Origin of the sequence: Porphyrobacter sp. GA68, from assembly GCF_022605525.1 — a bacterium.
Taxonomy (GTDB): domain Bacteria; phylum Pseudomonadota; class Alphaproteobacteria; order Sphingomonadales; family Sphingomonadaceae; genus Qipengyuania_B.
In genome coordinates this window covers 451,797-506,716 of sequence record NZ_JAKQYJ010000001.1, presented here as the reverse complement: position 1 = coordinate 506,716, position 54,920 = coordinate 451,797, and the positions used below count along the sequence as shown (strand labels likewise).

The window sequence follows — 54,920 nt, the reverse complement described above, 5'->3', positions numbered from 1 at the left end:
GCGCATCGATGATATTACCGCCCGCCAGGTGGATGCCGCCCGCCAGGCGGAAGAACAGGCCCGGCTGGTCGACCGCGATGACAGTCACCAGGGTTGCGCCACGATCGGCGTCAAGGGCGCAGGCGACGGCGGCCTGGCGGCCGTCCGCCTTGGCGGCAGCCAGCGCACGCAGGTTGGCGGCGATGACCTGCTCGCTTTCCGCGATCCAGAATGCGTCCCCGAACCCGTCGGTGCCGGCATCGGCGAGCGCTGCATCGGCGCCGAGCAGAGCGGCCACGTTCCGGCGCTTGGCGGCGACCCGTTCTTCGCGCCCGTGCCGGACATGGCCAAGCCGCAACCGTTCTTCCGCCGCGTCATAGAGCGTGCCGAGCAATTGCCCCTTCCAGCTGTTCCAGGTGCCCGGCCCGACCGCGCGGATATCGACTGCGGTGAGGACTGCGAGGTGGCGCAGCCGTTCCAGACCGCCGACGGCGCCGGCGAAGTCCTCCACCGTCTTGGGATCGCTGACGTCGCGCTTGAAGGCGGTGCGGCTCATCAGGAGGTGGTGGCGCACCAGCCATGCGGTCAACTCTGTTTCCTTGACCGAAAGTCCGAAGCGGGGACAGAGCCGCAGGGCGATACCGGCGCCCAATTCCGAATGGTCGCCGCCGCGCCCCTTGGCGATGTCGTGGAGCAGCGCGGCGACATAGGCGACCCGGCGGCTTTCCACCTCGCCCATGATGCGGGTGGCGCGCGGGTGTTCGGCGGCGAGTTCCCCGCGCTCCACCCGGGCGAGCAGGCCGATGGCGCGGATCGTGTGTTCGTCGACCGTGTAATGATGATACATGTCGAACTGCATCTGCGCCTCGACCCGGCCGAAGTCAGGGATGAAGCGGCCAAGAACGCCCGCCTCGTTCATCCAGCGCAGGCTGCTTTCCGGGTCGTTGCGTCCGGTCAGCAGGTCGAGGAACAGGGCGTTGGCGCGGGCATCGCGCCGAACCTCCTCGCGGATCAGCCCGCTGTCCCGTGCCGCCAGGCGCCGGGTTTCGGGATGGATGTCGAGGTCGTGGGCCTGGGCCAGCTGGAACAGCTCGACCAGGCGGACCGGGTCCTTGCGGAACCAGTCGTCCGCCGGCGCGGCAATGCGGCCGCCGTGGACCCGATAACCGTTCAGGCTGCGCGCCCGGGCGGTGAACGCCGCCAGCAGTCCCGTGCGCCGCCGTCTGGCACTCAGCTCCTCCTCAAGATGCGCGAGGAACACGCCTGTCAGGCTGCCGACCCGCTTTGCCTGAAGGAAGTAGAACTGCATGAACCGTTCAACCGCGCTTTTGCCCGGCCGCGGATTGAACCGCATCCGCTCGGCAATCGCCCGCTGCATGTCGAAGGTCAGCCGGTCCTCCGCCCGCCCGGCAAGCACGTGGAGGTGGCATCGCACGGCGAGCAGGAAACTGTCTGCCTGCCGAAAGGCGCGGTATTCGGCGCGTGTGAACAGCCCGGCGTCGACCAGTTCGGCCGCGCGGCGCACGCCGTGGAGGTATTTGCCGATCCAGTAGAGCGTGTGGAGGTCGCGCAGGCCGCCCTTGCCGTCCTTCACATTGGGTTCGACGACATAGCGGCTGCCGCCCATCCGTTCGTGGCGGGCGTTGCGTTCGGCCAGCTTGGCCGCAACGAATTCCTGATGGCTTTCCTGCACGATCTCGCTGCGGAAACGGCGGGTGATCTCGTCATGCAGTGGCCGGTCGCCCCATACGAAGCGGCTTTCCAGCAGGGCGGTGCGGATGGTAAGGTCATCGGCGGCCATGCGGATCGTTTCGTCGGCGGAGCGGCTGGCATGGCCCACCGTCAGCCCCAGATCCCACAGGTAGTAAAGGATCGCCTCGATCACCTGTTCGCACCACGCGGTACGCCGGCCCGGCGTGACAAAGGCGATGTCCACATCCGACCGGGGCGCCATCTCGGCCCGGCCATACCCTCCCACGGCCATGATGCTCAGCCGTTCGGCATCCGTGGGATTGGCGAGCGGATAATCGTGGCCGGTCACATGATCGTGAATGATGCGGACCATCTGGTCGATCAGGAACGAATGGCCGCGGGTAATCTCGTGCCCGGCCGAGGGACTGTGTTCGAGCCGGTCGGCGAGTTCCGCCCGGCCCCGGTCGAGGGCAGCCCGCAGAACGGCCACGATCGCTGGCCGCGCTGCCGCACCGCCGTCCCGCGCCAGCGCGGCGATATCTCCGGCGACCTGCCGCCGGTCGATGATCGCGCGCTGGCGTGGAACCTCGCCTTGGTTCAAGCGGCCTTGGCCTCCTCGGTGTAGCTGCGGCGGAGCGAAACCTTGTCGATCTTCTCGGTGCCCAGGCGCGGCAATGCCTCGCGCGATTGCCACAGCCATTCGGGAACCTTGAAGGCAGCGATGTGCTGCGCCAGGAACGCCTTCAGCTCGTCGGGCGACAGGGAGGCACCTTCACGCAGGTGGTACACCGCCGCGCATGTTTCGCCCAGCCGTTCGTCAGGAACGCCGAAGACGCAGCATTCCGCCACCGCGGGATGGGCATAGATCGCCTGCTCCACCTCCGGACAGGCGATGTTCTCGCCGCCGCGGATGATGATGTCCTTCTTGCGGTCGACGATGAACAAATACCCGTCCTCGTCGAGATAGCCGAGATCGCCGGTGCGGAAGTATCCGTCGGCGGTGAAGCAGGCCGTGGTCGCCTCCTCGTTCTTCCAGTAGCCGAGGAAGTTGGCGACGGATCGGATGCACACCTCGCCCGTGGCGCCCTGCGGCAGCTTGGTCCCCTGGTCGTCCAGAATGGCGAGGTCCACCAGCGGTTCGCTCGCCTTGCCGGTGCTGCCCGGCTTGGCCAGATAGTTTTCGTTGAAATTGCCGCAGCCGACCGCATTCGTCTCCGTCAGGCCGTAACCGAGCAGGGGGAACCCTTCGGGAAAAGCGTCCTTGATCTTGGTGACATGTTCCACAGGGCGCGGGGCGCCGCCGGCGGCGAAGCTCTTGCAGGTTGAAAGGTCGAACTGGTCGCGATCGGGATGGGTGGCGATTTCGTAGCTCATCAAGGGCACGCCAACGAAATAGGTCACATTCTCCGCCTCGATCAGGCGCAGCGCCTCGCGCGCGTCCCAGCGCGGCATGAACACCAGCTTGCGCCCGATGGCGAAGGATTGCAGGAACAGCGGCACTTCGCCGGTGACATGGAACAGCGGCACGGCGACCAGCGCGCAGGGTTGCTGCCCCTCTGGCGGGGCCATGCCCCGGATGGTGAGGACATGCAGGCTCATCACGGTCTGCGCGACATAGCTCAGCGTTCCGTGCACCACCCCGCGATGGTTGGAAAACGCGCCCTTCGACTGGCCGGTCGACCCGGAGGTGTAGAGGATGGTGGCAAGGTCGTCGGGACCGAGTTCAGGCAGCGCGGTCGCGGCGGGGTCGCCGTCGGGCCAGAGCGCGGCGAGCCCGTCGCGCGGCGCGACGCCGTGTTCGATCCGCGCCAGTTTCGCGCCGTGGCGCTGTCCCTGCAGCCGCTTCTCGCGTGGTTCGTCGACCAGGACCAGCGAACATTCGGCAAGGTCGATGCCCTCCGCCAGTTCCTCTCCCGACCAGAACCCGTTCAGCAACGTGGCGCAGCCGCCCGCCAGCAGGACGCCCATGTACGCGATCGCCCAGTTCGCAGAATTGCGCGCGGCGATCCCGACCCGGTCGCCCTTTTGGACACCGTGCCGGGCGACCAGCCCGGCCGCCAGCGCCCGCGCCGCGGCATAGGCTTCGCCAAAGGTCAGGCGAACGTCGCCGTCCACCATGAACGGCTTGTCGGCATGAAGCTGGCAGAAATGGCCGAGGTAATGCGCCAGGCTGGGCGGCGCGCCCTTCAGCGCCGGCATGGTCACGCCGAAGCGTTCAAACGGGACCGTCTCGAACATGCCGCCAGGCGCGGTCAGTCCGGCCATGACATGGGTCAGCTGCTGGTCGAGTTCGGTCGGCATCGATGTGTCTCTCCTGTATGTATTGCAGCTCCTCGCATGCGCCCTTTCTTCACGCGCCAGGCTATGCCAAGGGGCGAGGAAAGCCGGTTGCCAGCGGGGCTTTGCCGGCCAGCTTAGGGAAAAGGCATGGTGCTGTCACTACTGGCTAGCGCGTCGGCGCAGGCACCGATCTACTGGTCCGAACTGGGGCTTCAGCCCGGCATCGATCTCGGCTTCTTCACGCTGCGCTGGTACTCGCTGGCCTACCTTGCCGGGATCCTGCTGGGGTACTGGCATCTGATCAGGATGATCCGGTCGGCCGGCGCCCCCATGGCGCAGCGGCACGCGGATGACCTGTTCTTCTACTGCACGCTGGGCATCATCCTTGGCGGACGGCTTGGCTATGCGACGTTCTACACCGGTGGCGAAACCGGCATCCCCAGCCTTTGGGGCAGGCCTGCGGACCTGCTCAAGCTGTGGGAGGGCGGGATGAGCTTCCACGGCGGTGTCATCGGCGTGCTGGTGGCGATCGCCTGGGTATGCTGGCGCAACCGGCTGTCGTTCCTGCGGGTGTGCGATTACATCGCGGTGAACGTGCCATTCGGGATGCTGTTCGGGCGGCTGGCCAATTTCATCAATGGCGAACTGTACGGGCGGCAGACGGATGTGGCCTGGGCGATGATCTTCCCCACCGATCCTTTGCAGGTGCCACGCCACCCATCGCAGCTGTATCAAGCCGGGCTGGAAGGCGCGCTGATGATGGCCGTGATGCTGTTCCTGTTCTGGCGAACGCGCGCGCGGTTCCGGCCCGGCCTGCTGGTGGGCGTGTTCACCGTGGGCATAGCGGGTGCGCGCTTCATCAACGAATTCTTCCGCGAGCCGGATTCGCAACTGGCTGAATTCACGCGTCAGACCGGCCTGTCGATGGGGCAGTGGCTGTCCGCGCCGCTGATCATCGCGGGGCTGGTGCTGGTCGTATGGGCGCTGCGCCAGCCGCCCGCGGGCAGCGGCGCGCGGGTAATGCGGCCGGATGAGGGCGGCACCCCGGCCGCCTCTTGAGCGGCGGACATGATCTGGGCGACAGCTTTCGCCGCCTGATCCGGCAGAGCGGACCGATCACCGTCGCCCGCTACATGGGCGAGGGCAACGCGCATTATTACTCCACGCGCGATCCGCTGGGTCAGGCGGGCGATTTCATCACCGCCCCCGAAATCAGCCAGATGTTTGGAGAGATGATCGGCCTCTGGTGCGCCGACCTGTGGCAGCGGGCGGGGCGGCCCGCCGATCTGGCATATGTCGAACTGGGGCCGGGCCGAGGCACGCTGGCCGCGGATGCGTTGCGGGCTATGGCGCGGCACGGTCTGTGCCCGCCGGTGCACTTCGTCGAGGGCTCGTCCGCGCTGGCCGCGCTGCAGCAGCAGGCGGTGCCGCAGGCGCTGATCCATGACAGCCTGGGGGATGTGCCGGAGGATGTGCCCATGGTGCTGGTCGCCAACGAGTTCCTCGACGCGCTGCCGGTGCGCCAGCTGGTGCGGACGCAGCGCAGCTGGCGCGAACGCATGGTGGCACTGGACGACGCGGACCGCTTCATGTTCGTCGCGGGCGACCAGCCGATGGATGACGCGGTCCCGGAGGCACGGCGGCAAGCGGAGCCCGGGACCATTATCGAGACCTGTCCTGGCGCGGCGGCGGTTGCGCAGGAAATCGGGCGGCGGCTGCGGGAACACGGCGGCGCGGCGCTGCTCATCGACTATGGTTATCTGGAGCCGGCGACCGGATCGACGTTGCAGGCCGTGCGGGCGCACCGGAAGGTCGATCCGCTGGCATCGCCGGGGGCAGCGGACCTTACCGCCCACGTCGACTTCGCGGCGCTGGCCGAGGCGGCAGAACAGGGAGGTGCGGGGCGGGTGTTCACCGCGACCCAGGGCGCCTTCCTCGAACGGCTGGGCATCACCGCACGGGCCAACGCGCTGGTCGCCGCGCAGCCGGAGCGCAGGGCGCAGGTGGCGGGCGAGCATCGGCGACTTTGCGCACCTGACGAAATGGGTGAACTGTTCAAGGTGATGGCGCTGGTCGCTCCGGGTTGGCCGCCGCCCGCCGGCTTTGCATAACCGTGGCAGGCAAGCCCAGCGGCACTGGAAGCGTCGGCCGAGTCTGGCATCTTGTCCCGCAGCGGTTAAGCCGGGCCGCGATCATCCGGCCCGGAGAATGGAGAATGTTCAGATGAAGCTGATTGCCTTGGCCGCGGTCGCCGCATTTCTCGTCGCCGCTCCGCTGGCGGCAGCGCAGCCGATCGAAGGACGCTGGATAACGCAGGACGGTGACGCGGTCGTGACGGTGGCGCCGTGCGGCCGCAGCCTGTGCGGCACCATCAGCCGCTTTCTTGTCACGCCCCCGGAAGGGGCGGGGCAGCGCGACGTCAACAACCCCGACGCAAGGCTGCGAACCCGGCGCATCCTTGGCCTGCCGGTCCTGACCGATTTCAGCCCCGACGGCGACGTCTGGCGCGGGCGCATCTACGATCCCAAGAGCGGGCGGACCTATCGTTCGGTGCTTGAACGGCGCGATGCCCGAACCCTGGCGGTAAAAGGCTGCATCGGGCCGATCTGCCGGACACAGCTCTGGCGGCAGGCGCGCTAGCCTTCGGCGGCTTCAGTGTCCTGCGCTGGTGCCGGCGGTTCGTAGGTGATCCGCCTGACCTGGATGCGCTTGCCCTCTGACCTGAGGGTCAGGAGATCGCCGCTGCGCATCTGACCCGGTGTCCAGCAACCTCCCTGCGCTTCGGGCAGGTCCGGCGTCAGGCACAGCTGGCCGTCGTCGCCAAATACCCAGGTGCCGGTCTGATACGGATCGCCATTGCGCAGGTCGCGGTAGGTGCCGCCCTGGTCGAGGTAGGTGACGAACACCGTGCCGTTTTCCGCCGTGCTGCGCCAGGCGGTGTTGGCGAAGTCGTCGGGTGCCGGAGATGCGGTTGGGCCAGCTTCCGGCTCCGCCGCCTGGCTTGCGGTTTCCTGCTCCGCCGTTGGCGAACAGGCTGTCAGGGCAAAAGCGAGATAAAAGGCGGGCTGCGCGGTTCGCATGACGCCGAGCGTAAGCGGGTCATCAAGCACAGGCAAGCCGATTGCCCCGCACTGCGCCCTCAGCTAACGCGGCCGCAACAGCCTGCCCGCTTGTGTCACAGGGCTAGAGAGGTTTTCCTAAAATGCGCGCATCCCCCCAGTTCGATTTCCAGCTCGGCGACACAGCCGACATGATCCGCGAGACGACCGGCCGCTTCGCCGACGAACAGATCGCGCCGCTGGCTGAGGCCGTCGACCGGGAAGACAATTTTCCGCGCCAGTTGTGGCCCCAGATGGGCGATCTTGGCCTGCACGGCATCACCGTGGCCGAAGCCGACGGCGGGCTGGGCCTGGGCTATCTCCACCATGTCCTCGCCGTGGAAGAGGTCAGCCGCGCCTCGGCCAGCGTCGGGCTGTCCTACGGCGCTCATTCCAATCTGTGCGTCAACCAGATCGCCCGCTGGGCCAATGCGGACCAGAAGGCGAAGTATTTGCCCAGGCTGATCAGCGGGGAACATGTCGGCTCCCTCGCCATGAGCGAGGCTGCGGCGGGCTCGGATGTGGTGTCGATGAAACTGAAGGCCGACAAGGTGGATGGCGGCTGGCGGCTGAACGGGCACAAGTTCTGGATCACCAACGGCGCGGAAGCCGACGTGCTGGTCGTGTATGCCCGAACCGATCCCCAAGGCGGCAGCCGCGGAATAACCACCTTTCTGATCGAGCGCGGGATGGACGGTTTCTCGATCGGCCAGAAGATCGGCAAGCTGGGGATGCGCGGGTCGCCCACATCCGAACTGGTGTTCGACGACTGCTTCGTGCCGGACGAGAATGTCATGGGGCCGGAAAACGGCGGGGTCGGCGTTTTGATGAGCGGGCTCGATTACGAGCGCGTGGTGCTCGCCGGACTGCAGCTTGGCATCATGCAGGCGTGCCTCGACACGGTGTTGCCCTATATTCGCGAGCGCAAACAGTTCGGCAAACCCATCGGCGCGTTCCAGCTGATGCAGGCCAAGGTCGCCGACATGTATGTCGCGCTGCAATCGGCCCGCGCCTATACCTACGCCGTGGCGCGGGCGTGTGATGCTGACCAGACTACCCGCTTCGACGCGGCAGGCGTCATCCTGTTGGCGAGCGAAAACGCCTTCCGTGTCGCGGGCGAGGCGGTGCAGGCGCTGGGCGGGGCGGGCTACACGACCGACTGGCCGGTCGAGCGGTATCTGCGCGATGCCAAGCTGCTCGACATCGGGGCGGGAACCAACGAGATCCGCCGGATGCTGATCGGCCGCGAACTGATCGGGGCGGCCGGCTGATGGACGGGCCGCTCGAATGGACGGCGGCGATCGGCACGATCATAGCCGCCGCGATGGTGGCATCCGATCTGGGGCGCAAGGTGACGGGCGCGGGCTTCGTGCTGTTCTCGATCGTGGCGGTGCTGTGGGTGTATGCCGGCCTCACCGCGCCCGATGGGATGCCGCTGGCGGTGCAGAATGGCATCCTGCTGCTGGTCAACCTGTTCGGCGTTTACCGCTTTCTCCTGTCCCGCCGAAATGTTGCGATCATCAACCGCATGGAACGCGCCGCGCCCGGTATCGAGGAACAGGTGGACGACATCCTGGAGCGCGAAGAAAGGCGGCATTGACACGGCAGCGCTGTGCTGACTGTAGGAACGCATGACCGCTCCCGTCCTTACTTCCAAACTCGATCGCGACAGCGCCGATGCCAAGGCCCGCTTCGCACATAACAAGGCCTTGGCCGAAGAATTGCGCGCGCGCGTTGCGCAGGCGGCGCTGGGCGGGCCTGAAAAGCACCGCGAACGGCATGTCGCGCGGGGCAAGCTGTTGCCGCGCGACCGGGTGGAACGCCTGCTCGATCCGGGCTCGCCGTTCCTGGAGATCGGGCAGCTGGCGGCGAACGGGATGTACGAAGGCGACGTCAATGGCGCGTCCATGATCGCGGGCATCGGCCGCGTGTCGGGCCGGCAGGTGATGATCGCCGCCAACGATCCCACCGTGAAGGGCGGCTCCTACTACCCCCTGACGGTCAAGAAGCACCTGCGCGCGCAGGAGATCGCGCAGGAAAACCGCCTGCCGTGCATTTATCTTGTCGACAGCGGGGGTGCGAACCTGCCGTATCAGGCCGAGGTGTTTCCCGACCGCGACCATTTCGGGCGCATCTTCTTCAACCAGGCGCAGATGTCCTCGCTCGGCATTCCGCAGATCGCCTGCGTGATGGGATCGTGCACCGCGGGCGGCGCCTATGTCCCCGCCATGTCGGACGAGACGGTGATCGTGCGCGAACAGGGCACCATCTTCCTTGCCGGACCGCCGCTGGTAAAGGCCGCCACCGGAGAGGAGATCACCGCCGAGGATCTGGGTGGCGGCGACCTGCACGCCAGGAAATCGGGCGTGGTCGACCATCTGGCCGAGAACGACGAACACGCGCTGACCATCGTGCGCGACATCGTGAGCCATCTGGGCGCGAACACGGGCGCGGCCCGCGACATCGCGCTGAAAGACCCGCGGCCGCCACGGTTAGACTCCGACGACCTCTACGCCCTCATCCCTGACGATGTGCGCGCCCCCTATGACGTGCGCGAGGTGATCGCGCGCATCGTTGACGGATCCGAGTTCCACGAGTTCAAGCAGCATTACGGCACGACGCTGGTGTGCGGTTTCGCCCATATCTGGGGCATGCCGGTGGCGATCCTCGCCAACAATGGCGTGCTGTTCAGCGAGTCCGCGATGAAGGGGGCGCATTTCATCGAGCTGGCCTGCCAGCGGCGGGTTCCGCTGCTGTTCCTGCAGAACATCTCCGGCTTCATGGTCGGCGGCCGCTACGAGGCGGAGGGCATCGCCAAGCATGGCGCCAAGCTGGTTACGGCGGTGGCGACGGCGCAGGTGCCCAAGATCACCGTTGTCATCGGTGGCAGCTTCGGGGCGGGCAATTACGGCATGGCGGGCCGCGCCTATTCCCCGCGCTTCCTGTTCACCTGGCCCAACGCGCGCATTTCCGTGATGGGCGGGGAGCAGGCGGCCAGCGTGCTCGCCACCGTCCACCGCGACGCCGACCGCTGGACCCCGGAGGAGGCAGAGGCGTTCAAGGCGCCTATCCGGCAGAAATACGAGGACGAAGGCAACCCCTACTACGCCACCGCGCGCCTGTGGGATGACGGGGTAATCGACCCGGTGCAGACGCGCGACGTCCTTGGCCTCGCCTTCGCCGCGACGCTGGAAGCGCCGATCCCGGATGCGCCCCGGTTCGGCGTCTTCCGGATGTGAGCGGCGCGGCCGGTCCGGCGCTCGGTCGAAAAGGGGCGGCGCCGATGGTGTCACGGGTGCGGCGGGCGGTAATCTTGCTGGGTATCGCGATCCTCCTCCACAACATTGAGGAATGGTGGGCGCTGGGTCTGATGCCAGAGACGCTGGAGCGCTTACGCGACTTCTCAGGCCTGCCCTTGCCGGTGCAGGATCTGGCGGCGGTGCGAGCCGGGATCGCTGCATTTGCTGTCTTTCCGCTCGTGATCCTGTGGCGGTTCGCCGTGCAGCCGACGCCGCGCCTGACCTTTCTGGCGTGCATGATTGCCGCGATGACCGCCGCCAATGCCATCGTGCCGCATCTGGCGCTGGCAGTCGCTGTCGGCGGTTATGTGCCGGGGCTTGTCAGCGCCCTCGCGCTTACGCTGCCACTCGGGCTGGCGACCCTGTCGCGCGCCCGGCGCGAGGCGTGGCTGGCACCGCGCCGCTGGCTGATGGCTGTGGTGGTCGGCGTCGCGCTGCTACCCGCAGTCCTGACGGGTTTCTGGGCGCTGGGCGAGCTGCTGGCGGAGCTTGCCTGAGCCGCTATTTCATGGACCATCCGTGGCTGACGTTGATCGACTGCCCGGTCAAGGCGTTGCTGCCAAATCCGGCGAGGAACACGGCGGTCTGCGCCACATCGTCCAGCGTGGTGAACTCGCCGTCGACAGTGCGGCCCAGCATGACGTTGCGCACCACCTCTTCCTCGGAGATGCCCAGATCGCGGGCCTGTTCGGGGATCTGTTTTTCAACGAGCGGCGTCTTGACGAAGCCGGGACAGATGACATTGGCCCGCACGCCGTGGTCGGCCCCTTCCTTCGCCATCACGCGGGCGAGGCCCAGAACGCCATGTTTCGCCGCCACATAAGCGGACTTGAGCGGGCTTGCCTCGTGGCTGTGGACCGACCCCATGTAGATGAGCGAGCCGCGCCCTGCGGCATACATGTGCCGCACCGCCGCCTTGGTGCACAGGAATGCGCCGGTCAGATGGATATCCACTACGCGGCGGAACTCGTCGGCCGGAAAATCCTCGACCGGGTGGACGATCTGGATCCCGGCATTCGCCACCAGCACGTCCAGCCGGCCGAACCGTTCCGCCAGCCGGTCGGTCGCGTCCGTCACCTTGCCCTCGTCCGTGACATCCATGTCCAGCGCCAACGCCTGCCCCCCGGCGCTCTCGATCTGCCTGACCGTTTCCTGCGCCCCGGCAGTGTCCACATCGGCGACGCCCAGCAGCGCGCCTTCGTGTGCAAAGGCAAGGGCGATGGCGCGGCCGATGCCCGATCCAGCACCGGTGACCAGCGCGACCTGACCTTCAAGTTTCATGCAGCATCCTCTTCCACGGAGTTTTCGCGTTGCTCCTGCAGGATAGACCAGCAGGCCAGAAACAGCCCGGCGATGAGCGGCCCTATCACGATCCCCGACAGGCCCATTACGGCAATGCCGCCCAGTGTCGTGACCAGGATGATCCAGTCGGGTATCCCGGTGTCGCGGCCGACCAGAATGGGGCGCAGGATATTGTCTGCCATGCCGATGATCCCGACACCCGATCCGATGACCACCAGCCCTTCCCAGATCGCCCCGCTTGCCAGCAGCCAGATTGCCGCCGGGATCCACACGATGGCTGAGCCCAGCGCAGGAACCAGCGAAAACAGCGCCATCAGCACGCCGAACAGTGCCGCCGATGGCAACCCGACGATCCAGAAGGTCAGCCCGCCCAGCATCCCCTGCACGATGCCGACAACGACCGACCCCTTGATCGTCGCGCGTACGATCGACAGGAACCGTTCGGCCAAGCGTTCGGCGATCTCGCGTTCGACCGGCAGGCCGGCGATCACCGCACGCCCGATCTGCCGCCCGTCGCGCAGCAGGAAATAAAGGACATACAGGCCGACGCCGAATGACAGGATGAAGCCGAGCGCGGTGCCGCCGATCGACAGGGCATAGGTCGCGATCACGCCGGCGCTCTGGGCGAGGAACTCCTGCGCGCGAACCTGCAGTTCGGCGATGTCGCTAAAGCCGGAACGCCCCAGATACTCCTGCCAGCTGAGCGGCAGCGCGCCGCGCACCTGGATGATCCACGCCACCGGGTCGATGGTGCCGTCCTGAAAGGCGAAAATGATCTGCGTGGCCTGCTCGATCACAACCGAGGTGATTATCACGGCAGGAATGATGACCGCGATGGTGATGATGAGCAGCGTGGCCAGCGCCGCCTGATTGGGGCTGCCTGGCCGCCGCAGCTTGATCCGGTTGTACAGCGGCTGGAACATCACGGCCGCCAGCGCCGCGAACAGCAGGGCGGAGGAAAACGGCCAGACGATCAGGATAAGGGCGATGGTGACAAGCGCCGTCAGGACGAGAAACCCGCCCTGCTCGGTTGCACCCCGGTCGTGCCCTTGCAGCATCACCCCTCCTTCGCGCAGATTCCAGCCGCCGCTGCGCCGGGCATTACCGGCCGTCAAGAACGGCACGATTACCCGGCGGTTCCAACCGCGCTAGATATCGAGATTGGCCACGTTTAGCGCGTTGTCCTGAATGAACTCGCGCCGGGGTTCCACCACGTCACCCATCAACCGCGTGAAGATCTCGTCCGTCACATCGGCGTCCTCCACCTTGACCTGCAGCAGCGCGCGGTTGTCGGGGTCGAGGGTGGTTTCCCACAATTGTTCCGCGTTCATTTCGCCCAGCCCCTTGTAGCGTGCGATGGCGAGGCCCTTGCGCCCCGCGGCCATCACCGCATCGAGCAACTGGGTCGGGCGCGTGATCGCGTCGGCCATGACGGCTGGCGCTGGCGTGTCGCCGTCCTCGGTTGCTGCCGCTTCTTCCGGCGCTTCGGCCGCTCCGCCCTTCACCAGCTGCGCCGGCGCGGGGTAGAGGTCTGCCTGCCCTTCGGCCAGCTTGTGCAGCTTGCGCGCCTCCGCGCTGTCGAGGAACTTGCCTTCGATGAAGTGAACGTCCGTCACTCCGCGCCACAGGCGGTCGATGCGGATACCGGTGTCGGTCTCCTGCGCGGTCCAGACGCCGTCCGGGTCGCCCATCTGCAACCGCGCCGCGGCGCGCGTCAGTGCGGCGCTCCTGTCTGCCGCGTCAGGGTCGAGCGCTCCTTCCAGGGCCATCGCTTCGATCACCGCCGGGTCGTATTTGCGCGGAGCGAAACCGATCATGTTGCGGAGGCGCAGCGCCTGGTCCACCATGTCGCGCAGTTCGCCCCCGCCGCGCTGCCCGCCGGCACCTTCGAGCTGGCGCCCGTCCAGACCTGCATCCACCAGATACCGGTCGAGTGCCCCCTGATCCTTCAGATAGACTTCCGACCGCCCCTTGCTGACCTTGAACAGCGGCGGCTGGGCAATGAACAGATGCCCGGCTTCCACGATCTCGGGCATCTGCCGGTGGAAGAAGGTGAGCAGCAGCGTGCGGATGTGCGCGCCATCCACGTCCGCGTCAGTCATGATGATGATCTTGTGATAGCGCAGCTTGTCGAGGGTGAACTCGTCGCGCAGGCCGGTGCCCATCGCCTGGATCAGCGTGCCGACCTCCTTGGAGGAGATGATCCGGTCGAACCGGGCGCGCTCTACGTTCAGGATCTTGCCCTTCAGGGGCAGGATGGCCTGCGTCTTGCGGTCGCGGCCCTGCTTGGCCGAACCGCCCGCAGAGTCTCCTTCGACCAGGAACAGTTCGGATTTCGCGGGATCGCGTTCCTGGCAATCGGCCAGCTTGCCGGGGAGCGACGCGATGCTCATCGCGCCCTTGCGGCTCATCTCGCGCGCGCGGCGGGCGGCCTCGCGGGCGGCGGCGGCGTCGATGACCTTCTGGATGATCGCCTTGGCGTGGGCAGGGTTCTCCTCCAGCCATTCGGCCATCTTGTCGCCCATCAGGCTTTCGAGCGGCTGGCGCACTTCGGACGACACGAGCTTGTCCTTGGTCTGGCTGCCGAACTTGGGGTCGGGCAGCTTGACCGACACGATCGCCGTCAATCCCTCGCGCATGTCCTCGCCCGACAGCGACACCTTTTCCTTCTTCATCAGGCCGGACGAGGTGGCGTAGTTGTTGAGCGTACGGGTCAGCGCGGCGCGAAACGCGGCAAGGTGGGTGCCGCCGTCGCGCTGGGGAATGTTATTGGTGAAGGCGAGGACGTTCTCGTAATAGCTGTCGTTCCATTCCAGCGCGACGTCGATCCCGATCCCGTCCTTCTCGGCGGACACGGAAATGGGTTCCGGGACCAGCGGGCTCTTGTTGCGGTCGAGATATTTGACGAACGCCCCGATACCCCCTTCGTAGAACAGGTCATGTTCCAGCACGTCCTCGTGCCGCCGGTCGCGCAGCAGGATGCGGACTCCGGAATTGAGGAAGGCCAGCTCGCGATACCGGTGTTCGAGCTTGTCGAAATCGAAGTCGGTGACGTTCTTGAAGGTTTCTTCCGACGCCTTGAAGGTGACGCGGGTGCCTTTCTTCAGCCCGTCCTCATCGCCGTTGGACGCGACTGGCGGGGCGTCGCCCACCACCTTGAGCGGCGCGACGGCATTGCCATGCTCGAACCGCATCCAGTGTTCCTTGCCGTCACGCCAGATCGTCAGTTCCAGCCACTCGGACAGGGCGTTGACCACCGACACGCCGACCCCGTGAAGGCCACCGGACACCTTGTAGGCGTTGTCGTCGCTGGTGTTTTCAAACTTTCCGCCGGCGTGCAGCTGGGTCATGATGACTTCGGCGGCCGAAACCCCCTCGCCCTTATGCATGTCGACCGGTATGCCGCGCCCGTTGTCTTCCACCGAAACGCTGCCATCGGGGTTCAGCTCGATCAGCACCAGGTCGCAATGCCCGGCCAGCGCCTCGTCGATGGCATTGTCGCTGACTTCGAACACCATGTGGTGCAGGCCGCTGCCATCGTCGGTGTCGCCGATGTACATTCCGGGCCGCTTGCGCACCGCGTCGAGGCCTTTCAGAACCTTGATGCTGTCCGCGCCATAGCCATTCTTCTTCGCAACGCCGGGCTGCGCTTCGCTGTTCTCGTCCATGCCCAGCATATAGGGAGTCCGACCGGTATTAGAAAGCGTTGCGCGCCCCGCTCGTCCACAGCTGCGGCACGGGGCGTCCGGGGCCGCTGGACATCACTTGCCACCCGCGTAGAGGACCCAAGGCATGACTCCCGAACACACCCCCGATTCCATCCTCATCGTCGATTTCGGCAGCCAGGTGACGCAGCTTATCGCCCGCCGCGTGCGCGAGGCCGGCGTTTATTCCGAAATCGCGCCCTACACCAAGGCGGCCGAAGCGTTCGCCCGGATGAAGCCCAAGGGGATCATCATGGGCGGCGGGCCGCGGTCCGTCACGGATGACGACGCGCCGCAGGCCCCGGCAGAGTTCTACGAGGCAGGCGTGCCGATCCTCGGCATCTGCTATGGACAGCAAGTCATGGCGCAGCAGCTGGGCGGCGAAGTGCAGCATGGCGACATGGGCGAGTTCGGCCGCGCGTTCCTCGACATCGACCAGGATTGCCCGCTGTTCGACGGGTTGTGGCAGCCGGGTGAACGACATCAGGTCTGGATGAGCCACGGCGACAAGGTGACGCGGCTCGCCCCCGGTTTCCGGGCGGTCGCGTCAAGCGAGGGCGCGCCGCAGGCCGTTGCCTTTGACCCCGAGCGCCGGTTCTTCGGCGTCCAGTTCCACCCTGAGGTCGTCCATACGCCCGATGGCGGCCGCCTGATCGCCAACTTTGCCCGCCACGTCTGCGGCCTGGCCGGCGACTGGACCATGGCCGAGTTCCGCGAAACCAAGATCGCCGAGATCCGCGCACAGGTGGGTTCGGGCCGCGTCATCTGCGGCCTGTCGGGCGGCGTCGACAGCGCGGTTGCCGCCGTTCTGATTCACGAGGCAATCGGCGACCAGCTGACCTGCGTGTTCGTCGACCACGGCCTGCTGCGCAGCGGCGAGGCGGAGCAGGTCGTCTCGCTGTTCCGGGGCCACTACAACATCCCGCTGGTCCATGTGGACGCAGAGGAGCAGTTCCTGTCCGGCCTTGCCGGCGTGACCGACCCGGAAGCCAAGCGCAAGTTCATCGGCAAGACCTTCATCGAGGTATTCGAGGCGGAGGCGAAGAAGATCGGCGGCGCGGATTTCCTGGCCCAGGGAACACTGTATCCCGACGTGATAGAGAGCGTCAGCCACACCGGCGGGCCATCGGTTACCATCAAGAGCCACCACAATGTCGGCGGCCTGCCCGAACGCATGAACATGCAACTGGTCGAACCCTTGCGCGAGCTGTTCAAGGACGAAGTGCGCGATCTGGGCCGCGAGCTGGGGCTGCCGGACGCCTTCGTCAGCCGCCACCCGTTTCCCGGACCCGGCCTCGCCATCCGCATCCCCGGTGAAGTGACGAAGGAACGCTGCGACATCCTGCGCCGGGCCGACGCCATCTATCTCGAGGAAATTCGCCGCCACGGGCTGTATGACGCCATCTGGCAAGCCTTTGCCGTGCTGCTGCCGGTCAAGACCGTGGGCGTCATGGGCGACGGGCGGACCTATGACAGCGTGTGCGGCCTGCGCGCCGTAACCAGCACCGACGGCATGACCGCCGACGTGTACCACTTCCCTGGCGAATTCCTGGCGAATGTCGCAACCCGCATCGTCAACGAGGTGCGCGGCATCAACCGGGTGGTGTACGACTACACCAGCAAGCCGCCGGGGACGATCGAGTGGGAATAAGCGGGCGCGAAATAGCGTCGAGCGCCCTTTCTGCACCGCCCTAGCCGACATTCGCGCCGAACAGCGCGCCCACCGCTGCGGTTGCCGCCATCGCCAGTGCGCCCCAGAACGTCACCCGCACCGTTCCCGCAAGCAGGGGCGCGCCGCCCGCCTGTGCGCCCAGCCCACCCAGCACTGCCAGACCGATCAGCGTGCTGAACGCAATCACCGGCAGGATGGCCGCCACCGGCGTGAGGGCGGCGATCAGCAGCGGCACCGCCGCCCCGGTGGCAAAGGTCGCGGCCGAGACCAGAGCCGCCTGAACCGGCCGCGCGCTGGCCATGTCCGTGATCCCCAGTTCGTCCCGGGCATGAGCGGCCAGAGCGTCGTTCGCCGTCAACTGCCGCGCCACCTGCTCGGCCAGCGTGCGGTCAAGGCCGCGCTGCATGTAGATGCCGGTCAGCTCCTCCAGTTCGGCATCGGGCGTGGTCGCCAGTTCCGCCGTCTCGCGCGCGAGGTCGGCTTTCTCCGCGTCGGCCTGTGAGCTGACCGAGACATACTCCCCGGCGGCCATCGACATCGCTCCGGCGACCAGCCCGGCAAGGCCGGCCACCAGAATCTCGCCGCGCCCTGACCCGGCCGCCGCCACCCCGACGATCAGGCTGGCGGTGGAAACCAGCCCGTCGTTCGCGCCGAGCACGGCGGCGCGCAGCCATCCCACACGATGCACGGTGTGGGTTTCGCGGTGTAGAAAACGGCCCATCCGATCGATCCTCCCGTTCAACCGCGGCGCGGCGAGGGCGGAGCGGTCAACCCGTCATTGTTCCGCCATGCGCCGCGCGCTCAGCACCTCGACCCAGTATCCATCAGGATCGGCAATGAAAGCCAGCCCTTTCATCCGCCCTTCGTCGGGACGCTTCACGAACTCCACTCCGGCCTCGTTGAAACGTTCGCAGGCGGCATGGACATCCGGCACCGCCAGGGCGATGTGACCGAAGCCGCGCGGTTCCGCATTGCCGTTGTGATAGGTCGGCCCGCTCTCCTTTTCGGTTCCCCAGTTGTGCGTCAGTTCCAGCACGCCCGAGCGCGAGAACAGGTATTCGCGCACCCCGGCGTCGTCGGTCGGTATGGCCTCGCCCTCCTCCACGAAGGCGAGGAAGTACAAGGAAAACTCCGCCTCGGGAAAATCGAGCTGGCGCAGCAGGGTCATGCCCAGCAGGTCACGGTAGAAGGCGAGGCTTGGTTCGGGATCCTTGATCCTCAACATGGTGTGGTTGAAGGTGTAGCCGTGGGGATTGCCGGTCACTGATGCGTCTCCTTTACCGGGTGCAACCCGGCGTGCGCCCCGCGCGTTCCGCCCGCATGCTGGATGAGGTCGATGTCGAAGAGGTGCTGCGCCGCCTCGCCGCGGCGCACCCGGGCCGTTCGCCCGGTGCGAAGGGTCCGAAGGGGCAGCCGGACGCATTCCGGTCATGCATCGCCTGCATGCTCAGCGCCCAGTCGCTTGACCGCAACACTGCCGCGGCCACCCGCAACCTGTTCGCGCTGGCCCGGACGCCGCGCGCCATGCTGGCGCTGGACGAGGAACGGATGGTGCAAGCGATCCGTCCGTGCGGCCTTTACAACATGAAGGCGCGCAATATCCGCGCGTTCTGCGCCGCGTTGCTCGAACGCCATGGTGGCACTGTGCCGGACACAAGGGAGGGGTTGATGGCGCTGCCCGGCATCGGGCGCAAATGCGCCGACATCGTGCTGTCGTTCACCTTTGGCCACGATGTCATCGCCGTCGACACCCACGTGCACCGGGTGGCGAACCGCATTGGACTGGCCGATGCCCGCACGGCTGACGCAACCGCGCAGCAACTGGATCAGCACATTCCAGTCTGGGCCAAGCGGGACGGACATTTCTGGCTGATCCAGCACGGCAAGACCATCTGCGTGGCGCGTCGCCCCCGATGTTCGATATGCCCGGTCCGCGACCTGTGCCTGTGGCTGCAGACCGGTGGTGCTGCGGCCGCCGGGCAGGCCGGGATAAACAACGGATGAACGAAACGTGGACTGGTGCGTTGGTGGCATTAAGTGAGCAAAAACAGGGACTAGCTTGTTCTCAGAAGCTCTCTGACGAAGCGGAGCCATTCTGGTTCTGCAAGGAGACACGCCTTACGGCGAACTGGAGTAATCATGCAAAGGTTGAACATCATCACCATGGCGGGCGCCGCCGCTCTGCTGGCGGCTTGCGGCAACGACAGCCAGCAGGCCACCACCGAAACAGCCACGATGGACGGCGCCTATCAGGACGGGGCGAATCTCGACACAGGGCCGACGCCGGGCACCACGGCTGCCGGGCAGCCGGGCATGGCCGGCACGACCGCAGGCGCCACGGGTCAGGAAACGACCCGCGTGTTCTTCGCGTTCGATCAGGCGCAGTTGACGGCTGATGCGCGCACACAGCTTGACCGGATTGCCGAAGCCTATCGGCAGACGCCCGGCGCCGGGCTGACGCTGGCCGGCTTCACCGATACGATGGGCGCGCGGCCGTATAACCAGCAGCTGTCCGAGCAACGGGCCGCTGCTGTGCGCGACTATCTGGTCGGCCGCGGCGTTCCCGCAGCCGAGATCGAGATCGATGCACGCGGACAGTCGAACCCACGCGTGGACACGGGCGACAATGTGCGCGAGGCGCAAAACCGCCGGGTGCGGATCGAGTTCGGGGATCAGCCAGGCTGATCCGGGCTCGATTTTCGGCCTTAGCTTACAACCCGATGGCCGGGTCCGGTTTGTGGCCCGGCCACCTGTTGCCCTACTTCGCCGTGCGGTCAGCGCGCAGCATCTGCCCGGCGATAGGGCACAAAATCGGTCAGAAAAACATTGCCGGTGTAAAAGCCGGTAAAGCGGTCGAAGGTGGTAACGGTATCCAGCCGGCACAGCTGGCTCGCCGTGCCGAATTTGCGGATCAGCAACGCATCCCGGTCGTTCAGGCTGTCGGGGTTCTGGGTGTAATTGACCCACACGGTGCCACCCTGATCGGACACGATGGCCGTGCCGTCGATCACCTGCAGGCTGCGGCTGGGAAAGGTGCGGATGCATCGTTCCGGTTCGCCCGCAACCCGCCCTTCCAGAAGCCTCGCGAGTTTCGCCTGTCCCGGAGTCGTTTCAGCAGGCACGGTTGGCTGGGCGACGAGCGGGAGCGCCATCGCCATTCCCGCCATGCCGGCAACAACGGACTTGATGATACGCGTCATGACAGACTCCTTTCTCGGGAGTCCGATATAAGCCTGATTGCGGCTTAACCAAGGCTGGCCGCGCGTTTCCGGCGTCACCTGTGGCCCGGATCGCTGCCTTCGGAGATATCGCGCAAAGTGGCCTGGTCCGCCCCGTCAGCCGGACCGCCTTCCAGCACGAAGCGGCGATCGCAATATCCGCAATCGACATAGCCATGCTCGTCGATGGTCAGATAGATCTTGGGATGGCCCAGCGCCGATGCGCGGAACGTCGGCCCGCCGCGGATGGCGGTCGCCCCGTCGCAGCTGACATATGTCGTCGTAACCTTGATGACTTCGGGTGGAGGCGGCATTGGCATGGCCGGGGCGATAGCCCGCGCAGCATGCTTCCGCAATGGCGCTTGCCTGCTTTACGGATGGCGCCGATTGCGCCTAACTGCCTCCTGCATGACAGAGCCAGCCATCCGCATCGACAATCTCGTGAAACGCTATGCGGGCAGCCGGGGGGAGGAGGGCAAGCTGGCGCTGAAAGGGGTCAGCTTCGATGTGCCGCGCGGGCAGATCTTCGGCTTGCTGGGTCCCAACGGCGCGGGCAAGTCGACCATCATCAACATCCTGGCCGGTCTGGTCGTCAAGACGGACGGCGATGCGTCCATCTGGGGGTTCGACATCACCCGGCACCCGCGCAACGCCAAGCGTTCGATCGGCATCGTGCCGCAGGAAATCGTGTTCGACCCGTTCTTCACGCCGTTCGAGGTGCTGGAGAACCAGGCAGGTTTCTACGGGATTCCCAAGGGGGAACGGCGAAGCGAGGAACTGCTGGCGGCAGTGCGCCTGTCGGACAAGCGGGATGCCTACGCCCGCACGCTGTCGGGCGGGATGAAGCGGCGGCTGCTGATTGCCAAGGCGCTGGTTCATTCCCCGCCCATTCTGGTGCTGGACGAGCCGACCGCGGGGGTGGACGTCGAACTGCGGCGCCAGCTGTGGGAGCTTGTCACCGAGCTCAATGCGCAGGGCGTCACCGTGGTGCTCACCACGCATTACCTGGAAGAGGCGGAGGCGCTGTGCGACCGCATCGCCATCATCAATCACGGTGAACTGATCGCGGACAAGCCCACCCGCGAACTGGTCGAGATGACGCGGGAAAAGGTCGTGCGCATATCGGTCGACCGCGACATCGACGCGCCGCTGCGCGAACCCTTCTTCCGCAAGGTCGATGCCATTGGCGAACGAACGGTGGAGATAACCTACGACCGGGACGAGGCCACCGCCGGCCAGGTGTTGGCGCTGGTGCAGCGGCATGGTTACGCGATCGAGGACGTGACCACCCGCGAAGCCGACCTTGAAGATGTGTTTGTCCGGCTGACCAGCATGGGCGCGGGCGCGCCGTAGATGGACGGGTCGCTGCCCGATCTGGCGACCGGTTCGCGCAATCCGCTGGTGGAAGACCGCCGGCCTGTCCTGCCCAAGGGGCTAACCCGCCTACCCGCGTGGGCGCTGCTTCTGCCGGTATTCGGACTGGGCGCATGGCTGCTGAACATGGTGACTGCCGGAGCGGTGCCGGCGTTGCTGATGGCGCCCCTGCTGGTCGGGTGCGTGATCGCCGCTGTCCATCATGCGGAAGTCGTCGCCCAACGCGTCGGAGAGCCGTTCGGCACGCTGGTGCTGGCGGTGTCCGTGACGGTGATCGAGGTTTCGCTGATCGTCTCCCTGATGCTGTCCGAGGCCGGGGACGCGTCCACCTTGGCGCGCGATACGGTGGTGGCCGCGATCATGCTGATCCTGACCGGGATGCTGGGCGCGTCATTCCTGCTTGGCGGGCTGCGTCATGGGGAACAGCGGCTGAGCTTGCCCGGCGTCAGTGCGGGTTTGTCCACCCTTGCCGCACTCGCGGTGCTGGTGCTGGCCTTGCCGAACTTCACCATCAGCGAGCCGGGCGCGTTCTATTCGCCGGCGCAGCTGCTGTTCGTGGCGGCCGTGTCGCTAATCCTTTATGCGACGTATGTGATGGTGCAGACAGTGCGCCACCGGCACTATTTCCTGCCGGATCAGGATACCGGGACGCGCGATCTGGAGGTCGCGCGGCCGTCTGGCCGCCTGTCTCTCGCCGCGCTCGCCACCTTGCTGGTCGCCCTGACGGCGGTGATCCTGCTGGCGACGGCGATTGCGCCGACGGTCGAGCGCGCAGTGCTCGCCGCGGGCCTCCCGCTGGCGATCGTGGCAGTGGTCATCGCCGGAATGGTGCTGGCGCCCGAAAGCCTTGCGGCTGTTCGCGCGGCACGGCGCAACCGGCTGCAGACAAGCGTAAACCTCGCCTTCGGATCGGCTCTGGCAACCATCGGCCTGACCATACCCACAGTAGCCGTGGTGTCGCTGCTGTTCGAACTGCCGCTGGCGCTGGGCGTGGGACCCAAGACCATGACCCTGCTCGCGCTGGCGATGTTCGTCACTGCCGTGGGGCTGGCGAGCGGACGCAGCACAGTGCTGCAAGGCATGGTTCACCTGGTGATCCTGGCCGTCTATCTGTTCACCACCATCATACCCTGAAGCACACGCGCAGAAAGCCGAGCCGATTTCCAGCCACTCCGAAAACTACGACGTTCTGGTCATCGGCTCCGGTGCCGCCGGGCTGACCACCGCGCTCGCCCTGGCCGAACACCGGCGGGTGCTGGTGCTCGCCAAGGGTTCGCTCGACGGCGGATCGACCGCCTGGGCGCAGGGCGGGATTGCGGCGGTGCTGGATCAGGGTGACACCTTCGAAGAACACATCCGCGACACGATGATCGCTGGTGCCGGCCTCAACAACCGCGCCACGGTAGAATATGTCGTCGGGAACGCGCCCCGTTCGATCGACCGGCTGCGCGAGCTGGGCGTTCCCTTCAACGCCGAAGGTTCGGCGCTGCACCTGACGCGCGAAGGGGGGCATTCGCATCGCCGGATCGTTCACGTCAATGACGCGACCGGCTGGGCGGTGCAGGAGGCGCTGCTGAAGGCCGCGCGCGCCAGTCCGAACATCACCCTGCTGCCGGGCCGCTCCTGCATCGACCTCATCAACGGTCGCAATGCCCAGCGGTTCAGCGGCGCGGGCACGGTGTGGGGGGTCTACGCCCTCGACGAGGCGACCGGCCGGGTCGAGGCGCATGTCGCCCGCGCCACCGTGCTCGCCGCGGGCGGGGCGGGGCGCGTGTACCAGTTTTCCACCGCGCCGCGCGGCGCGACCGGCGACGGCATCGCGATGGCCTGGCGGGCCGGCTGCCGCGTCTCCAACATGGAGATGATGCAGTTCCATCCGACCTGCCTTTACCATCTGGACGTCAAGAACTTCCTCATCACCGAAGCCGTCCGGGGCGAAGGTGGCCGCCTGCTGCATCCCGAAACCGGGCACCGTTTCATGGCGGATTACGATCCCCAGCGGCTGGAACTGGCGCCGCGCGACGTGGTGGCGCGCGCCATCGACGACCAGATCAAGCGGTTCGGCCTCGATTACGTCCATCTCGACATCAGCCATCAGCCGGCCGATTTCGTGCGCAGCCATTTTCCAACCATCCATGAAAAGCTGTGCAGCCTTGGCATTGACATGACCACCCAGCCGATCCCCGTGGTTCCCGCGCAGCATTACACCTGCGGCGGGGTGGAGGTGGACCTTGCCGCGCGCACCGATCTGCCGGGCCTGTGGGCGGCGGGGGAGTGCACGCAAAGCGGGTTGCACGGGGCTAACCGGCTGGCCTCCAACAGCCTGCTCGAATGCTTTGTCTTCGGCGAAGCGGCCGCAAGGGACATCCTCGCCTCTTGGGATCAGCTTGCCGCCCCGCCAGCCATCCGCCCATGGGACGAAAGCCGGGTGACGGATTCGGACGAGGAGGTCGTCATCAAGCAGAACTGGACCGAAATCCGCCGGTTCATGTGGAACTATGTCGGCATCGTTCGCACCACGAAGCGGCTGGAGCGGGCGGCCAACCGCATCCGCCTGCTGGGGCAGGAGATCGAGGATTACTATGGCAGTTTCCGGGTCACGACCGACCTCATAGAACTGCGCAACCTGCACCAGTGCGCGGAACTGATCGTCCGCTCCGCCCTGCAGCGCAAGGAAAGCCGGGGGCTGCATTTCACGCGCGATTACCCGGATACCCAACCGGTTGCCCGGGACACGGTTCTCATCCCCTGATCGGGTTGGCGCGCATCCCCTTCCGCCGGTCGCGCCAAACCCGCGAGGACGGATAGAATGCTACTCTCCTGCGTTGAACGGCAAACGGCGGAATCCTCTCCGCCGGGTCAACCAACCAAGGAGATCTTCATGTCTGCCCCTACCAACCTTCTGGATTGTTACACCGAAGAACTGGCCGATAATTGGTCGGCCAACGATCAGATGCTCAAAGCGGTGCGCGAAATGGCCAAGGTCGCCACGGACAGCAAGCTGAAGGAGCGCCTGGAAAAGGCTTCGTCCGGCATCGAGCAGCACACCAAGACCATCCGCGAAATCCTCGACGAACTGGGCGAGGACGAGAAGGAGCATTGCAAGGGCATGGAAGGCCTCGTCAAAGAAGCCCACAAGCATGCCATCGACGCCGACATCGACGATGGCGACGTGCGCGATGTGGTGATCATCACCCAGTATCAGCGGATGTGCCACTACGGCATAGCCGGGTTGGGTTCGGCCAAGGCCTTTGCCGAGGCACTGGGCAAGAAAGACCATGTCGAGAAACTCGATAAGATCGTCAGCGACATCTACAACGCGGACGAGAACATGACCGATCTTGCCGAAAAGAGCATCAATCTGCGCGCCAAGGAAGGCGAGGACGCGTAAGGGTCAGGTCAGAGCCGGGCGGGTTGTTCCCCGCCCGTTCCGGCGCTGTCCCGGCCATCGCGCTCCTTGACCCTTGCAATTCCTGGCCGGAGCCAGACAGCTTCAACAAAAAAGGCGGGCTGCGAGGCCCGCCTTTTTTCATGTATTCACCACAATGGTTCAGGCGTAGGCGACCGTCGTCCGCCGCCGCTTGGGTGAACGCATCGCCGCGCCCACAGCGCCGAAGCCGAGCAGCATCAGCGCCCAGGTGGACGGTTCCGGCACGGCGTTGCTGATAAGGGTGAAGCGGCCAGTCACACTGGCAGTGCCCGGCGTGGCGAACGTCGCATTCGACAGGGCCACGGAGAACTGGCCGCCCTGACCGAAGTTGAAGACGGACGGCGCGTTGAAGATCGCCTGTCCGCACCCGCGCGCGATGATGCCGCAGCTGCCGAACAGGTTCAGGTTGATGAAGCCGAGCGTGTTGCCGGTAATCGGCGCTCCGGTCGCTCCGGTCGGGCTGGAGAACGAGAAGGCGACGGAGATCGGCCGCGGGCTGAAGTCCTCGGGAATGTTGACCGTGCCTTCCGGCGTTCCGATCGTGAGCACCGTGTACTCGGCGAAATCGCCCGCGTTCGTCAGCGTGAAGCTGGGAAAGGCCACCGGGGCGGCATTGATCACCAGGCCGGGATCGGTGTTGTTGACGGTGACGCTGCTGACCGATCCGCTGATGGTGGTCGCGGCAGCAACCGGCGCCGCGGCCAGAACGGTCGCGGCTATACCGGCGCAAAGAACGGCTTTGTTCATGATTTCCCCCCTGTGTGGCATCCAAGCCGATGTGAACGCCTGAGGCTGCCGCCTACGCTTCGTTAACCTTCCTCACAATAGTGTTAGCTACCCATATTAGGGATATTTGTCAGGCGCTTCATTGCGGGACAGGGGTGGTCGAGCCTGGTTTCCGACGCCGCCGCGGCTCTGCGAGAAGGCCTGAGCGGCAAATTATTTTTCCACGATTTTCAGCGGCTGTAACTCCCCTTATTTCCACGAGTCGCAGATGCGAGGAATGGCAGGCGAGGCGCCTGATTGCATTAGTTGGCCCGATCCCCTTGCGGTGCGCGCCGGCTCTATCCATCATCATCGGCCCGCCAGCGCCTTGCGCGGCAACGGATCTGGCCGGGTGCAAGGCGTGCAATGGTTAAGCACGGCGTCGCTGCGACAGGGCAGAAGTTAACTGTCTGAAACCGGTGACAAGGCCGGGTTTGGAAAAGGCTGGGGTTGGAAGGCGATTCATGGATTTCAGGGACACGGGTACCATCTTGGCGGACAAAGCCGATAATTCGGTTCCGGCGAGCGGCGCAGACGAGGCGAGAACGGTGATGATGATGATGGACAAGGCGGATAGCGGTTCGGCAACCCTGGTCGACGCGGCAACTTCGGCCATGGGCGAAGCCGCCAGCGCCCTGGCCGCCGCGGCTGTGTCGGACAGCAAGACGGTGAATGCCCGGCGCTTCACCATCAAGACCGATCACAGCCGTGACGCACTCCTTACCGAATTCGGCAAGGAAACGCTGACCGATCGTTATCTGCTGCCCGGCGAAACCTTCCAGGACCTGTTCGCCCGCGTGGCCGATGCCTATGCCGACGACGCGGATCATGCCCAGCGGCTCTACGACTATATCTCGCGCCTGTGGTTCATGCCCGCGACCCCTGTTCTGTCGAACGGCGGCACCGGGCGCGGCCTGCCCATCTCGTGCTACCTGAACTCCGTCTCCGACAGCCTGGAAGGGATCGTCGGCACCTGGAACGAGAACGTCTGGCTGGCCAGCCGGGGTGGGGGTATCGGCACCTACTGGGGTGAGGTGCGCGGCATTGGCGAACCCGTTGGCCTGAACGGCAAGACGAGCGGCATCATTCCGTTCATCCGGGTCATGGATTCGCTGACGCTGGCGATCAGCCAGGGCAGCCTTAGACGAGGATCGGCCGCGTGCTACCTCGACATCTCGCACCCGGAAATCGAGGAGTTTCTCGAAATCCGCAAGCCAAGTGGCGACTTCAACCGCAAGGCGCTGAACCTCCATCATGGCGTGCTGCTGACCGACGCCTTCATGGAAGCGGTCCGTGCGGGCGCTGACTTCGACCTCGTGTCGCCCAAGGACGGCACCACCCGCAAGACGGTGGACGCACGGTCGCTGTTCCAGAAACTGGTGGAAACGCGTCTCGCCACGGGCGAGCCTTACATCGTGTTTTCCGACACGGTGAACCGTGCCATGCCCAAGCATCACCGCGATCTGGGCTTGAAAGTGTCAACGTCCAACCTGTGTTCGGAGATCACTTTGCCGACCGGGCGCGACCACCTCGGGCAGGACCGCACGGCGGTCTGCTGCCTGTCGTCGCTCAACCTTGAAAAGTGGGACGAATGGTCGACCGACAAGCAGTTCATCGAGGACGTGATGCGCTGCCTCGACAATGTGCTGCAGGATTACATCGACCGCGCGCCCGACGAAATGGCGCGGGCGAAGTATTCGGCCAGCCGCGAACGCAGCGTCGGGCTGGGCGTGATGGGTTTCCACTCCTTCCTGCAGTCCAAGAACATCGGGTTCGAATCGCCGATGGCCAAGGTGTGGAACCTCAAGATGTTCAAGCACATCAGTGCCAAGGCGGAAGAGGCCAGCCTGCTGCTGGCGCAGGAGCGGGGGCCGTGTCCCGACGCCGCCGACATGGGGGCGATGGAACGGTTTTCCTGCAAGATGGCGATCGCGCCGACCGCGTCGATCTCGATCATCTGCGGCGGTACCAGCGCGTGCATCGAGCCGATCCCGGCCAACATCTATACCCACAAGACGCTGTCGGGCAGCTTCATCGTCAAGAATCCGTATCTGGAACAGCTTCTGCGCGAAAAGTCGAAGGACTCGACGAATGTGTGGAACTCGATTCTGGAGCGGGGCGGCAGCGTGCAGCACCTCGACTTCCTGTCGGCCGAGGAGAAGGCGGTGTTCAAGACCTCGTTCGAGATCGACCAGCGCTGGCTCCTTGAATTCGCCGCCGACCGCACACCGTTTATCGACCAGGCGCAGTCGCTGAACCTGTTCATCCCGGCCGATGTCGACAAATGGGACCTGATGATGCTCCACTTCCAGGCATGGGAGAAGGGCATCAAGTCGCTGTATTATCTGCGGTCGAAGTCGGTGCAACGCGCAGGCTTCGCCGGCGGGGTCGAGGCGGACAACACTTCCGAGGCACCGAAATACGAGCTGGCTTCGAGCACGGATTACGACGAGTGTCTGGCCTGTCAGTGAAAGGAGGCCGGCATCTTCCCTCGTCGGGAAATTGTCAGCGGGCATGATCGCACGCAGAGAGCGGCGGCGCTGAAATAGAACTGAACCCATCTGCCGTCCCGCGCGTTAACTCTCCTCAAGCAGGAGAGCGAACGCATGGACGACAGCCGCATCTGGGACTTCGAGCAGGAGCTTTGGACCGGGCCGCCCGACGCCTATGACCGGAAGGTGGCGGATGACGTGGTGATGGCCCTGCCGCATCAGCCGTGGCTGTTCGACGGGGCGCAGGCGCGCGAAGCGGTCAAGGCGACGCCGCGCTGGGACAAGGCCGAATTCCTCGACCAGCGGGTGGAGCGGCCGCAGGAAGGGCTTATCGTCATTGCCTATCGCGTCAAGGCGCAGAAGGGCGAGCAGAAGTACCATGCGCTGTGCACCAGTACGCTGCGGCGCCTGAAGCACGAGCAATGGGATGTGATCCAGCACCAGCAGACCCCGCTGGGTATGGAAGTCGCCGAGCCGGACGAGTAGAGCCACCTTACGGACATCGAAAAGCTCGCCGGATTTTTGATGATCCGGCGGGCTTTTGCGTCATCCAGCGGCTATCAGACGTTGGCGCCTGACCCCGCGGGTGTGCGGGCATCGGACTTCAGGTACACGCGGTTGTCTTCGATCTTTTCCACGTCATCCACCATCAGGTAGTGATGCTGGCCATCGCTGCTGTCGGACTTCGTCAGCTTGATCCGGTCATCCTCGACCTTGTCGACGGTGCCGACATGCTGTCCGGCGGCATCGGTTACTTCCATGTGTTCCTTGATACGCATCTTTTCGAACATGCTTCTTCCTTTCTGCTTCGATTGCGGGCGAGGGCGAATCAGCCCTCGTAGAGCTGCGGATTGCCATCGGCGCGGGCCTGCTGGGCGGGGTCGTTTGAGGTTTCGCCGGGGATTGCTTCGCCTGCCTGCGGCTCGTCGGGGCTGTCATGCGCATCGCCGTCCTGGCTGCTGCCATTCTCCTCGCCGTGGCCCTGCTCGTCCTGGGAGTTGCCATAGCCTGCCTGCGCCTGCGGGGTATCCGCCGACTGGTTCTGCGACGACAAGTTGCTGCCGCCGTGCGTCTGTTTCTGACTGTTCATGGTGAAGCTTCCTTTCCCGTGACCAATGCGCGCGCCGGTCCGGTCGTTCCGGCAACCGATTTAATGCGCTGGTAAGCAGCCGCGACTAGAGGAGAGGGCTGACGGCAGAAGCGCAGGCTTTGCGGCGGGGCAGGGGACGGTATAAGAAAACTGATGAGCGCCACCCCTTCCCTTGGCGGCTCGGCTGCATCCACGTCCGAACGCTTCGGGGTTCTGGACGGATGGCGGGCCGTGTCGATCCTGTCGGTCATCGCTGGCCACTGGCTGCCGCTCAACGCCGTGGTGCCGGGCGCGAACGAGGCGGCCGGCGCAGGCGGCATGGCGCTGTTCTTTACCCTGTCGGGCTTTCTCATCACGCACTTCATGCTGAAGCGGCCTGAGTCGGGGCCGTTCCTCGTACGCCGGGTAATGCGGATCCTGCCGCTGGCCTGGGCGGCGGTAGCTGCGCTGTTTCTGGCCGCGTGGTGGCAGGGCACGGCGCAAGCGGATACTGCGCACCTTGCCGCAAATCTCCTGTTCTACGGCAACCTGCCGCCCGCCCGCCTGTTCATCGGTGGAGAGCATCTGTGGAGCCTGGCGGTGGAGATGCACTTTTACGTCGGGGTCGCGCTGCTCGTCGCGCTGGGAGGGCGCCGGGCGCTTTACCTGCTTCCGCTGATCGCGCTTGGCGTCACGCTGGCGCGGATCGCGGCGGGAGAGACGATCAGCATCATCACCTGGCACCGCATTGACGAAATTCTGGCGGGCGCGATACTCGCCCTGATCTACTTCGGCTCGCTTGGTGAGCGACCGCAGCGCTTGCTGTCCGCCATACCCTTGCCCGTGGCGGTACTGATCGCGCTTGCCTGTACCTGGTTTATCGACAGCCCGCTGGCCTATGCGCGGCCGTATGCGGTGGCGCTGATGGTGGGGGTGACGCTGTACCGTGTGCCGCGGTGGCTCGAGCAGGTGCTATGCTCGCGACCGGCCGCATATATCGCCCAGATCAGTTACGCGCTGTATGTGTTCCACATGATGTTCACCGCTACCTGGCTGGGCAGCGGCGACACGCTGGAGAAGTACCTGAAACGTCCACTGCTCGCGCTGGTGACGTGGGCGGCTGCCCATCTATCCACCTTTTACTACGAGCAGCATTTCACCGACCGCGCGCGGCAGTGGACGTCGGGCGGACCGGCAAAGGCGCTGCGCACCTATTAGGCGCGCGGCTGCCCCTTCACGGGCGCCGCCGATTCGTCCTTGCGAGCCTTTTCCCGCGCTTCGTCCTCGCGCGCTCCGGTGCGGTCCGGTTCGACCGGGTTCTTCGGCTTGCCCAAAGTCACGTCGCGGCTGTCGTCTGGTTCGTACTCGCCCATGGCTTTCATCTCCTTGCCCCCCCTGCAACAAACGGAGCCGCGCGCGTGTTCCGGCACTTATCCCCAGCTTGGCGGCCATTCACGCGTTGGCCAGCCCGCGTGCGCGCCTATATTGGCAGGTCCCACCCGATCAGAACCCGCCGCAGGAGCGAATCGTCCCATGTCCCTTCTCGAAGCCCGCAAGACCTACAAGCCCTTCGAATACCCCTGGGCGTACGAGTTCTGGAAACGGCAGCAGCAGATCCACTGGATGCCCGAGGAAGTGCCGCTGGGCGAGGATTGCCGCGACTGGGCGCAGAAGCTGACCGATCACGAACGCAACCTGCTGACGCAGATCTTCCGCTTCTTCACCCAGGCCGATGTCGAGGTGCAGGACTGCTATCACGAGAAATACGGCCGGGTGTTCAAGCCGACCGAGATCAAGATGATGCTGGCCGCGTTCTCCAACATGGAGACGGTGCATATCGCCGCCTATTCGCACCTGCTCGACACGATCGGCATGCCGGAAAGCGAATACGGCATGTTCCTCGAATACGAGGAGATGAAGGCCAAGCACGACTACCTGCAGGAATTCGGCGTCGACAATGACGAGGACATCGCCCGCACGCTGGCCATGTTCGGCGGCTTCACCGAAGGGCTGCAACTGTTCGCGTCCTTCGCCATGCTGATGAACTTCCCTCGCTTCAACAAGATGAAGGGCATGGGCCAGATCGTCAGCTGGTCGGTCCGGGACGAAAGCCTGCACTGCGAAGGCATCATCCAGCTGTTCCACGCCTTCTGCGCCGAACGCGGCTGCCTGACGCGCAGCGTCAAGGAAGACATCATGGACATGTGCCAGAAGACCGTCCGGCTGGAAGACGCCTTCATCGACCTCGCCTTCGAACAGGGGCCGGTTCACGGCATGACCGCCAAGGAGATCAAGAAGTATATCCGCTACATCGCCGACTGGCGGCTGGGGCAACTGGGCCTGCCCGCGATCTACATGGTGGAGGACCACCCGCTCCCCTGGCTTGCCCCGCTGCTCAACGGCGTGGAGCACGCCAACTTCTTCGAAACCCGCGCAACCGAATATTCCAAGGCGGCAACGCGCGGCAACTGGAACGACGTGTGGTCAAGTTTCGACAAGCGCCAGGGCGCCGGCCGCAGCGAGAGCGCGAACGACGAGGCCGCGGGGAACGAAGGGCCGGGGCTGTTCGGGGATGTGCCGGCCGGGGTGCTGGGGGTGGCGGCGGAGTAGGTCATGTGAGTTTCTATGTCAGCAAAGATCTAAAGTCGACCTAATCAGGTGAACTGTTAAAAAACCTTTGGTGCTCTAGATGCAAAGGCCACAGATAAGCCGTGGTGTTCGATGAGCGTCTTTTCAGTGACTAATGGAAGCACAGTCACACGAAGTGGCAAAGACGTCGTGCAACTTTCTTCTAACGACTTTAAAGAGTTAATTGGAGATAGAACAAGATGTTTTATTTGCGCTGGGAGAGGTAAGAAGAGCAAAGAGCATGTCATACCGAACTGGATTGTTAAAAGGTGCCATCTATCTGATCACGGTATGAACCTTGCGGGAGGGATGAAGAAAAAGTTCACAACAATGACTGTCCCTTGTTGCGTGAATTGCAACTTTAAACTTGGAAAAGAGCTTGAAGATGCAGTCTCAATAGCTTTTGCAATGGGGCAATCTGAAGTAGACAAGTTAGTCCGCCGGTCAGATCCGAGACTTTTTGCTTGGCTCTGCTTCCTAAGATTGAAAACTCATCCCGTTTATCCCCTTGACCCACGTTATCGGGCATGGCATAAGATGGCATGTCCAAGAAAAGCCCCTCTGCCAGCGCCGAGTTCAGCGTTCGCGAGTTCTTCGCCCGCTTCCCGGACGAGCAGGCTTGCCTCGAACACATCATGGCAGTGCGCTTCGGCGGCACGAAGATGGATTGCCCCTCGTGCGGCGTGGAGAGCCAGTTCCACAAGCTGCGTGACCGCCGAGTCTTTGCGTGCCCGGAGTGCCTTCACCAGATCGCGCCGACCGCCAATACCATCCTTCACGACACCCGCACCCCGCTCGTTTCGTGGTTCTATGCGATGTATCTGTTCTGCACGACGCGCCACGGTGTGAGCGGCAAGGAACTCCAGCGCCAGCTCGGGGTGACCTACAAAACCGCCTATCGCATCGGGCAGCACATCCGCATTCTCATGAGCAAGGCACAGGGCTTTGACGCGCTGCTCGCTGGCCATATCGAACTCGACGAAGCCTATGTTGGCGGTCGCCGTTCGGGCGGCAAGCGCGGTCGCGGCGCTCCCGGAAAGACCATCGTCATGGGCCTCGCAGAGCGCGGCGGTCGCATGAAGGCGGTCGTGATCCCCAACGTGAAGAAGGACACGCTGCGCGACGTGGTTCTGGACAACGTGGAGCCGGGTTCGGTTGTCTCGACCGACGAACTCTACAGTTACAACTTACTCACTGGCGACGGTTTCACGCACGGCGCGGTGAAGCACGGCCGCAAGGAATATGCGTTCTACGATTACCGCGCTGGCGAGACGTTCCACGTCAACACCGTGGAGGGCTTCTGGAAGCTGTTCAAGGCTTCGGTGCGGTCAACCCATGTCCAGATCAGCGGCAAGCATATGCAGCGCTATCTCGACGAGTTCACTTTCCGCGCGACGCACCGGGGGCGGGTGAACGGGATGTTTGACCTTCTGGTTGGGGCGCTGTGACGCGCCCCATTAAGGCGTCGAACATGGTGCGATCGGCGGGGCCGATGCCATCGGCTTCAGCCTGGCGTGCGAAGTCGTCTAATCGGCCTTGAGCGATTGCCTCCGAAAGGGTCAGTCGCGAATTCACGAATTCAAACTCACAGCCCGGCGAAACGCATCGTCTTCTGCGGACGCCTGAATAATGCTCGCATTCTGTGCGAGAGCAGTAAGCCAGTTTCCATAGCCCCCCTTCTGCGCCAGCACCGCCGTTCGGGCTGGAGCGTCCGGTAAAAGGCGGATGTCGCCAAACTTGGCCAGCGTGAAAGCGACAGATTGCGCCCACGGCGTCACCGTATCGAATAGCGCAACCTCGTCGTCGCGCTTCACCATGACATCGATGCGCCAATGCGAATGCGAGGCCCCTAGGAAATCGACTTCCTTGGCGACGGCGTGCTCGCCGTAGATGCGCTGTAATTTGTTGAAGACAATGGTTCCGGCATCGGCTTGCTGGCGCTGGAAGATGCGATGGGCGAACCGCATCGCCGCCTCTTGGGAACACGCTGAAATGGCCTTGATTGCGCCTTCTAGCTGCCCTTCCGCGACGGTGACCTCAAAGGCTCCGTCGTTCGTGACCGTGACCCCTGCGGCCTCAGCCACAGGCTCTGCGCGCCTCATGAATTGGCGGCGGTCGGCGCCCATAATCGCGCACTCGCGATGGCCGAAGCCGTAATCGGACACGCGAAAGTATGGAGGCTCCCGGCTGATCCAAACGACTACGCTACCGCCGCTCGGATACATCGTCGGAGTTGTGACGAACGCGCCAGAGGAATCGTGACGCACGGAGACAAGGCGCGAAACCGCAGCGCCTATCGCCATCTCGAAATCGGCCTTGGTTAGGATGTCGCCCATTGTCTCATTACCACCCGAACGATAGCACCCATTCGGGTGGTTTGACAACATCTATGTTGTTGATTCGGAACAGATTCCCGACGACTTGAAGGCACTCGGTAAACCCTTGAATGGGTTGCGGAACTGGGCGCGCAACCGGCAAATTGTCGCGAAGAAGCGCGCCGTTTTTCTCGCACCAATTATCTTCGAATGAATGAAGATGCGTTCCCGCCTGATCCATGAATCGAAACTCGGGAGGCCCCTTGCCCTTGTTGTTGTGGACGCCTTTCGGTCGCCACTCCAAGCGACACAGTGGCCCCGTCCCGCCGGGAATACGCAGGCCATGATATTCGAGCTGAAAAACGACTTGCTCGTCGGGCAGGCTTGCAATGGCCGTGGCGCGGAAGAAGAATTGCTCTTCGATCAGGCCGCCGATCATCAGAGGCAGCTTCAGATCGAGGCAACGCCCCTGCGTGCTCCAATCGGTTGGATTGGCGATTAGCTTTTTAGCTTCGACAAGTTCGCGAAGGGTTTCCGCCATCGCCTCTGCATATCGAGGGCAACGGCGATTGGCGAGTCAGGCCGCCATCAAGAAGCGTGGGTCAAGGGGATAAACGGGAAACTCATTATCATGACATGTTTGTGATGGTTGAGAAGCACCGACGAAAGAAACAGAAGAGCCTGGGAGACCACCTAGATTGGGCACATTTTCATAACGCTCACGCGGTTGTAAGATCATATATATTCGATATAGTTTTAGATAGATCATGCATTGGCTCTATGTATTCGGCGCGCGTGGTTGATTCTACTGAAAGTTGCCGCTTTAACTACTTCGATGCTTACGAGTATCAATCAATGTATGTACGCATAGATGATTGCGCTGTCATCTGCGTGTCTAGCGATATAGGTGCATGTGAATATCACTTAAGACCTTACCTCTCGAAGCTAGGCAGTAAAGTCAGTCAAATGCAGATCCTCGCCATTCAGAACGAGTATGAGGTAGCTGCAAGACGCATGTGTGGCGTATGGGTTCTGGAGCAAGAGTACGGAATGGCCAGCGGTTCAATGATATTGGAAGGGGTCGTTAAACAGCCTATTGGAATGCAACCATCTACTGAGGAGTATCGGCGACAAGGCCTGGCACATGCAATTCAATATTACCTAGAGCAAAATGGCAAAAATCCAGACCACATTTGCTTTTTGGTGGACGCCATTCAGAAAGGCTTTGTGACCTTTATACCAGAAGAGGCAAGGCCGCCGCTAGCCTCAAGTAGTTTCCCCAGCAACTGGCAATGGCTTCGTTATCAGCAATCTAGTACAGCTTAGTTCATCAGCGTTATGAAAACTGCAGCAGGCGACTTGCACAACAGGGTGATCCACCGCTTGCCCGCCACACGCGAGGCAGGCGACTACATCGTCAGAGATATGTCCATTGGAGGTTCGCCAGCAGTTTTCGCAGACCCCTTGAGGCAGACTTAACCAAGCGCGTCTTGGCTACCATCCTCACGCGTGTGACAACCCGGTGGGGCGAATGATCTGGTTGGATCGCCTTAACCGAATAAAGGCACCTTTAACTACCGCTCCTTAACTTCTCCCGACTATCCTCGCACGCGCCCACAACCGGACGCCGCCCATGCCTGTTTCTGCCCAACCGCTCGAACTTGCGATCTACTACCTGATCGCAGTCAACTTTGCCGCCTTTGCCGCCTTTGGCATCGACAAGGCGCGGGCCGAGGCCGGGGCGTGGCGGATCAGGGAGGGCACGTTGCTGCGGCTTGCGCTGATCGGCGGGACCGGCGGCGCCTATGCCGGGCGGCACGTGTTCCGGCACAAGACGCGCAAGCAGCCGTTCTGCTCGTCCCTGCGGACGATCGCCGTACTGCAGGCAGCGGTCGCGGCGTTGACGGCGTTCGTGCCGCTTGACGCCGTACCGGGGGCGCAGAAATTGCTGGCGGCGGTATCGGAAGGTCGGACGAATATCGACCTGCTCGACCACTGACACGCACAGCCGGCCCGGGCCGCGCCCATTGCAACGCCTGCGATACGCGAGCGCGGCTGGCCGTGGTGGCGCTCGCATGATCCCGCCTGTCCTACACTGCCGCCGGCGCGCTATCACGGCGGACATGGACCGCCTCACCCGCCCGATCTGCGCCGCCTGCCTTCACCCGGAAAGCGGTCGGAAAGCCGGCGGACTGGCTCGCCATGCGGGCCTCGCGCTTTTCCCCTCAGGACCGTGTAACATGCGGTCCATGTCTCCCCCGGCCCGCCTTCGTCGAGGGCTGGAACCAACGCGGGCAAGGGGCGCTGATCTGGCATTGGATCAAGGAGAAATGGCCATGCTGTCCCGGACGAAAACTGCCTCTGCGCTGCTGGCGGGATGCCTGTCGGTCGCGCTCGCCGCGTGCGGGGGGCAGGATGAAACCGCCTATGAGGTGGACGCGACCACCAACGACGGGTCGCAGCTGATCGTGTCGGAGCCGACGCCGGGCGCCGCGCCGGTTGTCCTGCCGGAAGCGCCGGTCACGGTGACGACCGAAACGCAATCGGCGATCTCGCCCACGCCCCTGCCGGCGACGCCAACTCCTGCGCCGACGCCTACGGCAACGACCACGCCTGTGCCGATGCCACCGCCGCGCTGACCTTCGATCCCGGCTGGCGCTTCGACTGGCGTTATTGCAGCCCCAGGAGCGACACCGCCACCCCGGCCGCGATGATCCCGGCGACCGTCAGCCGGGCGGGCCATTGCGCTTTTGCGTGAGGGGCGTGGGTGCGCGGCCGGTCGCGCTGCGGGGCGGGCGCGGCGGGCGGCACGTAATCCTCCGGCCGGGTCCAGCTGCGCCGGCCCTGCTTGCGGCGGCGGTCGGGATCGAACCTGATGATCTTGCCCATGGGGCGGCAGCCTAGCGCAAGGTGCGGGGCGCTGTCATGCCCTGGTTGCCGCAGCTCGTCGCATCGGGGTTGCTCTCCCGCCGCTATCCTTCCGCGGCGCACCAGTCGAGACGGGCTTCACCGGCGTAGGGGCGGGCGACCCCGCGGGAAACCAGCGCGTCGGCGACAGACACGCCGTTCCGGCTGAGGATGCGCAACGGGCGGCCGTAACGGTCGTTGCCGCCGGGTTCTGGGGCGCTGGTGAAGCCCCCTTCGCTGAGCCAGCCTATCAGCGCATCGCGGGCAGCGCGGGCCGCGATCCGCTCTGCCTCGCAGCGTCCGGCAAGCTCGGGCGCGTCCAGCCCGGCGATGCGCACGGTTTCGCCGTCCAGCCGGATGGTGTCGCCGTCGACGACGCAGCGGTCGCGCGATGGCGCATCGGCGCACGGCTGCCAGATAAAGGCCGGCACTTCCCGGCGGTCGACCGGCAGCAGCAGTCGGACCAGCCACAAAGCTCCTAAAGCGAGGAGGGTTGCCAGCGCCAGCCACCGCCACGCTGATGTCAGTCTGCCGGGCCGACCCTTGGCGGGCGTGCCGAAGCGGGCTGGCCGGGGCAGGGGACCGCCGCCGGTCAGCCCGCCGGTGCCGCCTGGGCCCGCGCCGCAAGGCTTGCGGGAAGATGAAGAACGCCAGCGCATCGCGGTTGCCTAGCGCCTGGGCGCCCACGCCTCCACAGCAAACCCGCTTCCCTCGGGCCGACGGGAAGGCTAGAGGCGGCGGAACGGGATGACCGACGCTTCCGCCCTCCTCGCCAAGACGCAGGTGCTGATCGAGGCGCTGCCCTATCTGCAGCGCTACGCCGGCCGCACCTTTGTCGTGAAATATGGCGGCAACGCCATGGGCGATCCGGACAGCGGCCGGGACTTCGCGCAGGATGTGGTGCTGCTGAAGGCGGTCGGCATCAACCCGGTGGTGGTGCACGGCGGGGGGCCGCAGATCGGCGCGATGCTGGACAAGCTGGGGGTCAAGACCCGCTTTGTCGGCGGGCTGCGCGTAACCGACCGCGCAACCATGGAAGTGGCCGAAATGGTTCTGTCCGGGGCCATCAACAAACAGCTGGTCGGACTGATCGCGGCCGCGGGCGGGCGGGCGATTGGAGTTTCCGGCAAGGATGGCAACCTGGTGACTGCCGGCAAGCTGGAGCGGACCGCACCCGACCCCGGCAGCGCGATCGAGCAGGCGGTGGACCTGGGCTTTGTGGGTGAACCGGTGGCGGTCGATACCGCCCTCATCGATGCCGCCGTTGCGGGCGGCATGATCCCCGTGGTCGCGCCGATCGCCGCCGGCGTGGAAGGTGAAACCTACAACATCAACGCCGACACCATGGCCGGCGCGCTGGCGGCCGCGCTTGGCGCGGCGCGGCTGTTCCTGCTGACGGATGTGGCGGGCGTGCTGGATGCTGACGGTAAGCTGCTCAGCGATCTGACGCCTGCTGACATCGCCCGGCTGCGCGCCGAGGGCGCGATCACCGGCGGGATGATCCCCAAGCTGGAAACCTGCATTGCGGCGGTCGATGCCGGCTGCGAAGCGGCCGTCGTGCTCGACGGGCGGGTGCCGCATGCCATGCTACTGGAATTCTTCACTGCCAGCGGCGCGGGAACGCTGGTGCGGCGGGACGGACTTGCTTAGATGATGCCTGCCGTGGTCAAAGGCTTGTGGCACGGCCAAGACAAACCGCATTGCAGCCTTGTTCGGGAAACATTCAAAATATGATCGCGCTGATTCAGATCGTCTCCATGCTGGTCAATGTCCTGGTGATGCTGATCATCATCCAGTTCATCATCGGCCTGTTGTTTTCGTTCAACGTCATCAATCGGTCGAATGAGTTCATGGTGCAGGTCTATAATTCGATCAACGCGCTGCTCGATCCGGTGCTCGCGCCCATCCGGCGGCTGATGCCCAACACGGGCGCGTTCGACTTTTCGCCGCTGGTGCTGATCCTGTTGCTCAATGCCGTGCTGATCATCCTGCGCAATCTGGCGGTATGACGGCCGAGGTAATCGACGGCAAGGCAGCCGCCGCCCGCCTGCGGGAACGGGTTGGCGCGCTGGCGCTGGATTTCGCCCGGCAGGCGGAACGCAAACCGGGGCTGGCGGTGGTGCTGATCGGCGAAGACGCAGCCAGCCAGGTCTATGTCGGCGCGAAGGGCAAGGCGACCGTGGCCGCGAACATGAACAGCTTCGAACATCACCTGCCCGCCGACACACCGCAGGACGCGCTGCTGACACTGGTGGAACAGCTGAATGCGGACAAGGCAGTAGACGGCATTCTGGTGCAGCTGCCCCTGCCCCCGCAGCTCGACGCGCAGGCGGTGATCGCGGCGATCAGCCCGGACAAGGACGTTGACGGCTTCCATGTCAGCAATGCCGGACGGCTGGCCGTCGGGCAGGACGGGTTCGTACCCTGCACTCCGCTGGGTTGCATGATGCTGCTGGAAGAGCGGCACGGGTCCGATCTGTCCGGCATGGAGGCGGTGGTGATCGGTCGTTCCAACATCGTAGGCAAGCCGATGGCACAGCTGCTGCTTCAGGCCAATGCGACGGTGACGATAGCGCATAGCCGCACAAGGAACCTGGCCGAGGTGGTGCGGCGGGCGGATGTCGTGGTGGCGGCGGTTGGCCTGGCGGAAATGGTGCGCGGCGACTGGTTGAAGCCCGGCGCCACGATTATCGATGTCGGCATCAACCGCCTCCCGCCCGAACCGGGTGCCGGCAAGGGCCGGCTGGTGGGCGACGTGGCTTTTGCAGAAGCGCGCGAAGTCGCAGGCGCGATCACGCCGGTGCCGGGAGGCGTGGGGCCAATGACCATTGCCGTCCTGTTGCGCAACACGCTGGTTGCGGCATATCAGAACTCAGGTCTGGCCAAGCCGGACATATAGGATAGGCTGCAAAGAAGCTCCCATTCCTGCGTCCTGACGCGCACAGGGTAGCCAAGGGGCCGAGTGGCAGGAGCACGATGAGCCAATGATGTTCGCCAGGTCCGCTTCCCTCCTGTTCATCGCGCTGACGGCGGCGTGCGCCGCGAGCGACAACCGGGTGACGGCGATAGACCGGGTGCTGGCGGACGCGCCCGGCCGGGCGCAGCCCAGCGCCCTGATCGCGACGGAACTTGCCGCGGCGCGTGCCGCGCGGCAGGACGGAGAAGCGGCGGCTCTGCGCGAGTTTGCGACACCTGACGCGGTGCTACACCTTGCCGCCGGACCGGTCGCCGCCCGCGAATGGACGCGCAACCGCACGGAAAGCGGGGCAGGAGTGCAATGGGCGCCCAAGGCGGTGTGGCTGAGCTGCGATGGCCAGGCAGCGGTGTCGTATGGCGAATATGCCGCCCGCGACGGCGAGCGCGGTCATTACGTCACCACGTGGCAGCGGCAGCCCAACCGCGCCTATCGCTGGAACTACATGCTGCGCGCCCCAGATCCTGCCCTTGTGCGGCAGCGGCCGATCACACCCGAGATGCTCGAGCGCGGTGCCATTCTGGTCGAAGCGACCCCGATGATCCGCGGCGACGTCGCCGACTGCGCCCCGGCAGGTCCGCTGTCGCTGCCGGACACCCCCGGCGCAGGAGCGACCGCCGGTTCGGGAACGTCGAGCGATGGCACACTGGTGTGGAACTGGGCGCATTTCGCGGATGGCCGGCGGAGTTTCAGCGCTATGCAGGCGGCGGGCGGCGTGCTGACCCAGGCGGTCAGGCTTGAGGTTGGCCCCGCGGGAGAGGTGACGTTGTTGCGATGATGGAACTGTTCTTCTCCGCCTTCATCACCATGTTCGTGGTCATCGATCCGCCGGGCTGCGCGCCGATCTATGCGGGGCTTACCAAGGAGGCCAACGCGCAGCAGGCGCGGGCCATGGCGATCCGTGCAACGCTGATTGCGGGGGCTATCCTGATCGGCTTTGCGCTGGTGGGCGAAGATCTGCTGCGCGCGCTGCATATCGATCTCGACAGCTTCCGCATCGCTGGCGGACTGATGCTGTTCCTCATTGCGCTCGACATGGTGTTCGAAAAGCGTACCCAACGGCGAGAGGAACGGGCGGAAAAAGTGCTTGCCGAAAATCTGAACACATCCGAAGTCGAGGACGTGTCGGTGTTCCCCATGGCCATGCCGATGCTCGCGGGACCAGGAGCGATCGCGTCAATCATGCTGTTGACGAGCGCCGCTAACGGCCCGGAACAGTCGCTGGTGGTCATGGCCGCGCTGCTCGCGGTGCTGGTGCTGACGATGTTTGCGCTGATTGCCGCGGGACCGCTGATGCGGCTGTTCGGCGCACGGGTCGAGGCGGTGATCACCCGGCTGCTCGGCGTCCTGCTGGCGGCGCTGGCCGCGCAATACGTGATCGACGGCCTGCGCGGCAGTTTCGGGGTCTGACCGCTACTGCAAGGTCACGCGGCCATCGTCGCCGCCATCATGCAGGCCGAAAAACTGCATCAGCTGGATCAGCAGTTCGCAGCGCGCGGTCAGATCGTGCGCTTCCAGAAGGGCCTGTTTCGCCGCGGCGTCGAACGGCGCAATCTGCGACACCCCGTTGATAAGCGACTGGTCGTCCAGCTTGGCGACCGAATCCCAATCCACGCTGTAACCCTGCCGGTCAGCGAAACGGCGCGCCTCCTGCTCGAATCCGGCCCGCTCGACCGATGCGAGGTATTGATCCTCAGGCTCTTCAATAGCCTCGCCTTCCACCTGACGGAAGGCCGTGGTCACGTCCAGTTCACGGATCAGGCGGAATCGCCGCTCGCCTTCGAGGATGAGATTGTAGCGGCCGTCCTCAAGTGCCTCAAACTCGCCGATGCGCCCGATACAGCCAACATCATACAGCGAACCGCTCTCGCCCAGCTGCCGGGGCTGGATCATGCTGATCCGCCGATCCCGCGCCAGCGCGTCGCTGACCAGCGCGCGGTAACGCGGCTCGAAGATGTGCAGCGGCAACTGCAGGCCGGGAAACAATATCGCGCCAGGCAGGGGAAAGATGGACAGGCGCACCGGTCGTGTCCGTTCAGCCGAAGAGCAGACGCGAAAGACGACGGCGGGTGGCGATGACCCACGCATCTTCCAGGCCGACCGCTTCGAAGATCTGCAACAGCTTGGCCCGCGCCGCGCCGTCATTCCATTCCCGGTCCGCTTCGATCATGGCGAGCAGTTCGTCGGCGGCGGCATCGCGCTGGCCGCTGGCGAAGGCGGCTTCGGCATAGGCCAGCCGCGCCTCCATGTTGGCGGGGTCTGCCGCAGCCCTCTGGCGAAGAGCGGCCAGCTCGGTCTCATCCATGCGGCTGCCGGCGAGTTCCAGGACGTTCTTTGCCGCGGCGATCTGCGGATTGCCGGCGAGCGCGGGATTTGCTTGCGCTGCGGTCAGCGCCGCTGCAGCATCATCCGTTCGGCCGGCCTGCGACAGGGCGCGGATCAGTCCGGAATGCGCGGCCGCGTCGTCCGGTGCCATATCCACAACCTGGCTGAAGATGCCGACGGCGCGATCAGCCTCACCCCCGGCAAGAACCTGGTCGCCCATGGCGATGAATTGCGCGATCTCCTCCCTGGACGGCGCGCCCGGATCGGCCGCATTGCCGCCTTGTACCGGCAATTGTGCGAGCAGCTGGTCCAGCGCTGCGCGCAGCTGCGTTTCGGTCCGTGCGCTGGTCAGGTCGGCGACAGGCTGGCCTTGGAACATCGCGTAAACAGTAGGGATAGAGCGGACCTGGAACTGCGCCGCGATGAACTGTTCGGCGTCGACATCGATCTTTTCCAGCACCACGCCCTTACCGGCATACTCTCCCGCCACCTTTTCCAGCAGCGGGGTCAGCGCCTTGCAGGGGCCGCACCAGTCAGCATAGAAATCGAGCACAACGAGCTTCGTCATCGACGGCTCGACTACCTGCTTGCGGAACCGGTCGACGGCCTTCTGTTCGTCCAGGTTCAGACCCATGCTTGCCAAGATGCGTGTTTCCTCTTGCTGTGCGCCGCGACCATCGCGAAGCTCTACCATGTGGGCGCTGCCCCGCCAATGTGAAGAGCGCGGCCGACTGCGAGCAGGTCTGGGGCTGCCAGTGTGCAAATTACCCCTTGCCCGCCGCTGGCCCGGTTGCTAATCGCGCGCCTCCCCACCGGCGGCGAACAGCCAAGCCGGTCACGCCAGAGCGGGCGTAGCTCAGGGGTAGAGCACAACCTTGCCAAGGTTGGGGTCGAGGGTTCGAATCCCTTCGCCCGCTCCAGTTTTCCAATTGAGTTGGCGGGATGTCCGCGCGACGGGGTCTTTCATCAAATTTAACCATTTGCGACCGGGTGCGAATTTCCTGTTGCAATCAAAGGCGGCAACGCTAGGTGCAAGCGATATGTTGTATCATAAAATAGTTGCGGCGGCATCGCCGCTGACGCTCGCCCTGATAACCGCTTCGCAACCGGCCGTCGCACAGCAAACCGCTCCAGCACCAGGGCCCGCACGCGGTGACCTGGTCGACGATGACTTCCACAATCGCCAGGACGCTGGCGCCAACGAAATCATCGTCAGTGCGCGCGGTGTGCGCGAACTTGATATCCTTGCCGGCACTTCGGTGATCGAGGGAACGGAATTGCAGCGCAATCTCGACGGGCAGATCGGCGAAGTGCTGGCCCGGCTGCCCGGCGTCACCGCCACCGGCTTTGCTCCGGGTGCATCGCGCCCGGTGCTGCGCGGTTTTTCCGGAGAACGGGTGCGTGTCCTCAATGACGGGATTGGGACCCTGGACGCGTCCAACACGTCCGACGACCACGCGGTCAGCATCGACCCGCTGACGGTGGAGCGCATCGAGGTGCTGCGTGGACCGGCGGTGCTTCTTTATGGCAGCCAGGCCATCGGCGGGGCCGTGAACGTGATCGACAAGCGCATCCCCCGACGCGTGCCGGATGAGTCGATCCATCTCGACGCTCTCGCCGGCTATGACAGCGTCAGCGATGCATACCAGATTGCCAGCTCCGTCGATGCGCCGCTGGGTGGAGGCTTTGTTGTTCATGCCGACGGATCGTACCGCAAGGCAGGTGATGTAAGCATACCCGGCTTCGTCGTATCGAACGCCTTGCGCGCCGATCTCCTGGCGGAAGCGGCGGAGGAAGAGGCGGAGGGCGAACTGGGCGAAGCGGCCGAACTGCGCGCTATTGCTAATCAGCGCGGCGTCCTGCCCAACAGCTTTGCCGAAACCTGGTCCGCCAATCTTGGCGCAAGCTTCTTCGCCGGTGGCAGCATGCTGGGCGCTTCGGTCGGCTGGTACGATACCAGCTACGGCCTGCCTGCACGCCCTGGCGCCGAGCATGCTCATTCCCATGACCATGACCATGACCATGACCATGACGGCGAAGGGGAAGAGGGGCCCGTCACCATTGGGCTGCGGCAGTTCCGGGCGGACCTGCGCGGCGAACTGATGCTGGGCAACGGCTTAATCGAGAAGCTGATTACCCGGGTTGGCTATTCCAACTACACGCACACCGAGTTCGAAGGCACCGAGGTCGGTACCGTGTTTGATGTGCAGGGCATCGAGGCCCGGGCCGAGTTCGTCCAGAACAGCAGCGGCGCTCTCAGAGGGTCGTTTGGCGCGCAGTACTACTTCCGCGATTTCGCCGCCATCGGGGCAGAAGCGTTCGTGGCACCCAACCGCACCGATCAATTCGGGGTTTTCGCCCTGCAGGAATACCAGCTGGGTGCGGCGCAGCTGGAAGGCGCGGCTCGGTACGAGGTGACCGGAGTTGATTCCCAGACGCTGGGGATCGAGCGCGATTTCAGGGCGCTCTCGGGCGCACTCGGGCTATCCTTCGACACCGGTACCGGGCTGCGCGCGGGCGTGAACGGCACCCGGGTCGAGCGCGCACCTTCTGGCGAAGAACTGTTCTCCAACGGCCCCCACGTCGCCACCCAGGCTTTTGAAATCGGCGACCCCGATCTGTCGAAGGAAAGAGCGTGGGGCGTGGAGGGCTATGTGCGCGGCCGCCTGGGGCCGGCGCAGGTGAACCTTGCCCTCTACCGCAACTGGTTCGACGACTACATCTATCTGAGCGAAACCGGAGAGGAAGAAGATGGACTGCCGGTGTTCGTGTATCTGCAGGACGATGCCAACTACTTCGGCGTGGAGGGGCAGGTGACGGTGCCGTTTTACCGCACGGAGCGGCTGACCCTCCTCGCCGACCTTCGCGGCGATTACGTCCGTGCAGAGCTGACCGATGGCACACCGCTGCCACGTATCCCGCCGCTCCGCCTGCTGGGCGCGCTGGAGGCGCAGGGGGCGCGGTTCGACGCGCGTGCCGAAGTGCAGTGGTTTTCCGCGCAGAACCGCACGGCTCCTTTCGAGCTGCCGACGGACGACTACATGTTCGTGAACGCCTCGCTCGCCTTCAAGCCTCTCCGGGGAGACGACAATGTGACCCTGCTGCTGCGGGCGAACAATATCTTCGACGTGGAGGGCCGGCGCCACACCAGCTTCACCAAGGAGTTCGTGCCGCTGCCGGGGCGCAACCTGTCCGCCAGTGTGCGTCTCAGCTTTTAGTCCGGCTTCACCGAAGCAGGGGATAAATGCGCCGAAGGGATCCGCTCCGCACCGAAGTCCCTTCGGCGTTTTTGGCAAGATCAGTGCGGCACGGCGTTATTCTTCGACTGCAAAGGTCAGCGCGGCGTGTTGGCGGAGCCGTTCCACCAGGGCTTCGCCGAGAAAGGCTCCCGGTGTCCCCACGCCGCCTTGCGCGTCGCTCTCAAGCAGGGCCAAGCCTGTTTCGCCCAGCATCCTGCTGGTCGAGCCGTAGCCGGGATCGTAGCGCCCCTTGACGCCGTACCGGATAGAGCGGCCATCGGGATATTCTCCGATGAGGAGAAAGTCGTAGGACCCGTTCTCCCGCTCTTCCTTCGTCGGGCCTTCGCCCGGCTTGGGTCCGCCGTCGCCGAACATCGACTTCATCGCGCCCGCGATGGCCGTTGCCGCCTGTTTGCCCATGTCGCCGGGGCTGGTCAGCACCATCTCGTCATACCGGAAGTCGCGACCATAAGGGTGGCCGCGCAGGAAGTTGGTGCGATGGACGTTCTTGGTGTTGATGGAGGCCATGACGAAAGGCGCGGTCCAGCTTTCCAGCGCCCGATCGTAGGCGGGCAGCATCCCGCCAGGCTGTTCCGGCCCCGTGAAGCCCGGCGTCAGCGCGAACGGGTCAGCCAGCACCTTGAACTGCGACGGATTGCGCGCCGCGCTGGCCATCGTCGCCTTGAAGCTGGCCGCCGTGCCTCCGGAAAAGCTGCCGACCATCGACCGGATGCGGGTTTTCACCCGCGGGGCGGGGCTGCCGAACCGTGCCACCGCCTCCTTCTGCAGCATCAGCACGCCGAGATCCGACGGAATGGAGTCGAAACCGGAAGAGAAGCAGATGCGCGCGTCGCTGGCCTTGGCTGCCTCATGGTGCTCCACGATCTGCTGCGCCATCCAGGCGGGTTCGCCGCACAGGTCGGCGTAGTCGGTTCCGGTCGCCACGCAGGCGGCGAGCAGCTTGTCACCGTAGAGCTGATACGGGCCGACCGTGGTCAGCACCACCCGCGCCTGTTCGCACAGCGACCGCAGGCTCGCCTCGTCGTCGGCATCGGCGGTGACGAGAGGAGTGTCGGCGGGCGCGCCGATTTCGTCGCGAACCGCCTGCAGCTTGGCGAGATTCCGTCCCGCCATGGCCCACCGGGGGCCATCCGGCTTGCCCCCATACTCCCGCACGAAATGTTCGGCGACCAACCTGCCCGTGTAACCGGTCGCACCATAGACGATGATGTCGTATTCGCGTTCTTGGTTCCTCATCCCGCGAACCTGCCGCAAACCGGCATCGCTGACAATGGCAGCTCAGTAGCGTCGGTCGACCGGCTTGTCCGGCGGAGTGGCGATTGCGCTTACGCCGCCGCGCGTGTCGTTGCGCGTTGCCGCCGCCTCGCCCTCGGCACGTGCGGCCTGCAGTTCCGCTTCGGTTGCTTCCGTCCGGCTGGCGGCCAGTTCGCCCTCCGCCCGGGCGGCGCGCAGTTCCGCCTCGTGCGTCTTGTTGCGTTCCCGGTAGTGGTCGAGACTGCCGCGCACATTGCCATAGGCGAAAGTCAGCAGAAGCCCGCCCGTCACCGCCAGCAGACGCAGCGCGGTCATGCCGGTTTCATAATCGTTCCATTGGTTATGGAAGAACACGATCGTCGCCAGCGTGTAGGCGGCAAGGACGATGGAGGTCAGCCGGGTCATCAAGCCCAGGCCCAGCAGCAGACCGGCGGCTATTTCAAAGATGGCGATCCCGGTTCCCCATGCCGGCACCAGATTGGCTCCGGCAAGTGTCGCGCTGAAACCTGCCGGGTACAGCAGCTTGTTGACGCCGGAGACGACGAACAGCAGGCCGATCAGGATGCGGCCGATGGTGGCGGTGATGAAGGACATGGGCACTCTCCCCTAAGCGCGATTTTACCGGAACAACGACCAGGACGCGAAACAGTGCCAGCGCCGCCTATAGTCGAGGCAGCGTCACTCCCCGTTGCCCCATGTATTTTCCGGCCCGGTCGGCATAGGTGATCTCCGGGCGTTCGTTGCCGCGCAGGAACAGGAACTGACAGGCGCCCTCGTTGGCGTAGATGCGGGCGGGCAAGGGGGTGGTGTTGCTGAACTCCAGCGTCACATGGCCTTCCCAGCCCGGCTCAAGGGGGGTCACGTTGACGATGATGCCGCAGCGGGCATAGGTCGACTTGCCCAGGCAGATGACCAGCACGTCCTCCGGTACGCGGAAATATTCCACGGTGCGCGCCAGGGCGAAACTGTTGGGCGGGATGGTGCACACATCGGTCTTGCGGTCGACGAAGCTGGTTGCGGCAAAGTTCTTGGGGTCGACCACCGCGTTGTCGACATTGGTGAAGATCTTGAATTCGTCGGCCACCCGCGCGTCGTATCCGAACGAGGACAGACCATAGGAGATACAGCCGTCGCGCCGCTGCGCCTCGACAAAGGGTTCGATCATGCCGCGCGTTTCGGCGGCTTCGCGGATCCAGCGGTCGGAAAGGATTGCCATGGCCGTGTCATCCTTCATCGGTGCGCCTGGCACAAGCGCGTGCTTGCGGCTTATCCGCTACGGGATCCGTGCCGCACCCAGCCGGGGGTTGAGCGCGGCGATGTGGTTCAGCCACATCTTGGGCCGCCGCAGCATATCCTCAGGATAGCTCACCTTCAGGCCGGCGATCTGCGCCAGACGGCCCACGAAATGGATGCAGTTGCGCGTGTCGAGATCGTAGAACTTGCCGGGCGCATCGCGCCAGCGGGCAACTTCGGCCAGGATTTCGCCATATTGAGCCTGCGTCAAAGGCACGGTAAAATGCCGGTTGGTGGAGCGCACGTATTTCTGCTGCTCGGTGGTGATGGCGTGTTCCACCGGGCCGCGCAGAATGGCTGGCGACACGCGCCGCGCGGTAAACCCAAAATTGGCATTCACGCTCTGCCCGTTCTCCAGCGTCCCTTCCAGCACGACAAAGGTGTGGGGATAGCGCCCGCCCACAACGGAACCGTTGAAGCTATGAAAGCTGATGGTCACCGCGGCGGCGGCGGGAGCGGTCCACAAGGTCGCGAACAGCAGCAGGAGCGAGCAGACAAAGTGACGCATTGTCATGCCTTTACCAATGCAGGCCGCGCGCACAAACTTCAATTTGCGAGCAGAGTGGCGTTGCCGCCGGCCGCCGTCGTGTCCACCGTCATCACCCGTTCCGTCGCGAACCGAGCCACATAGTGCGGCCCGCCGGCCTTGGGACCGGTGCCCGACAAGCCCTCGCCGCCGAACGGCTGGCTTTCGACCACCGCGCCGATCTGGTTGCGATTGACGTACAGGTTGCCCACCTTTGCCCGCGCCGCGACGAACCGCATGGTGGACGCGATCCGGCTGTGCAGACCCAGCGTCAGGCCAAAGCCGGTCGCGTTGATATCGTCGATCACCTGCCCAAGCTGGCCGGCGGCAAACCTAACCACGTGCAGCACCGGACCGAAGTTCTCCCGCTTCAACTCGGCGATGGAATCCATCTCTATGATGGCGGGCGCGACGAAATTGCCGCCAAGTGTAGCTGGCAGGTCCAGCTGCCACACCTTGCGCCCGGTCTGCCGCCGCCGGGCGATGTGGCGGTCGAGCGCAGCCTTCGCATCCTCGTCAATGACGGGACCCACATCGGTGGCGAGCAGCGCCGGATCGCCTATCTCCAGAGCTTCGAACGCGCCGCGGATCATCCGCAGCAGATCGTCGGCCACATCATCCTGGATGTACAGCACGCGCAGAGCGCTGCAACGCTGGCCCGCGCTCTGAAAAGCGGACGCCACCACGTCGCGCGTCACCTGCTCCGGCAGGGCGGAACTGTCCACGATCATCGCGTTCTGGCCACCGGTCTCCGCGACAAGGATGCCGATCGGCCCCTCGCGCGCCGCCAGCGTCCGGTTGATGATCCGGGCCGTGTCGGTCGACCCGGTGAAGGCGACGCCGGCGATGCGCGGATCTGAAGTGATGAGCTTGCCGACGTCACCCGCGCCCGGCAGCAGTTGCAGCGCGTCTGGCGGGATGCCCGCCCGGTGGCACAGCTTGATTGCCAGCGCCGCAATCAACGGCGTCTGTTCCGCAGGCTTGGCAATTACCGTGTTGCCGGCCGCCAGTGCAGCCGCCGCCGGACCTATGAAGATTGCGAGCGGAAAGTTCCACGGTGAAATGGTGGCGAATACGCCGCGCCCGGCGAGCCGCAATTCGTTCAGTTCGCCGGTTGGTCCGGCGAGTGACACGGGCTTGCTGAAAAGGCGCCGTGCCTCGCCCGCGTAATAGCGCAGGAAGTCCACCGCTTCGCGCAGTTCGAGAATGCCGTCGGGCACCGTCTTGCCGGCCTCGCGGGTGCACAGCGAGATGAACTCGGCGGCATTGTCTTCGAACAGGTCTGCTGCCGCTTCCAGCAACAGGGCCCGGTTTTCGCCGCCCAGCGCATCCCATCCGGGCTGGACTTCTTCGGCCCGGCGGATGGCGTCGGCCACCTCCTCGGCTGTGGCATCCCGGCGCGTGCCGACGATCACCGCCGAATTGTGCGGCATGGTGATCGGCGCGGTTTCTTCCTCCGCGTCGGAACGGAAGGTCGGCTCTGCATGCCACTGCTTGCCGGCCAATTCCTCGAGCCGTGCCAGAAGCGGCTCGCGCACGAGCGGGTCGGACAGGTCGATCCCCGCGCTGTTGCGGCGATTGGGGAAAATATCTTCGGGCAGGGGAATACGCGGGTTCCGGCTGGGGCTGAGCGCCGCAAGTTCTGCCACCGGGTTGCCGGTGAGTTCGGAAACCGGCACGTGAGCGTCGGCCATGCGGTTGACGAACGAGGAGTTGGCGCCGTTTTCCAGCAGGCGCCGGACCAGATAGGCGAGCAGATCCTTGTGATTGCCGACCGGCGCATAGATGCGCACGGGTGTGCGACGATTACCTTCCACAGCTGCGAGCTCGGCATAGACGTCCTCGCCCATGCCATGCAGCCGCTGGAACTCGTAATCCTCCGGCTCGCGTCCGTTTTCTGTCGCCAAAGCCTTGATCGCGCCGATGGTGTAGGCGTTGTGCGTGGCGAAGGCTGGATGGATTGCATCCCTCGCCGCCATCAGCCTGGTGGCGCAGGCGAGATAGGACACGTCGGTCGCGACCTTGCGGGTGAACACGGGGTAGTCGGGATAGCCGCCGACCTGCGCCAGCTTGATCTCGGTGTCCCAATAGGCGCCTTTGACCAGCCGCACGAACAGCTTGCGACCGTGCCGCCGGGCGAGTTGCGCAATCCAGTCGCACAGCGGAACGGCCCGCTTCTGATAGGCCTGGATGGCCAGGCCGAAGCCCTGCCAACCTTCTGCCGTGCCGTTGGCGAACAGGCTGTCGTCGGCGACCAGTTCCTCGATGATGTCCAGCGACAGTTCCAGCCGCTCTGCTTCCTCGGCGTCGATGGTGAAGTGGATATTGCCCTGCGCCGCCCGGCCTGCCAGATCGCGCAGCACCGGCACCAGGGCGGCCTTGGCCTCGGCGGCATGGAGGAAGTTGTACTTCGGGTGCAGCGCCGACAGCTTCACCGAAAGCCCGGGCGAAGTTGCCACGTCCCCCGTGCCTTCCCGTGCCAGCCGGATCACCCCCTGTTCGTAGGATGCCCGATACCGCTCCGCGTCGGCGAAGGTCATCGCCGCCTCGCCCAGCATGTCGAACGAATGGCTCAGCCCCTTGCTGCGCTCCGCTGACGCTCGCTTCAAAGCTTCGCCAATGTCGCGGCCATAGACGAATTGCCCGCCCAGGATGCGCATTGCCTGCAAGGTGGCGCGGCGGATCACTGGTTCGCCCAGCCGGCCGATGGCCCGGCGCACGCTGGCACCCATCCCCCGCTGTGCCTCATCCGGGCGGTGCAGCACTTCACCTGTCAGCATCAGGGAAAAGGTCGCGGCGTTGACGAAGGCGGAAGAACTCTCTCCCAGATGCTCGCTCCAGTCGATCGGCCCCAGCTTGTCGCGGATCAGCGCATCGGCGGTGGCTGCGTCCGGCACACGCAGCAGCGCTTCGGCGATGCACATGAGGGCGATGCCCTCCTGCGTGTCCAGACCGAACTGGTGGAGAAACGCGTCGATGCCGCTGGCCTTGCGGCCGCGCGCGCCGGTAATCAGTCGCGCGGCCAGTCCGGCCGCCTGTTCGTGCAGGCGCGAAACCGCCTCTGCCTGCGCCAGCCGCTGCGCAACACAGTCCGCCTCCGCCTGCCGATAGGCTGCGCGCAGGTCGTCGCGCTCAAGCGGCGGGTACGACGCGGAGTGCGACACGGGTTGCGACTCAGGGGTGGTTTGCGCGGACGGGCGAGACAAGGTTGCCATCAACGGCAGATATTGCGCCGCCGCCGCCTGAGCAATAGCTGCTGCTTACATCCCGCCGAACAATCGCCGCGCCACGGCGCCAAGCTTGAGACGCAGTTCGGGGTCGTGCTGTTCAGGAGCGGTAATCACCGCGTCATCCAGCGCGAAATCTATGGGCGATTCCTCGCGAAACCGGGGAAGAATGGCGGGCAAGTGCTGCAGGGCTTCGCGCGCCAGACGGTTGTTGGCGGCTAGCTGCGCCACCACGTGTTCCACGCTGACCGGCTGTTCTGCCTCGTTCCAGCTGTCGAAATCGGTGACCAGTGCGAGCAGGGCATAGGGCAGTTCCGCTTCCCGGGCGAGGCGCGCTTCGGGCATGGCGGTCATGCCGATCACATCCGCGCCCCACTGACGATAGAGACGGCTTTCCGCGCGGGTCGAGAACTGCGGTCCTTCGATCGCGACGTATGTGCCGCTTGGCCGCACGCGCCCGCCGGCCTTGGCGACGGCGATGGCGAGTGCTTGGCACAGGCGAGGGCAGACGGGTTCGGCCATGCTGACGTGCGCTACCATGCCGGTGCCGAAGAAGCTGGCCGGCCGCCCCTTGGTCTGGTCGATAAACTGATCCACCAGCACTGCACTGCCGGGGGGAAGCTCCTCAATGAGGGAGCCTACAGCGGCGACGGCGACGATGTCGGTACAGCCGGCCCGTTTCAACGCATCTATGTTGGCGCGCGCGTTGACCTCGCCCGGCGCGATACGGTGTCCGCGGCCGTGGCGCGGCAGAAACCGCAGGTTAATGCCGCCCAGATGACCGCACAGGACAGCGTCCGATGGCTCTCCCCACGCAGAGGAGACGGCAATCCACTGGGCATCTTCCAGCCCCGGCAGGTCGTAGATGCCGGAGCCGCCGATGATGCCAATCGTCCAGTCGCCGCTCACAAAGGTTCCTTCTGCTTTCGCTCCAGCATTGCCGGATAGCCCCGTTATGCTGAAATGAGGTTAATCGTGTCGCTTGCGCGCGGACAGCCTGCTTCGCCTCTTGACTGTGCCCGACGTCCCCCGCGGTCGAGAAAGCCTGGCCCTGGCGGCCCGACCTTTCCGACCACGCGGAACCGCCGGATCAATCCTACGCCTGCGGGGCCGGCGCGGCACGGGCGATCCAGGCGGCGAAGGCGTCAGCGAACTTCTGGAAGAACGCCCGGGTACCGTCGTGCTTGAACTCTCCCGCCTCGTCGAACAGATCGAAGGCGCCCCCGACATAGGCTTCGGGCTGTTGCAGCACCGGCATGTCGAGGAACACCAGGGACTGACGCAGATGATGGTTGGCGCCGAACCCGCCGATACCGCCGGGAGACAAGGTCATCACGGCCGCCGGCTTGCCCGCCCACGCGCTCTGGCCATAGGGGCGGGAGCCGACATCAATCGCGTTCTTGAGCGCGCCCGGGACCGAACGGTTGTATTCCGGGGTTACGAACAGCACCGCGTCGGCTGCCCCGATCTGGTCGCGAAACCGGCTCCACGCCGCTGGCACATCGCCTGAGTCGACGTCTTCGTTGTAGAGGGGCAGGTCGCCGATCTCCACGAACTCGAAGTGGAGGTGGTCAGGGGCGAGGCGAGTAACCGCTTCAGCCGCCATGCGATTAACCGACGCCTTGCGCAGACTGCCTACAACAATTGCTACTTTATGGGAGTGGGACATCAAATGCTCCTGTGAACTTACTGGTGAATGGATGCGGAGTTTCTAGGCCGCGTCGACCATGACGATTTCGCTGTCGTCCAGCGCCGTGACCGTGAACCGGCTAACGTCGGTGATCGCGACTCCGTCACGTGCGTCGGCTACCTTGCCGTCGATCTCGATCCGCCCCGTGGCGGGCACGAGATAAAGATGCCGGTCCAGCGCGGTTTCGTACGTGACGCTCTCGCCGGCGTTGATGGTTGCGCCAAGCACCCGGGCGCTGGCGCGGATTGGCAATGCCCCGTCATCGTCCGGCAGCCCGGAAGCCAGCGTCACGAACCGTCCGGCGCGATCATCCTTGGGGAAAGGACGCGCACCCCAGCCGGGTGTGCCGCCCCGCTGGTCGGGAATGATCCAGATCTGGAAGATGCGGGTTGCCTCGTCCTCCAGATTGTATTCCGAATGGGTCACGCCGGTTCCGGCGGACATGACCTGCACGTCGCCAGCTTCGGTCCGCCCTTCGTTGCCCATGCTGTCGCGGTGCGTAATGGCGCCTTCGCGCACATAGGTGATGATTTCCATGTCGCTGTGCGGGTGCGGCGGAAAGCCGGATTTGGCAGCGATGGTGTCATCGTTCCAGACGCGCAGGCTGCCCCAGTGGACGCGCGAGGGATCGTGGTAGCCGGCGAATGAAAAATGGTGGCGCGCGTCTAGCCACCCGTGGTCGGCCGCACCCAGCGTGTCGAACTTCCTGATGTCGATCATGCCACCTGTTCCTCTTCGGATTACTCCCGGGAAAGATGGCGCTTGCGTGATGACCAGAAAAGACTGATAATTTTGTTCAAGTTGTTCTAGCGAGTTGAACAGTGAAAATCGGGCAGCCAACCCTTGATCAGTTGCGGATCTTTGTCGCCGTGCATGATGAAGGCAGCTTCAACGCGGCCGCACGCAAGCTGGGGCGGGCGGTGTCGGTGGTCAGTTACGGGGTTGCGGCGCTTGAGGCGCAGCTGGCAGTGACGCTGTTCGAGAGGGAGGGGTCGCGGCGCCCGCAGCTGACCGACGCGGGACGGTCACTCCTGGCTTCCGCGCGGGCGGTAATCCATGACATAGACGATCTGGTCGCCCGCGCCCGCAGCATCAACGCGGGCGTGGAGACCGAGGTATCCCTGGCGCTGGACGTCATGGTGCCTCT

57 protein-coding genes and 1 tRNA gene (2 of these 58 cut by a window edge) are annotated in these 54,920 nt (G+C 64.9%); 30 read left to right on the top strand and 28 right to left on the bottom strand.

What is annotated here, in order from left to right:
• Both LHJ54_RS02485 and LHJ54_RS02480 read right to left on the bottom strand, forming a co-directional pair.
• On the bottom strand, positions 1–2,272 hold the 5' portion of the coding sequence (locus tag LHJ54_RS02485; protein ID WP_228242365.1) for a [protein-PII] uridylyltransferase. Its footprint begins 488 nt before the window's first position; only the first 2,272 of its 2,760 coding nucleotides appear in the window; the start codon lies at positions 2,270–2,272; its stop codon lies off the left edge, out of view.
• Positions 2,269–3,972, bottom strand: coding sequence for a class I adenylate-forming enzyme family protein (locus LHJ54_RS02480; RefSeq protein ID WP_228242364.1), 1,704 nt, complete (start codon positions 3,970–3,972; stop codon positions 2,269–2,271). The genes LHJ54_RS02485 and LHJ54_RS02480 overlap by 4 nt, the downstream gene beginning before the upstream one ends.
• A gap of 126 nt (positions 3,973–4,098) precedes the next feature.
• Between LHJ54_RS02480 and lgt the strand changes: the two genes are divergently transcribed.
• From lgt to LHJ54_RS02465, 3 genes are all read left to right on the top strand, one after another.
• The gene (gene lgt / locus LHJ54_RS02475) at positions 4,099–5,010 is read left to right on the top strand and encodes a prolipoprotein diacylglyceryl transferase (protein ID WP_228242363.1); all 912 of its coding nucleotides are present in this window, start codon (positions 4,099–4,101) and stop codon (positions 5,008–5,010) included.
• On the top strand, positions 5,007–6,062 hold the full coding sequence (locus tag LHJ54_RS02470; RefSeq protein ID WP_228242362.1) for a class I SAM-dependent methyltransferase: 1,056 nt from the start codon (positions 5,007–5,009) through the stop codon (positions 6,060–6,062). Before lgt ends, LHJ54_RS02470 begins: the two co-directional genes overlap by 4 nt.
• A gap of 112 nt (positions 6,063–6,174) precedes the next feature.
• On the top strand, positions 6,175–6,591 hold the full coding sequence (locus LHJ54_RS02465; RefSeq protein ID WP_228242361.1) for a DUF2147 domain-containing protein: 417 nt from the start codon (positions 6,175–6,177) through the stop codon (positions 6,589–6,591).
• Here the strand turns inward: LHJ54_RS02465 and LHJ54_RS02460 are convergent.
• Entirely contained in the window at positions 6,588–7,031 is a 444-nt protein-coding gene (locus LHJ54_RS02460) for a hypothetical protein (protein WP_228242360.1), read from the bottom strand. The two genes, LHJ54_RS02465 and LHJ54_RS02460, sit on opposite strands and share 4 nt — an antisense overlap.
• Positions 7,032–7,153: 122 nt before the next feature.
• Here LHJ54_RS02460 and LHJ54_RS02455 point away from each other — a divergent pair, with 122 nt between their 5' ends.
• Genes LHJ54_RS02455 through LHJ54_RS02440 form a run of 4 tightly spaced genes read left to right on the top strand, consistent with a single transcriptional unit; the run spans position 7,154 to position 10,845 of the window.
• Complete coding sequence (locus LHJ54_RS02455; protein ID WP_228242359.1) at positions 7,154–8,320, top strand: acyl-CoA dehydrogenase family protein; 1,167 nt, start codon at positions 7,154–7,156, stop codon at positions 8,318–8,320.
• Positions 8,320–8,649, top strand: coding sequence for a hypothetical protein (locus LHJ54_RS02450; protein ID WP_228242358.1), 330 nt, complete (start codon positions 8,320–8,322; stop codon positions 8,647–8,649). Before LHJ54_RS02455 ends, LHJ54_RS02450 begins: the two co-directional genes overlap by 1 nt.
• Before the next feature lie 31 nt (positions 8,650–8,680).
• On the top strand, positions 8,681–10,288 hold the full coding sequence (locus LHJ54_RS02445; RefSeq protein ID WP_228242357.1) for a carboxyl transferase domain-containing protein: 1,608 nt from the start codon (positions 8,681–8,683) through the stop codon (positions 10,286–10,288).
• A 44-nt stretch (positions 10,289–10,332) separates the two neighbouring features.
• Positions 10,333–10,845, top strand: coding sequence for an HXXEE domain-containing protein (locus LHJ54_RS02440; protein WP_228242356.1), 513 nt, complete (start codon positions 10,333–10,335; stop codon positions 10,843–10,845).
• Positions 10,846–10,849: 4 nt separating this feature from the next.
• Here the strand turns inward: LHJ54_RS02440 and LHJ54_RS02435 are convergent, their stop codons facing one another.
• The 3 genes from LHJ54_RS02435 to gyrB form a co-directional block, all read right to left on the bottom strand.
• On the bottom strand, positions 10,850–11,629 hold the full coding sequence (locus tag LHJ54_RS02435; RefSeq protein WP_228242355.1) for a 3-hydroxybutyrate dehydrogenase: 780 nt from the start codon (positions 11,627–11,629) through the stop codon (positions 10,850–10,852).
• Positions 11,626–12,708 carry an AI-2E family transporter gene (locus tag LHJ54_RS02430; protein WP_228242354.1) on the bottom strand — a complete coding sequence of 361 codons (1,083 nt, stop codon included), beginning with the start codon at positions 12,706–12,708 and terminating at the stop codon, positions 11,626–11,628. Before LHJ54_RS02430 ends, LHJ54_RS02435 begins: the two co-directional genes overlap by 4 nt.
• 90 nt (positions 12,709–12,798) lie before the next feature.
• Complete coding sequence (gyrB, locus tag LHJ54_RS02425) at positions 12,799–15,318, bottom strand: DNA topoisomerase (ATP-hydrolyzing) subunit B (protein ID WP_228242353.1); 2,520 nt, start codon at positions 15,316–15,318, stop codon at positions 12,799–12,801.
• 124 nt (positions 15,319–15,442) lie between these two features.
• On the opposite strand from gyrB, the gene guaA reads away from it, so the two are divergent.
• Positions 15,443–17,005: a glutamine-hydrolyzing GMP synthase gene (gene guaA / locus LHJ54_RS02420; protein ID WP_228242352.1), complete on the top strand. Its 1,563-nt coding sequence runs from the start codon at positions 15,443–15,445 to the stop codon at positions 17,003–17,005.
• Between the two features lie 40 nt (positions 17,006–17,045).
• On the opposite strand, the gene LHJ54_RS02415 is transcribed toward guaA, so the two are convergent.
• Together LHJ54_RS02415 and gloA are read right to left on the bottom strand one after the other, a co-directional pair.
• On the bottom strand, positions 17,046–17,747 hold the full coding sequence (locus tag LHJ54_RS02415; RefSeq protein ID WP_228242351.1) for a VIT family protein: 702 nt from the start codon (positions 17,745–17,747) through the stop codon (positions 17,046–17,048).
• Between the two features lie 54 nt (positions 17,748–17,801).
• A complete protein-coding gene (gene gloA, locus LHJ54_RS02410) occupies positions 17,802–18,290 on the bottom strand; it encodes a lactoylglutathione lyase (RefSeq protein ID WP_373457046.1) in 489 nt (162 codons plus the stop codon).
• Between the two features lie 2 nt (positions 18,291–18,292).
• Here gloA and nth point away from each other — a divergent pair, with 2 nt between their 5' ends.
• Both nth and LHJ54_RS02400 read left to right on the top strand, forming a co-directional pair.
• Complete coding sequence (gene nth, locus LHJ54_RS02405) at positions 18,293–19,030, top strand: endonuclease III (protein WP_228242350.1); 738 nt, start codon at positions 18,293–18,295, stop codon at positions 19,028–19,030.
• Between the two features lie 135 nt (positions 19,031–19,165).
• The gene (locus tag LHJ54_RS02400; protein ID WP_228242349.1) at positions 19,166–19,711 is read left to right on the top strand and encodes an OmpA family protein; all 546 of its coding nucleotides are present in this window, start codon (positions 19,166–19,168) and stop codon (positions 19,709–19,711) included.
• 89 nt (positions 19,712–19,800) lie between these two features.
• On the opposite strand, the gene LHJ54_RS02395 is transcribed toward LHJ54_RS02400, so the two are convergent.
• Entirely contained in the window at positions 19,801–20,226 is a 426-nt protein-coding gene (locus tag LHJ54_RS02395; protein ID WP_228242348.1) for a hypothetical protein, read from the bottom strand.
• A gap of 74 nt (positions 20,227–20,300) precedes the next feature.
• Positions 20,301–20,558: a zinc-finger domain-containing protein gene (locus tag LHJ54_RS02390; protein ID WP_228244268.1), complete on the bottom strand. Its 258-nt coding sequence runs from the start codon at positions 20,556–20,558 to the stop codon at positions 20,301–20,303.
• A 94-nt stretch (positions 20,559–20,652) separates the two neighbouring features.
• On the opposite strand from LHJ54_RS02390, the gene LHJ54_RS02385 reads away from it, so the two are divergent.
• The 4 genes from LHJ54_RS02385 to LHJ54_RS02370 all read left to right on the top strand — a co-directional run bounded on the left by LHJ54_RS02385 (position 20,653) and on the right by LHJ54_RS02370 (position 25,009).
• Positions 20,653–21,597, top strand: coding sequence for an ABC transporter ATP-binding protein (locus tag LHJ54_RS02385; RefSeq protein WP_228242347.1), 945 nt, complete (start codon positions 20,653–20,655; stop codon positions 21,595–21,597).
• Positions 21,598–22,752: a calcium:proton antiporter gene (locus LHJ54_RS02380; RefSeq protein ID WP_228242346.1), complete on the top strand. Its 1,155-nt coding sequence runs from the start codon at positions 21,598–21,600 to the stop codon at positions 22,750–22,752.
• A gap of 25 nt (positions 22,753–22,777) precedes the next feature.
• Positions 22,778–24,370 (top strand): L-aspartate oxidase, encoded by a 1,593-nt coding sequence (gene nadB, locus LHJ54_RS02375; RefSeq protein WP_228244267.1) that lies wholly within the window; start codon positions 22,778–22,780, stop codon positions 24,368–24,370.
• Between the two features lie 129 nt (positions 24,371–24,499).
• Entirely contained in the window at positions 24,500–25,009 is a 510-nt protein-coding gene (locus tag LHJ54_RS02370) for a ferritin-like domain-containing protein (protein ID WP_228242345.1), read from the top strand.
• A 159-nt stretch (positions 25,010–25,168) separates the two neighbouring features.
• Here LHJ54_RS02370 and LHJ54_RS02365 read toward each other — a convergent pair whose 3' ends face one another.
• The gene (locus LHJ54_RS02365) at positions 25,169–25,795 is read right to left on the bottom strand and encodes a PEPxxWA-CTERM sorting domain-containing protein (RefSeq protein ID WP_228242344.1); all 627 of its coding nucleotides are present in this window, start codon (positions 25,793–25,795) and stop codon (positions 25,169–25,171) included.
• Positions 25,796–26,364: 569 nt separating this feature from the next.
• Between LHJ54_RS02365 and LHJ54_RS02360 the strand changes: the two genes are divergently transcribed.
• Complete coding sequence (locus tag LHJ54_RS02360) at positions 26,365–28,284, top strand: ribonucleoside-diphosphate reductase subunit alpha (RefSeq protein WP_373457063.1); 1,920 nt, start codon at positions 26,365–26,367, stop codon at positions 28,282–28,284.
• A 135-nt stretch (positions 28,285–28,419) separates the two neighbouring features.
• A complete protein-coding gene (locus tag LHJ54_RS02355) occupies positions 28,420–28,791 on the top strand; it encodes a DUF4440 domain-containing protein (protein WP_228242342.1) in 372 nt (123 codons plus the stop codon).
• Between the two features lie 74 nt (positions 28,792–28,865).
• On the opposite strand, the gene LHJ54_RS02350 is transcribed toward LHJ54_RS02355, so the two are convergent.
• Positions 28,866–29,096 carry a DUF2171 domain-containing protein gene (locus tag LHJ54_RS02350; protein ID WP_228242341.1) on the bottom strand — a complete coding sequence of 77 codons (231 nt, stop codon included), beginning with the start codon at positions 29,094–29,096 and terminating at the stop codon, positions 28,866–28,868.
• Positions 29,097–29,134: 38 nt separating this feature from the next.
• The gene (locus LHJ54_RS02345) at positions 29,135–29,395 is read right to left on the bottom strand and encodes a hypothetical protein (RefSeq protein WP_228242340.1); all 261 of its coding nucleotides are present in this window, start codon (positions 29,393–29,395) and stop codon (positions 29,135–29,137) included.
• A 153-nt stretch (positions 29,396–29,548) separates the two neighbouring features.
• On the opposite strand from LHJ54_RS02345, the gene LHJ54_RS02340 reads away from it, so the two are divergent.
• Positions 29,549–30,592 (top strand): acyltransferase, encoded by a 1,044-nt coding sequence (locus LHJ54_RS02340; RefSeq protein ID WP_228242339.1) that lies wholly within the window; start codon positions 29,549–29,551, stop codon positions 30,590–30,592.
• Here the strand turns inward: LHJ54_RS02340 and LHJ54_RS02335 are convergent.
• Entirely contained in the window at positions 30,589–30,747 is a 159-nt protein-coding gene (locus LHJ54_RS02335; RefSeq protein WP_228242338.1) for a hypothetical protein, read from the bottom strand. The two genes, LHJ54_RS02340 and LHJ54_RS02335, sit on opposite strands and share 4 nt — an antisense overlap.
• Before the next feature lie 160 nt (positions 30,748–30,907).
• Here LHJ54_RS02335 and LHJ54_RS02330 point away from each other — a divergent pair, with 160 nt between their 5' ends.
• Positions 30,908–31,984, top strand: a complete 1,077-nt coding sequence (locus LHJ54_RS02330; protein WP_228242337.1) for a ribonucleotide-diphosphate reductase subunit beta — start codon at positions 30,908–30,910, stop codon at positions 31,982–31,984.
• A 560-nt stretch (positions 31,985–32,544) separates the two neighbouring features.
• On the top strand, positions 32,545–33,450 hold the full coding sequence (locus tag LHJ54_RS02325; RefSeq protein WP_228242336.1) for an IS1595 family transposase: 906 nt from the start codon (positions 32,545–32,547) through the stop codon (positions 33,448–33,450).
• Between the two features lie 123 nt (positions 33,451–33,573).
• On the opposite strand, the gene LHJ54_RS02320 is transcribed toward LHJ54_RS02325, so the two are convergent.
• Both LHJ54_RS02320 and LHJ54_RS02315 read right to left on the bottom strand, forming a co-directional pair.
• Positions 33,574–34,338 (bottom strand): hypothetical protein, encoded by a 765-nt coding sequence (locus LHJ54_RS02320; RefSeq protein WP_228242335.1) that lies wholly within the window; start codon positions 34,336–34,338, stop codon positions 33,574–33,576.
• Between the two features lie 7 nt (positions 34,339–34,345).
• Positions 34,346–34,858 carry a hypothetical protein gene (locus LHJ54_RS02315; RefSeq protein WP_228242334.1) on the bottom strand — a complete coding sequence of 171 codons (513 nt, stop codon included), beginning with the start codon at positions 34,856–34,858 and terminating at the stop codon, positions 34,346–34,348.
• A gap of 254 nt (positions 34,859–35,112) precedes the next feature.
• Between LHJ54_RS02315 and LHJ54_RS02310 the strand changes: the two genes are divergently transcribed.
• From LHJ54_RS02310 to LHJ54_RS02300, 3 genes are all read left to right on the top strand, one after another.
• The gene (locus LHJ54_RS02310; protein WP_228242333.1) at positions 35,113–35,643 is read left to right on the top strand and encodes a hypothetical protein; all 531 of its coding nucleotides are present in this window, start codon (positions 35,113–35,115) and stop codon (positions 35,641–35,643) included.
• Positions 35,644–35,950: 307 nt separating this feature from the next.
• Positions 35,951–36,316, top strand: a complete 366-nt coding sequence (locus LHJ54_RS02305) for a DUF1294 domain-containing protein (RefSeq protein WP_306437037.1) — start codon at positions 35,951–35,953, stop codon at positions 36,314–36,316.
• A gap of 331 nt (positions 36,317–36,647) precedes the next feature.
• Positions 36,648–36,956, top strand: a complete 309-nt coding sequence (locus LHJ54_RS02300) for a YgdI/YgdR family lipoprotein (protein WP_228242332.1) — start codon at positions 36,648–36,650, stop codon at positions 36,954–36,956.
• 31 nt (positions 36,957–36,987) lie between these two features.
• Here the strand turns inward: LHJ54_RS02300 and LHJ54_RS02295 are convergent, their stop codons facing one another.
• Positions 36,988–37,206 carry a hypothetical protein gene (locus tag LHJ54_RS02295; RefSeq protein WP_228242331.1) on the bottom strand — a complete coding sequence of 73 codons (219 nt, stop codon included), beginning with the start codon at positions 37,204–37,206 and terminating at the stop codon, positions 36,988–36,990.
• 83 nt (positions 37,207–37,289) lie between these two features.
• A complete protein-coding gene (locus LHJ54_RS02290; RefSeq protein ID WP_228242330.1) occupies positions 37,290–37,883 on the bottom strand; it encodes a thermonuclease family protein in 594 nt (197 codons plus the stop codon).
• Between the two features lie 88 nt (positions 37,884–37,971).
• On the opposite strand from LHJ54_RS02290, the gene argB reads away from it, so the two are divergent.
• The 5 genes from argB (at position 37,972) to LHJ54_RS02265 (ending at position 41,608) form a co-directional block, all read left to right on the top strand.
• A complete protein-coding gene (gene argB, locus LHJ54_RS02285; protein ID WP_228242329.1) occupies positions 37,972–38,874 on the top strand; it encodes an acetylglutamate kinase in 903 nt (300 codons plus the stop codon).
• Positions 38,875–38,954: 80 nt separating this feature from the next.
• Positions 38,955–39,233, top strand: coding sequence for a YggT family protein (locus LHJ54_RS02280; RefSeq protein WP_228242328.1), 279 nt, complete (start codon positions 38,955–38,957; stop codon positions 39,231–39,233).
• Positions 39,230–40,123, top strand: a complete 894-nt coding sequence (gene folD, locus LHJ54_RS02275; RefSeq protein ID WP_228242327.1) for a bifunctional methylenetetrahydrofolate dehydrogenase/methenyltetrahydrofolate cyclohydrolase FolD — start codon at positions 39,230–39,232, stop codon at positions 40,121–40,123. Before LHJ54_RS02280 ends, folD begins: the two co-directional genes overlap by 4 nt.
• An 85-nt stretch (positions 40,124–40,208) precedes the next feature.
• Positions 40,209–40,976, top strand: a complete 768-nt coding sequence (locus LHJ54_RS02270) for a hypothetical protein (protein WP_228242326.1) — start codon at positions 40,209–40,211, stop codon at positions 40,974–40,976.
• Positions 40,973–41,608, top strand: a complete 636-nt coding sequence (locus LHJ54_RS02265; protein ID WP_228242325.1) for a MarC family protein — start codon at positions 40,973–40,975, stop codon at positions 41,606–41,608. Before LHJ54_RS02270 ends, LHJ54_RS02265 begins: the two co-directional genes overlap by 4 nt.
• Before the next feature lie 3 nt (positions 41,609–41,611).
• On the opposite strand, the gene LHJ54_RS02260 is transcribed toward LHJ54_RS02265, so the two are convergent.
• Entirely contained in the window at positions 41,612–42,220 is a 609-nt protein-coding gene (locus tag LHJ54_RS02260; protein WP_228242324.1) for an LON peptidase substrate-binding domain-containing protein, read from the bottom strand.
• Positions 42,221–42,233: 13 nt separating this feature from the next.
• Positions 42,234–43,157 carry a tetratricopeptide repeat protein gene (locus LHJ54_RS02255; RefSeq protein WP_228244266.1) on the bottom strand — a complete coding sequence of 308 codons (924 nt, stop codon included), beginning with the start codon at positions 43,155–43,157 and terminating at the stop codon, positions 42,234–42,236.
• A gap of 211 nt (positions 43,158–43,368) precedes the next feature.
• Between LHJ54_RS02255 and LHJ54_RS02250 the strand changes: the two genes are divergently transcribed.
• Together LHJ54_RS02250 and LHJ54_RS02245 are read left to right on the top strand one after the other, a co-directional pair.
• A tRNA-Gly gene (locus LHJ54_RS02250) sits at positions 43,369–43,443 on the top strand.
• Between the two features lie 120 nt (positions 43,444–43,563).
• Positions 43,564–45,741: a TonB-dependent receptor gene (locus LHJ54_RS02245; protein ID WP_228242323.1), complete on the top strand. Its 2,178-nt coding sequence runs from the start codon at positions 43,564–43,566 to the stop codon at positions 45,739–45,741.
• 96 nt (positions 45,742–45,837) lie between these two features.
• Here the strand turns inward: LHJ54_RS02245 and LHJ54_RS02240 are convergent, their stop codons facing one another.
• The 8 genes from LHJ54_RS02240 to LHJ54_RS02205 form a co-directional block, all read right to left on the bottom strand.
• Positions 45,838–47,019 carry a trans-acting enoyl reductase family protein gene (locus LHJ54_RS02240; protein WP_228242322.1) on the bottom strand — a complete coding sequence of 394 codons (1,182 nt, stop codon included), beginning with the start codon at positions 47,017–47,019 and terminating at the stop codon, positions 45,838–45,840.
• Between the two features lie 42 nt (positions 47,020–47,061).
• Entirely contained in the window at positions 47,062–47,631 is a 570-nt protein-coding gene (locus LHJ54_RS02235) for a DoxX family protein (protein ID WP_228242321.1), read from the bottom strand.
• 67 nt (positions 47,632–47,698) lie between these two features.
• Complete coding sequence (dcd, locus tag LHJ54_RS02230) at positions 47,699–48,253, bottom strand: dCTP deaminase (RefSeq protein WP_228242320.1); 555 nt, start codon at positions 48,251–48,253, stop codon at positions 47,699–47,701.
• Positions 48,254–48,310: 57 nt separating this feature from the next.
• Entirely contained in the window at positions 48,311–48,844 is a 534-nt protein-coding gene (locus LHJ54_RS02225; RefSeq protein ID WP_228242319.1) for a hypothetical protein, read from the bottom strand.
• Between the two features lie 32 nt (positions 48,845–48,876).
• Positions 48,877–52,071, bottom strand: a complete 3,195-nt coding sequence (gene putA / locus LHJ54_RS02220; protein ID WP_228242318.1) for a bifunctional proline dehydrogenase/L-glutamate gamma-semialdehyde dehydrogenase PutA — start codon at positions 52,069–52,071, stop codon at positions 48,877–48,879.
• Positions 52,072–52,116: 45 nt separating this feature from the next.
• Positions 52,117–52,992 carry an S-methyl-5'-thioadenosine phosphorylase gene (mtnP, locus tag LHJ54_RS02215; RefSeq protein WP_228242317.1) on the bottom strand — a complete coding sequence of 292 codons (876 nt, stop codon included), beginning with the start codon at positions 52,990–52,992 and terminating at the stop codon, positions 52,117–52,119.
• Between the two features lie 187 nt (positions 52,993–53,179).
• On the bottom strand, positions 53,180–53,752 hold the full coding sequence (locus tag LHJ54_RS02210) for an NADPH-dependent FMN reductase (RefSeq protein ID WP_228242316.1): 573 nt from the start codon (positions 53,750–53,752) through the stop codon (positions 53,180–53,182).
• A 42-nt stretch (positions 53,753–53,794) separates the two neighbouring features.
• The gene (locus tag LHJ54_RS02205) at positions 53,795–54,493 is read right to left on the bottom strand and encodes a pirin family protein (RefSeq protein WP_228242315.1); all 699 of its coding nucleotides are present in this window, start codon (positions 54,491–54,493) and stop codon (positions 53,795–53,797) included.
• Between the two features lie 101 nt (positions 54,494–54,594).
• On the opposite strand from LHJ54_RS02205, the gene LHJ54_RS02200 reads away from it, so the two are divergent.
• Positions 54,595–54,920 carry the 5' portion of a LysR family transcriptional regulator gene (locus LHJ54_RS02200; RefSeq protein ID WP_228242312.1) on the top strand. 577 nt of this gene lie beyond the right edge of the window, so only the first 326 of its 903 coding nucleotides appear in the window; its start codon is at positions 54,595–54,597; its stop codon lies beyond the right edge, outside the window.

Excerpts from the sequence above, each read along its gene's own strand:
- LHJ54_RS02365 (WP_228242344.1), bottom strand. The coding sequence starts at position 25,795 with ATGAACAAAGCCGTTCTTTGCGCCGGTATAGCCGCGACCGTTCTGGCC.
- folD (WP_228242327.1), top strand. The coding sequence starts at position 39,230 with ATGACGGCCGAGGTAATCGACGGCAAGGCAGCCGCCGCCCGCCTGCGG.
- LHJ54_RS02245 (WP_228242323.1), top strand. The coding sequence starts at position 43,564 with ATGTTGTATCATAAAATAGTTGCGGCGGCATCGCCGCTGACGCTCGCC.
- LHJ54_RS02345 (WP_228242340.1), bottom strand. The coding sequence starts at position 29,395 with ATGAACAGTCAGAAACAGACGCACGGCGGCAGCAACTTGTCGTCGCAG.
- LHJ54_RS02305 (WP_306437037.1), top strand. The coding sequence starts at position 35,951 with ATGCCTGTTTCTGCCCAACCGCTCGAACTTGCGATCTACTACCTGATC.
- LHJ54_RS02400 (WP_228242349.1), top strand. The coding sequence starts at position 19,166 with ATGCAAAGGTTGAACATCATCACCATGGCGGGCGCCGCCGCTCTGCTG.
- LHJ54_RS02455 (WP_228242359.1), top strand. The coding sequence starts at position 7,154 with ATGCGCGCATCCCCCCAGTTCGATTTCCAGCTCGGCGACACAGCCGAC.
- LHJ54_RS02395 (WP_228242348.1), bottom strand. The coding sequence starts at position 20,226 with ATGACGCGTATCATCAAGTCCGTTGTTGCCGGCATGGCGGGAATGGCG.
- LHJ54_RS02370 (WP_228242345.1), top strand. The coding sequence starts at position 24,500 with ATGTCTGCCCCTACCAACCTTCTGGATTGTTACACCGAAGAACTGGCC.
- LHJ54_RS02385 (WP_228242347.1), top strand. The coding sequence starts at position 20,653 with ATGACAGAGCCAGCCATCCGCATCGACAATCTCGTGAAACGCTATGCG.
- LHJ54_RS02330 (WP_228242337.1), top strand. The coding sequence starts at position 30,908 with ATGTCCCTTCTCGAAGCCCGCAAGACCTACAAGCCCTTCGAATACCCC.
- guaA (WP_228242352.1), top strand. The coding sequence starts at position 15,443 with ATGACTCCCGAACACACCCCCGATTCCATCCTCATCGTCGATTTCGGC.
- LHJ54_RS02265 (WP_228242325.1), top strand. The coding sequence starts at position 40,973 with ATGATGGAACTGTTCTTCTCCGCCTTCATCACCATGTTCGTGGTCATC.
- LHJ54_RS02225 (WP_228242319.1), bottom strand. The coding sequence starts at position 48,844 with ATGACAATGCGTCACTTTGTCTGCTCGCTCCTGCTGCTGTTCGCGACC.
- LHJ54_RS02280 (WP_228242328.1), top strand. The coding sequence starts at position 38,955 with ATGATCGCGCTGATTCAGATCGTCTCCATGCTGGTCAATGTCCTGGTG.
- LHJ54_RS02360 (WP_373457063.1), top strand. The coding sequence starts at position 26,365 with ATGATGATGATGGACAAGGCGGATAGCGGTTCGGCAACCCTGGTCGAC.
- LHJ54_RS02435 (WP_228242355.1), bottom strand. The coding sequence starts at position 11,629 with ATGAAACTTGAAGGTCAGGTCGCGCTGGTCACCGGTGCTGGATCGGGC.
- LHJ54_RS02295 (WP_228242331.1), bottom strand. The coding sequence starts at position 37,206 with ATGGGCAAGATCATCAGGTTCGATCCCGACCGCCGCCGCAAGCAGGGC.
- argB (WP_228242329.1), top strand. The coding sequence starts at position 37,972 with ATGACCGACGCTTCCGCCCTCCTCGCCAAGACGCAGGTGCTGATCGAG.
- gyrB (WP_228242353.1), bottom strand. The coding sequence starts at position 15,318 with ATGGACGAGAACAGCGAAGCGCAGCCCGGCGTTGCGAAGAAGAATGGC.
- LHJ54_RS02460 (WP_228242360.1), bottom strand. The coding sequence starts at position 7,031 with ATGCGAACCGCGCAGCCCGCCTTTTATCTCGCTTTTGCCCTGACAGCC.
- LHJ54_RS02240 (WP_228242322.1), bottom strand. The coding sequence starts at position 47,019 with ATGAGGAACCAAGAACGCGAATACGACATCATCGTCTATGGTGCGACC.
- LHJ54_RS02325 (WP_228242336.1), top strand. The coding sequence starts at position 32,545 with ATGTCCAAGAAAAGCCCCTCTGCCAGCGCCGAGTTCAGCGTTCGCGAG.
- LHJ54_RS02290 (WP_228242330.1), bottom strand. The coding sequence starts at position 37,883 with ATGCGCTGGCGTTCTTCATCTTCCCGCAAGCCTTGCGGCGCGGGCCCA.
- LHJ54_RS02210 (WP_228242316.1), bottom strand. The coding sequence starts at position 53,752 with ATGTCCCACTCCCATAAAGTAGCAATTGTTGTAGGCAGTCTGCGCAAG.
- LHJ54_RS02300 (WP_228242332.1), top strand. The coding sequence starts at position 36,648 with ATGGCCATGCTGTCCCGGACGAAAACTGCCTCTGCGCTGCTGGCGGGA.
- LHJ54_RS02380 (WP_228242346.1), top strand. The coding sequence starts at position 21,598 with ATGGACGGGTCGCTGCCCGATCTGGCGACCGGTTCGCGCAATCCGCTG.
- LHJ54_RS02270 (WP_228242326.1), top strand. The coding sequence starts at position 40,209 with ATGATGTTCGCCAGGTCCGCTTCCCTCCTGTTCATCGCGCTGACGGCG.
- LHJ54_RS02465 (WP_228242361.1), top strand. The coding sequence starts at position 6,175 with ATGAAGCTGATTGCCTTGGCCGCGGTCGCCGCATTTCTCGTCGCCGCT.
- putA (WP_228242318.1), bottom strand. The coding sequence starts at position 52,071 with ATGGCAACCTTGTCTCGCCCGTCCGCGCAAACCACCCCTGAGTCGCAA.
- LHJ54_RS02355 (WP_228242342.1), top strand. The coding sequence starts at position 28,420 with ATGGACGACAGCCGCATCTGGGACTTCGAGCAGGAGCTTTGGACCGGG.
- LHJ54_RS02450 (WP_228242358.1), top strand. The coding sequence starts at position 8,320 with ATGGACGGGCCGCTCGAATGGACGGCGGCGATCGGCACGATCATAGCC.
- LHJ54_RS02430 (WP_228242354.1), bottom strand. The coding sequence starts at position 12,708 with ATGCTGCAAGGGCACGACCGGGGTGCAACCGAGCAGGGCGGGTTTCTC.
- LHJ54_RS02205 (WP_228242315.1), bottom strand. The coding sequence starts at position 54,493 with ATGATCGACATCAGGAAGTTCGACACGCTGGGTGCGGCCGACCACGGG.
- LHJ54_RS02440 (WP_228242356.1), top strand. The coding sequence starts at position 10,333 with ATGGTGTCACGGGTGCGGCGGGCGGTAATCTTGCTGGGTATCGCGATC.
- LHJ54_RS02335 (WP_228242338.1), bottom strand. The coding sequence starts at position 30,747 with ATGGGCGAGTACGAACCAGACGACAGCCGCGACGTGACTTTGGGCAAG.
- LHJ54_RS02480 (WP_228242364.1), bottom strand. The coding sequence starts at position 3,972 with ATGCCGACCGAACTCGACCAGCAGCTGACCCATGTCATGGCCGGACTG.
- LHJ54_RS02350 (WP_228242341.1), bottom strand. The coding sequence starts at position 29,096 with ATGTTCGAAAAGATGCGTATCAAGGAACACATGGAAGTAACCGATGCC.
- dcd (WP_228242320.1), bottom strand. The coding sequence starts at position 48,253 with ATGGCAATCCTTTCCGACCGCTGGATCCGCGAAGCCGCCGAAACGCGC.
- LHJ54_RS02315 (WP_228242334.1), bottom strand. The coding sequence starts at position 34,858 with ATGGCGGAAACCCTTCGCGAACTTGTCGAAGCTAAAAAGCTAATCGCC.
- LHJ54_RS02415 (WP_228242351.1), bottom strand. The coding sequence starts at position 17,747 with ATGGGCCGTTTTCTACACCGCGAAACCCACACCGTGCATCGTGTGGGA.
- LHJ54_RS02235 (WP_228242321.1), bottom strand. The coding sequence starts at position 47,631 with ATGTCCTTCATCACCGCCACCATCGGCCGCATCCTGATCGGCCTGCTG.
- lgt (WP_228242363.1), top strand. The coding sequence starts at position 4,099 with ATGGTGCTGTCACTACTGGCTAGCGCGTCGGCGCAGGCACCGATCTAC.
- LHJ54_RS02445 (WP_228242357.1), top strand. The coding sequence starts at position 8,681 with ATGACCGCTCCCGTCCTTACTTCCAAACTCGATCGCGACAGCGCCGAT.
- nth (WP_228242350.1), top strand. The coding sequence starts at position 18,293 with ATGCGTCTCCTTTACCGGGTGCAACCCGGCGTGCGCCCCGCGCGTTCC.
- LHJ54_RS02255 (WP_228244266.1), bottom strand. The coding sequence starts at position 43,157 with ATGGGTCTGAACCTGGACGAACAGAAGGCCGTCGACCGGTTCCGCAAG.
- LHJ54_RS02390 (WP_228244268.1), bottom strand. The coding sequence starts at position 20,558 with ATGCCGCCTCCACCCGAAGTCATCAAGGTTACGACGACATATGTCAGC.
- LHJ54_RS02320 (WP_228242335.1), bottom strand. The coding sequence starts at position 34,338 with ATGGGCGACATCCTAACCAAGGCCGATTTCGAGATGGCGATAGGCGCT.
- LHJ54_RS02340 (WP_228242339.1), top strand. The coding sequence starts at position 29,549 with ATGAGCGCCACCCCTTCCCTTGGCGGCTCGGCTGCATCCACGTCCGAA.